Origin of the sequence: Xanthobacter versatilis, assembly GCF_043193975.1 — a bacterium.
GTDB classification, from domain to species: domain Bacteria; phylum Pseudomonadota; class Alphaproteobacteria; order Rhizobiales; family Xanthobacteraceae; genus Xanthobacter; species Xanthobacter autotrophicus_E.
The window spans coordinates 1-56,900 of record NZ_JBAFVB010000004.1; the positions used below are offsets into that span (position 1 = coordinate 1).

The window sequence follows — 56,900 nt, forward strand, 5'->3', positions numbered from 1 at the left end:
TTAGCCGACATTCGGTCCTGCCCGGTCTGTACGGTGTGCGCCGGCTGGCGTTCACACCCCGGGACGTTGCACTCCGGCGCGGATGCGGACGTGGCCTTTGTAGGGGCCCACAAAGCCAGCAACCTGTCGCCCGCAATAGAAGCTAGCAACCAGCGTGCCAGCAGATCGCACTGCAAAAAGGCTTTTGAAAACAGATGTTTATTGAATAGCTATCGGCACTTGCGCCCGTGTTCAGAACCCGACACACGAAGATTTCGGCCGACACGCCAGTTTAGGGCTGTTTGAAACAGGACACTGCCGGGAGGCTCTGCCGGCGTGGGCGGAAGCCGACACGGGCGAAGGACAGGGGACCGTGTCGCAAGTTCGACGCGGGCACGCCACCATGGTCGTTGCGGCCGGCGGGCGGGCGACCGGACCTGCTCCGCCCCTGTCGGGAGACGGACGCCTGGGATCGAATTGGATGGGATCGGTTCGGGCCCAACAGCGCATGTCGCGCGAAGCGCCGGCCGGGCTGGCCGCAATGTGACGCGTGCCGAAGAAGGGACGCGGCGGGACCCGATCTGAAAATGGGAGGCGTAAAATTATAGGTGGGAAGCGCGTGACCGGGCGGAAAAGACCGCCCGGTCCGGGGTAAGATGTCGTGTGCTGAAGCTTCAGCCGATCAGTTCCTGCGCCTTCGAGAGGGCGGCGACGAAGCGGTCCACTTCCTCGCGTGTGTTGTAGAGGCCGAAGGAGGCGCGGCAGGTGGCGGAAACGCCGAAGCGCTCCAGCAGCGGCATGGCGCAATGGGTTCCCGCGCGCACGGCGATGCCGTCATTGTCGATCAGCGTCGCGAAATCGTGGGCGTGCGCGCCCTTGATCTCGAACGAGATGATGGCGCCCTTGTCCTTGGCCGTGCCGATGATGCGCACCGAGTTCAGCTCGCCGAGCCGCTCCTGCGCATAGCGGGTGAGTTCCGCCTCATGGGCGCGGATGCGGGCCTTGCCGATGGATTCGATATAGTCCAGCGCGGCACCGAGGCCCGCCGCCTGCACGATGGCCGGCGTGCCCGCCTCGAACCGGTGGGGCGGATCGCCATAGGTGACGGTGTCCTGCCGCACTTCGCGGATCATCTCGCCGCCGCCGTTGAAGGGCGGCATGGCCTCCAGGTGCTCATACTTGCCGTAGAGCGCGCCGATGCCGGTGGGCCCATACAGCTTGTGGCCGGTGATGATGTAGAAGTCGCAGTCGAGATCCTGCACGTCCACGTCGAGATGGACCGCGCCCTGGGATCCGTCCACCAGCACCGGAATGCCGCGTGCGTGGGCGATCTTCACCACCTCCTTCACCGGAACGGTGGTGCCAAGCACGTTGGACATCTGGGTGATGGCCACCATCTTGGTCCGCTCGGTGAGCAGGGCCTCGAACTCGTCCATGAGGAAGTTGCCTTCCTCGTCCACCGGCGCCCACTTGATCACCGCACCAAGGCTTTCCCGCAGGAAGTGCCAGGGCACGATATTGGCGTGGTGCTCCATGATGGAGAGCACGATCTCATCGCCGGGCTTGATGCGGGATTTCCCGAAGGTGGCGGCGACGAGGTTGATCGCCTCCGTCGCACTGCGTGTGAAGACGATCTCTTCCGGCCGCGCCGCATTGAGGAAGCGCTGGACGCGGGCGCGCCCGCCCTCATAGGCCTCGGTGGCCGCATTGGCAAGGTAGTGCAGGCCGCGATGCACGTTGGCATATTCGGAGGTGTAGACCTGCTGGATCCGGTCCAGCACCTGCCGCGGCTTTTGGGCCGAGGCGCCATTATCCAGATAGACCAGCGGCTTGCCGTTGACCTTCAGGTCGAGGATGGGAAAGTCCTCGCGTACGCGCAGGACGTCATAGCTGCCGTTGGAAACGGCAGGGTGCGGAGCGGGGAGAGGAAGCATCATTCACTCCCGACCCAGGAGCCAAGCCTGGGTCGCATCCGTCAGCGCCGCGCGCACGCCCTCGTTGCCGATGGCGTCGAGCACCTCGCCCACAAAAGCCTGGATGAGCAACGCTTCCGCCTCCTTCGCGGCGATGCCGCGGGACATGAGGTAGAATTTCAGCTGCTGGTCCAGCGTGCCGGTGGTGCAGCCGTGGCCGCACTGCACGTCGTCAGCGAAGATCTCCAGCTCCGGCTTAGCGCAGGCTTCCGCCGTCTCGGTCAAAAGCAGGGCGCGACTGAGCATGCGGGCATCGGTCTTCTGCGCCGCCTGGCGCACGGCGATCTTGCCCTGGAAGATGTCCTGCGACGCGCCATCGAGAACGGCGCGGAAGGATTCCCGGCTCTCACCGGCCGGCGCCGCATGGTCCACCGACAACAGGGTGTCCGCATGCTGCTTGCCTGACAGCAGGCTCACGCCATTCATGCGGGCGTGGATCGCTTCGCCGGCGAGGTGTCCGAGAAGCTGGTTGCGCACCACCAGGCCGCCGGTGGTGAAGAAGGTGTTGGCGAAGGTGGCGTTGGCGTCGACCTTGGCAAGGAGCGTGGCGAGATGCACCGCATCCGAGCCTTCCGCCGTGATCTTGACCCGCTCCACATTGGCGCCGGCGCCCACCACCAGTTCCAGCGCGGTGTTGACCTGGTAGGCGACGCCCGCGGGGCCCTCATGGCTCTCGATGAGGGTGAGGGATGCCCCCTCCTCCACCACCACGAGGGAGCGGGTGAACATGGAGACGGGGGTCGTCTGCGTGGTCACGAAGACCAGCTCGACCGGACGCTCGATGACCGCGCCGGCAGCCACGTGCAGCACCACGCCGTCGCCCATGAGCGCGGTGTTCAGCGCCAGCACTGCGTCCGACGACGCCACCGTCTGCCCCAGTTGGCCCGTAAGCGCATCTCCATTGGTCAGCGCGTCCGCCATGGAGCGGATGGACAGGCCGGCTTCAAGGCCTGCGAGGTCCGACAGCTCGGGCACGAAGGCGCCATTGACGACAACCAGGCGGCGGAAGCCGAGGCCTGCCAGCATGGCGCCGGCCGTTGCGGCAGCGGCCTTGGCCTCCGCATCTGGCGGGGCCGCGAGCGGACGGGCCTCGCGCATCAAGGCGCGCAGGTCGGTATAGCGCCAGGCCTCCACGCGGCGATGGGGGAGGCCCGCATCGGCGAAGGTGTCGAAGGCGGCGGCGCGCTGGGCCGCCACGTCCGCGCCGCCGGGAAGGGCGGTGCGCGCGGCAGCGAAGGTCTCGGCCAGCGCCAGTTCGGCACTGGTCTTCATGGGTCGGATCTGGGCAGAGGTCGCGGCGGCCATGGGATCACGCCGCCTCGTTCTGGTACTGGGCGTAGCCGGTGGCTTCCAGCTCCAGCGCCAGTTCCTTGCCGCCCGTGTGCACGATGCGACCGGCGGCGAAGACGTGGACCACGTCCGGCACGATATAATCGAGCAGGCGCTGGTAGTGGGTGATCACCAGCATGGAGCGCTCGGGCGAGCGCAGCGCGTTCACGCCGTTGGACACCACCTTCAGCGCGTCGATGTCGAGGCCCGAATCCGCCTCGTCGAGCACACACAGATAGGGCTCCAGCAGCGCCATCTGCAGCGTCTCGTTGCGCTTTTTCTCGCCGCCGGAGAAGCCCACGTTCACCGGGCGCTTCAGCATCTCGGCGTTGATGCCGAGCGTCTGGCCCAGCTCGCGTACCTTGCGCACCAGCTCCGGCGAGGTCAGCTCGGTCTCGCCGCGCTTGCGGCGCTGGCTGTTCACCGCCGTGTGCAGGAACGCCATGTTGGAGACGCCGGGGATTTCCAGCGGATACTGGAAGCACAGGAACAGGCCCTGGGCCGCGCGCTCGTCGGGAGACAGCTCCAGCAGGTTCACACCGCGGAAGATCACCTCGCCGGCGGTGATGTCATAGCCCGGCTTGCCCGAGAGCACATAAGACAGGGTGGACTTGCCGGCGCCGTTCGGCCCCATGATGGCATGCACCTCGCCGGGATTGATGGTGAGGTTCATGCCGTCGATGATCTTGCGCCCCCCCGAGATCTCGGCATGGAGGTCCTTGATTTCCAGAAGGGGAGCCATGGTGAAGATCCTTTGATATGTGGGGCCGGGCGATTTGGACGATCGAAGACTTGGCGTCAGCCGACGCTGCCTTCGAGGCTGATGGAAATGAGCTTCTGCGCTTCCACGGCGAACTCCATGGGCAGTTGCTGGAGCACGTCGCGCACGAAGCCGTTGACCACGAGGGCGACCGCGTCTTCCTGGGTCAGGCCGCGCTGCATGCAGTAGAACAGCATGTCCTCGGAGATCTTCGAGGTGGTGGCCTCGTGCTCAAACTGAGCGGTGGGGTTCTTCGCCTCGATGTAGGGCACGGTGTGCGCCCCGCAATTGTCGCCGATGAGCAGCGAATCGCAGTTGGTGAAATTGCGCGCGCCTGCGGCCTTGCGATGGGCCGAGACGAGGCCGCGATAGGTGTTGTTGGAGCGGCCCGCCGAGATGCCCTTGGAGATGATCCGGCTGGTGGTGTTCTTGCCCAGATGGATCATCTTGGTGCCACTGTCCACCTGCTGGCGGCCATTGGAGATCGCGATCGAGTAGAACTCGCCGGAAGAACCTTCCCCGCGCAGCACGCAGCTCGGATACTTCCAGGTGATGGCCGAGCCGGTCTCCACCTGGGTCCAGGAAATCTTGGAATTCTTGCCCCGGCAGTCGCCGCGCTTGGTGACGAAATTATAGATGCCACCCTTGCCGTCGGCATCGCCGGGATACCAGTTCTGCACCGTCGAATACTTGATCTCGGCATCGTCGAGCACCACCAGTTCCACCACCGCGGCATGGAGCTGGTTCTCGTCGCGCATGGGGGCGGTACAGCCCTCCAGGTACGACACGTAGGAGCCCTTGTCGGCGATGATCAGGGTGCGCTCGAACTGGCCGGTGTTCTTCTCGTTGATACGGAAGTAGGTGGACAGCTCCATGGGGCAACGCACGCCGGGCGGGATGTAGACGAACGAGCCGTCGGAAAACACCGCCTGGTTCAGCGTCGCGAAATAATTGTCGGTGGGCGGCACCACGGAGCCGAGATACTGCTTCACCAGATCGGGGTGCTCGCGCAGCGCCTCGGAGATCGGCATGAAGATGACGCCGGCGGCCTTCAGCTCTTCCTTGAAGGTGGTGGCGACCGAGACGCTGTCGAACACCGCGTCCACGGCGATCTTCGGCCGCTCGCCCTCGGGGATCTCGACGCCGGCCAGGATCTCCTGCTCGCGCAGCGGGATGCCGAGCTTGGCGTAAGTCTTCAGGATCTCCGGATCCACCTCGTCCAGCGACTTGGGCGCCTTGAACTGCTTGGGCTGGGAATAATAATAGAGATCCTGGTAATCGATGGTCGGATAGTCGACCCGCGCCCACTCGGGCTCCGGCATGGTCAGCCAGCGCTCATAGGCGTCAAGGCGCCACTGCAGCATCCATTCCGGCTCTTCCTTCTTGGCGGAGATGTAGCGAATCACCTCCTCCGAAAGGCCTTTCGGCGCCTTCTCGGATTCGATCAGGGTCTCGAACCCGTATTTGTACTGGTCGACGTCGATGGAGCGAACCTGTTCGACTGTGTCCTGTACGGCCGCCATATGTCCCTCCGTCCAACTTGCCAGCGGCGGCGCGCTCACGTTACCGGGCGCAGCACACCGCACATGAAGCCCGCCAGGGGCCTTGAAAAGACTTCGCCTGAAACGCTTTCGCCCGGAAACCGGCCGGCCCCGCATCCATTCAGGATGCGCCGGGCCTCGGCACCCTGCGGATGGCGATCTGGGATCCACCGCCCGCCTTCACTTCACTCACCACTGGAATGCGATTACCGAACGCGTCCCAGTGAACACTTCCCGCTGAACCGGCTGCGCGGGGACCGGCCCGCAGACGCGCCCGAGAGCGCCTTGCGGGCCACCCGCCGCCCAGTCCGTCAGGCCGGGACGCAGGTGTTTTCCACCGGGCACACCACCGCGCACTGCGGGGTCTCGAAGCTGCCCTCGCACTCGGTGCACTTCTTGGGGTTGATGACGTAGGTGTCGTTCTTCAGGCTGATCGCGGCATTCGGGCACTCGAACTCGCAAGCGCCGCAGACGGTGCACTGAGACGTAATAATCTTGTAGGCCATGGGCTAGCTCCGCGCTGTGCAGATTGGCAGGCATGGCTCTCTTTCAAGCACCGTGCCATCGGCTAACCCATTGAATTATTATAAATAATCTTTTGAGCAAAAGAACATCGTGCTGTCGTTCCCCCTACAACGTGTCGCAAGTGCGACAGCCCGCCTGTCGGTATCGGAAGCCTCACAGCGCGATGGCGCACCCGGCCTGAAGGCCCGTGGTCGCGCCATTTTCCGACGCCCTGTGCCCGCCCGCGGGACAGGGATTGCAAGCGGTCGTGACGGGTGCGGAGGCACGACGAACGGACCTCAGAACGCCGGAACCCGAAGTCGGCCGCAGCCGACTTCGGGTTCAAGGCCGAACACCCGAAGGCTCAGCCGGATCCGGACGAGAGTGGAAGACGTCAGAAGCGCTTGATCTCGATGTCGTGCTTCTTCAGCGCGTAGCCAATCTGGCGCGGGGTCAGGCCCAGCAGCCGCGCGGCCTTCGCCTGCACCCAGCCGGCCCGCTCCATGGCGTCCACCAGCCGCTCACGCTCAGACAAGTCCTCGTCCAGCGCGGTCGGCCGGGCTGGCGCCACCGCCGGAGCGGCGGCCGGCAACAGCGGCTGCGGCGCGACCATGGGCAGCGGGAGCTTGGTCACGGTATTGGAATTGGCCGGCTCGCCGCCAATGGGAGCGACCACCGACGGCATCACCGGCAAGGGGATTTCCACGGGCCGGCGCGTCGCCGCTTCGGCCGGGCTGCGCCACAGCAGCGCCGACAGACACTCGTTGTGCTTGCAGGCGAAGTCGTCGCTGACGATGGCGCCGCCCTGGGCAAGGGTGGCGGTGCGCTGCACGCAATTTTCAAGCTCGCGCACATTGCCGGGGAAACCGCAGCCCATAAGGACTTCCATGGCGTCGGGATTGAACGCCAGATCGCGACCGTTCTCACGGTTGAAGCGATCGAGGAACTCGTTGGCGAGCAGCGGGATATCCACGCGGCGATCGCGCAGCGACGGCACGATCACCGGGATGACGCTGATGCGGTAGTAGAGATCGGCGCGGAACTCGTTCTTCGCCACCGCTTCCTCAAGATTGCGGTTGGTGGCGGCGACGACACGCACGTTCACCTTCAGCGTGTGGGAACCGCCGACCCGCTCGAACTCCTGTTCCTGCAGGACGCGCAGCAGCTTGGCCTGGAACGAGGGCGAGATCTCGCCGATCTCGTCGAGGAAGAGCGTGCCCTTGTCCGCCAGTTCGAAGCGACCCTTGCGGGCCCCCACGGCGCCGGTGAAGGCACCCTTCTCGTGACCGAACAGTTCGGATTCGAGAACGGATTCCGGCAGCGCGGCGCAGTTCAGCTTGATGAAGGGGCCCTTGGCCCGCGGCGACATCTCGTGGATCGCCTTGGCGATCAACTCCTTGCCGGTGCCGCTCTCGCCGCGCAGCAGTACGGGCGAATGGGACTTGGCGACAATCATGATCTTGTCGAGCAGCGCGCGGATCTCGCGGCTCTCGCCGATGATGCCGTCCACAAAGACGCGCTTGCGCTCGCGGCTGCCCGTATGGGGCTTCAGCTCGGACAATTCCTTCTGCAGGCGCCCGCTCTCGGCCATCAGGCGCTCGCGATCGCGGGAGACAACGCGATGCAGCTGCACGGTCTGGCCGATGAGGTTCGCCACCATGGTCAGGAAGCGCACGTCGGAATCGAGGCGGAACACGGAGCGCCCGTCCCACACCCGGTCGATGGTGAGGGTGCCGATAACGCGCGCGCCGACGCGCAGCGGAACACCGATCCAGGAGACGCGGGTCTCCTCGCTGGCGCCCAACGCGGCCACATCGGCCGGGGCGAAAGCGGGATGGGAAGCAACGTTCTCCGCGATCAGCGGCACGGCGGTGGCGATCACCTGGCCGATCGCCTTCTCCGGAAGGCGTGCGCGGTAGCGCGCATCGGTGCCCTCGTTCCAGCCGGCGCCCACGGTGATGTTGGGAATTCCGTCGTCTTCCAGCAGCGAAATAACGCCGTGGCGCATCTGCATGAAGGACGAAAGCAGGCTGACCACGCTCGACAGCGTGGTTTCAAGCCGGTTCGGCGCCGTCAAAATCTTCGAGATCTCGTAGATCCCGGTGAGCGCCACGTCGCTCAGGGATACGAGGGGAACATGAGCCCGGGGCTGCTCGCGCTCGACTTGCAACGCTTCGTTATGAACCATGGTGCTGTCTCCGTCACCTCAGGCTCCCATCCCAATTTTTTGTATGATTAGCGACACTTTGATTTAGTTTCATTCTCATGTCGTGCCCAAGGTAAGGGCAAAAGTTGCCGCCGTTTTGAGCACATTTTGATCAGTGTCCGTTTTCGCGCCAAGTGATGCCATCATCTGGCCCGTCCCGAGCTGACAATTGTTCGAAAATTGACGATTAAGCGCATGTGTCGGCAAAAAGATTTCGCACTGCGAAAGGCGTCGCGTCGCATTTGCCGCAACTTTCCTCACCCTGCGGCGCTGCAGCGCACCAAAGCAATCCCCGGGGGTTATGCTTTCGCCGGATCGCATCACCCGTCCGATGTCCGACGCGATCGCAGTCAGTTCGTCTCAAACGTTGCGAGACGGGCGGCGGCGGCCTCATCGCCCTCTTTGCGCAGCAGCTCGGTCATCTCCGCCCCGTCGAGGGGACGGAAGAAGAAGAAGCCCTGCGCCAGCTCGCAGCGCTTGTCCTTGAGAAAGCGGGCCTGCCCGGCGGTTTCCAGCCCCTCGGCCACCACCCGCATGCCGAGGTTGCGGCCAAGATCGATCACGGCGCAGACGATGGCGGTGTCGAAGGCGTCGCGCTCGATATCCTTCACGAAGCTCTGGTCGATCTTGATGGTGTCGATGGGCAGCTGCTTCAGGTGGATGAGGCCGGCGTAGCCGGTGCCGAAATCGTCGAGGGCGATGCGCACGCCCGCCCGGTAGAGCTCATCGAGGATGGGCGCCACGTGGTCGGAGCTGCGGCCGAGGAAGACGGTCTCGGTGATCTCCACGTCGAAATGGGTCGGCTCCACCCCCGCGGCGTGGAACTGGCGCAGCAGCGTCGCCGCGAGGTCGCCACCCGCGAACTGGGCGGGCGCCAGGTTGATGGCGATTCGCCCGCACGGATGGCCCGCCTCGATCCAGCCGCGCACGTCTGTCGACACCCGCCGCACCATGCGCTCACCAATGAGGACGGCCAGCTCCGGATCGGTCAGCGCGGCCTCGAACGATCCCGGCGACAGCACGCTGTGCGGCGAGCGGCGCCAGCGCACCAGAGCTTCCAGCCCCTCGATGCGCCCAGTCACGAGCGACACCTTGGGCTGGTAATAGGGAATGATCTCGTCCTCCGCCAGCGCAGCCCGCATGGCGCGGTTGAGCGCCACCCGCTCCAGCACCGCCTGCCGCATGGCCGGGGCGTAGACCACCGCGCGGTTGCGGCCCTGCTGCTTGGCGGCATAAAGGGCGAGGTCGGCGTCCTTCATCAGTTCGCCATAGGAGCAATCGTGGTCCGGGCAGGCGGCGAGCCCGATGCTGGCCCGGGTGGTGAAATGGCGTCCGGCGTGCAGCACCGGCCGGCGTAATTCAGCGAGAATCGCGTGGGCCAGCCGCTGGCCGGCGGCGACCGGCGCCGCCCCCTTCACCACCGCCACGAACTCGTCCCCGCCCAGCCGGGCCAGCAGGCCGTCCGGCTCCAGCAGGGCATCCAGCCGGTGGGCGGTCTCCATCAACGCCGCATCGCCGGCATCGTGGCCGAGGGTGTCGTTGACGTCCTTCAGGCCGTCGAGATCGATCAGCAGCAGGCAAACCCCCTGCCCCGGCCGGCGCGCCGCGAGCGCAGCGCCGAGACGGTCCTGGAAGGCGGCGCGATTGGGCAGACCGGTGAGCCCGTCGTGGGTCGCCGCGTAGAGTACCTGCTCCTCGGCGACGCGCCGCTCGGTCACGTCCACCAGCGCCGCCACCAGGTGCGGCGCCGGCTCCATGGGGATGGCGGCGGCCGCCAGCACCACGCGCCGTTCCTCGCCTCCGCTCACCGAGACCGTGGTCTCGAAACCGGTCACCCCGCCCTCGGAGCGCAGGCGGCCCATGAAAACGCTGGCGGCCTCCGGCTCAAGGCAGCCACCGCAAAGGCCGCCGGTCAGCGCGTCCAGCGAGCCGCCATAGAAGCGCCGGGCCGCCGCGTTGGACTTGACGTGCCGCCCATCGTCGAGCCGCGCCACCACGAGGGGCAGCGGCACCGCCTGGAACGTCTTCTCCAGCGTGTCCTCGCTGATGCGCAGCCGCTCGTTCGCGCTCTGGGCCTCGCCCGCCGTGGCCCAGAACTGCCGCTCCATGCGGTTGGTGCGCGACACCACGATCATCAGCGCGATGTTCAGGGAGGCCACGGCAAGCGCCAGTCCCAGCCCCACCTGCCAGCCGATGGACATGTCGGCATAGCCGTAGAACAGCAGGAGACTGCTGCCGATGCCGCCGGCCAGCAGCCAGGAGAAGGAGATGGGCACCGCCAGATAGAAGATGGTGGGCAGCATCATGACCACCAGCAGCGCCAGCTGGCTTTGCGAGGTCACCAGCACCGCCACCGCGCTCGCCGTACCCCATTGCCAGAACGCGTAGATCAGGTCGGCCCGCCGGGGAGTGTTCGCCAGGTAGATCGCGCCGAGGCAAAGCAGCGACACCAGGATCACCACGAATCGCGCCGACACCGCCACGGCGAAATGCGCGGTTCCCGCAAAGCGCCAGTCGCTGAGGAGAAACAGCGCGTTGAGGATCACCGAGGCGGCAAACAGGACGCGCGCCTGCCGGAGCGCCTCGCCGAGGCGGCTTGCGCGGAATACCGCCTCCAGCGCCGGATCGGCGAACTCACCGCCGATGGCGGTCAGTCGCAGATCGTTCGCGCTCGCGCTCGGCTCAGACCGTCCGTTCTGGCGAGAAGTGCCCCTCATGGAGATGATCCTAGAGCGCTGGAAACGCTTTCGCCACAATCCTGCCAGCCGTTTTCGCAATCGGCCCAAACTGCTCGGCTGGGTTGCGCAAATGTGCAACCACCCCATCGCGCGCCGTCTCGCCTCGCGCGGCGGCGCGGTCTATATGGCGTTCATGACGATCCAAGGTCGGCAGCGGCGCCCGGCGCCACCGCCGGACCGCAGGCCGAGCGGGAGCCGCCGATGCTTAACGATAAACGCATCCTCCTCCTGATCGGTGGCGGAATCGCCGCCTACAAGTGCCTGGAGCTGGTCCGCCGCCTGAAGGAACGCGGCGCGAAAGTGCGGGCGGTCATGACCCGGGCGGCCGGGCAGTTCGTCACCCCCCTGTCCGTGGGCGCGATCACCGGCGAGCGCGTCTTCACCGACCTGTTCGACCTCACCGCCGAACACGACATCGGACACATCCGCCTGTCGCGGGAGGCGGATCTTGTCGTGGTTGCGCCCGCCACGGCGGACCTGCTGGCCAAGATGGCCCACGGCATCGCCGACGATCTTGCCACCACCGCGCTGCTCGCCACCGACAAGCCGGTGCTGGTGGCCCCCGCCATGAACCCGCGCATGTGGGCGCACCTCGCCACGCGGCGCAACGTGGCGCAGCTGCGTGCTGACGGCATCGCCATGGTGGGGCCCAACGCGGGCGCCATGGCCGAGCGCGACGAGTTCGGGGAAGGCCGCATGGCCGAGCCCATGGAGATCCTCGCCGCCATCGAGGCCCATTTCGGGATCGCCGAGGCCCCCCTGCTCAAGGGGCGGCGCATCCTCGTGACCTCCGGTCCGACACACGAGCCCATCGACCCGGTGCGCTACATCGCCAACCGTTCCTCCGGCAAGCAGGGCCACGCCATCGCCGCGGCGGCCCGGGCGGCGGGGGCGGAGGTGATTCTGGTGTCCGGCCCCGCCGAGGTCGCCGACCCCAAGGGGGTCAAGGTGATCCATGCTGAGACGGCGCAACAGATGCTGGCCGCGGTGGAGGAAAGCCTGCCGGTGGATGCCGCCGTGTTCGCCGCCGCGGTGGCCGACTGGCGCGTGGCCGACGCGTCCGACCAGAAGATCAAGAAGACCGCCGGCGGCGCCCCGACCCTGACCCTGGTGGAGAATCCCGACATCCTCGCCACCATCGCCCGCCATGGCACCCTGCGGCCGCGCCTCGTGGTGGGGTTCGCGGCCGAGACCCAGGAGGTGGTGACCCATGCCCGCGACAAGCGCCTGCGCAAGGGCTGCGACTGGATCGTCGCCAACGACGTGTCGCCGGAAACCGGCATCATGGGAGGCGATGTGAACACCGTGCATCTTGTGACCGCTGCCGGGGTGGAGGACTGGCCCTCCGCCTCCAAGGCCGAAGTCGCCCGCCATCTGGTGGCGCGCATGGCCGCCGAACTTGCGGGAGAAGCCCGATGAGCCGCCCTTCGGTCCGCATCCAGCGCCTGCCCCATGGCGAAGGCCTGCCCCTGCCCGCCTATGCCACCGAGGGCGCGGCCGGCCTCGACCTCTCCAGCGCCCTGCCGGAGGAGACCCCCCTCATCCTCCTGCCCGGGGCGTTCGCCGCCGTTCCCACCGGCTTCGCCATCGCCTTGCCGGAGGGCTTCGAGGCCCAGGTGCGTCCCCGCTCGGGCCTTGCCCGCAAGCACGGGGTGAGCGTGCTCAATACGCCCGGCACCATCGACTGGGATTATCGCGGCGAGCTGATGGTCCTGCTCATCAATCATGGGCCCGAGCCGTTCACCGTGACGCGGGGCATGCGCATCGCCCAGATGGTGGTTGCCCCGGTCACCCAAATAATGCTGGAAGAATCCGGAGATCTGAGTGAAACTGCACGCGGCTCCGGTGGTTTTGGTTCAACCGGCTTCGGAGCTACGTTTTTGAAGAAGTAGCTACAGCCTGATGCCGCGTTTATCCGACAAAAGCCTCCTCGCCATTGCAGCCGTCGTGGATGTGGCCGTGCACGCGCGCGGCGCTCCGGTGGCTGCCAAGGCACTCGCAGCCCGGCACGGCCTTCCGCCCCGCCGGCTTGAACCCGTGCTCCAGGCGCTGGTCCATGCCGGCGTGCTGAAGGGGGTGCGTGGCCCCCGCGGTGGCTACGAGCTGGCGCGCGAGCGCCGGCGCGTCTCCGTCGCCGAGATCGTCCGGGTCGTCGAGGGGGCCGAGGAGGAGAAGGAAATCATCCTGCCCCCGCTGGTGACCGAGGTGGTCCAGCCTGCCGTTGCGGCGGCCGAAGATACGTTCGACACTGCGCTCGACGCGGTGACGCTCGAGGACCTCTGCCGCAGCGCCGATGGCAAGGGCCACGGTTCGGAGCACGAGAGGATCGATTTCGCCATTTGAGAGGTACGCCCCCCGCGTGCCGGCGACCAATTTCCCAAGGAGATCGCCCATGGCAGGACCTGCCGCCAAGATCGTGCCCGCCGCCCAGCCTCGTCCGGGGCGCGGCCGCGTCTATGATTCCATCACCGAGACCATCGGCAACACGCCGCTGGTGCGGCTGAAGCGCCTCGCCGAGCTGCGCGGGGCAAAGGCCGAGATTCTGGCCAAGCTCGAATTCTTCAATCCCATCTCCAGCGTCAAGGACCGCATCGGCGTCGCCATGATCGAGGCGATGGAGGCGGCCGGCGTGCTGGACCAGGACACGGTTCTGGTGGAGCCCACCTCCGGCAATACCGGCATCGCTCTGGCCTTCGTGGCAGCGGCGCGCGGCTACCGGCTGATCCTGGTGATGCCCGAGAGCATGTCGGTGGAGCGCCGCAAGATGCTCGCCATTCTCGGCGCCGAGCTGGTGCTGACCCCGGCGAACCTGGGCATGAAGGGCGCCGTCGCCCGCGCCGAGCAGCTCATCGCCGAGTTGCCCAAGGCGGCCATGCCCCAGCAGTTCAAGAACAAGGCCAACCCGGACATCCACCGCCGCACCACGGCCGAGGAGATCTGGAACGACACCGACGGCAAGGTGGACGCGGTGGTGGCCGGTGTCGGCACCGGCGGCACCATCACCGGCATCGGCCAGGTGCTGAAGCCGCGCAAGGCCTCACTCAAGATGATCGCGGTGGAGCCCGAGGATTCCCCGGTGCTGTCCGGCGGCTCCCCCGGCCCCCACAAGATCCAGGGCATCGGCGCCGGCTTCGTGCCGGACGTGCTCGACCGCTCCATCATCGACGAGGTGGTGACGGTGGGCAACCAGACCGCGTTCGACACCGCCCGGGCGCTGGCCCGCTACGAGGGCATCCCCGGCGGGATCTCCTCCGGCGCGGCCGTGGCGGCGGCGCTGGAGATCGCGGTGCGTGACGACATGGCTGGCAAGTCCATCGTGGTGATCGTGCCGTCCTTCGCCGAGCGCTATCTCTCGACGGCCCTGTTCGAAGGCCTCTGAGCGAGCGGCGTTTCGCCCGAGTGACCTGACAACCACACGAAAGTCTGCGCCCTGGCCCCCGCCGGGGCGCAGTCATATTCAGCCCCGGCACGTCGGCGCCCCGTCACGCAAGCGACCCGGTCGGCTCCGTGCCAGCCGGACCAGCGCTGCGTGGCGCGCCGGATCGTAGCCGATCCCGCCCCTGAATGCCGCCTTTCGCGCCAGGCGCAGCGCCCGCGCCAGGGCCGCCGGCGCGCCATAGGCAACGGCCAGCCCCGCCATGTGACGCCGGACCCGCGCTTCCGGATCTTCGCAAGTGAAGGCGTAAACCCGCCCCGATCCCACCCCGGCTGCTGCCCGCATGATCCATTCTCCCTTGTGAGGCGGAATGGTCGCCCGGCGGGGAGGTAGGGGGATAAATTCCTAGGATCGGAACGTCAGACGCACACTGAATCCCGCATACAACCAATTGATACAACAGGTTTTAGTGTCAGTCTGCCACAAACATAAGTTGCAAGATCTCTCCACACCCCCTTGAAACGCAAGAAGATCGTTGTAGGAATTTTTTCCCCACAACGAGAGGGTGTAATGTCTTACCAGCCGGTCGAGCCCCACGCCGCCTGCGCACAGGCCCCGTCCCGCCCATCGGTCGCCGCGACCCCTGCCTTGTCTGGAACGACCGGGCCCACTTCCTGCCGGCTGGCGACGGCCATCGTCGCCGCCATGGCCGGGCTCAACGTGGATGCCCTGGTGGACCTGCGCCGGTCCACCGCGCCGGTGGCGACAGCGCGGCAGATCGCCATGTACCTCGCCCATGTGGGCCTCGGCCTGTCGCAGGCGGGCGTGGCCCAGGCGTTCCGGCGCGACCGCTCCACCGTCGCTTATGCCTGCCGGCGCATCGAGGACCTGCGGGACGATCCCGCCTTCGACCACCGGGTGGCCCAGATGGAGGCCTGCCTGCGCTGGGCCACGGAGCGCTGACCATGGCGCCCCGCAAGACGCACTTCCCCAAGGTCCAGCCCCGCCGCGCCGCCCCGGCGGATGCCGCCGCGCCGCAGATGAACCTCGCGGAAAGCCCCCTCGCCTGGCTGGCCCGGCGCACCGGCAAGGATGGCCGTGCCCTGGTGGACCCGACCCAGCTTATCGCCGGCGAGCGGCTGCGGGCGGACTTCACCCGCGCCCAGCTCACCCCGCGCATCACCAGCCGCTGGAGCGAGGTGTCCGGCGCCGGCACGCCGGAGGCCTTCACCGACATGGTGCTGGCCGCCAAGCTGCGCGTCGCCCGCGCCATGACGGCGGTGGGACCGGAACTGTCCGGCGTGCTGCTGGACGTGTGCTGCTTCCTGAAGGGGCTGGAGGCGGTGGAGCGCGAGCGGCTGTGGCCGGCACGCACCGCCAAGGTGGTGCTGGGCCTCGCCCTCGACCGGCTCGCCGTCCATTACGGCCTCAGCGGATCGACCCAGGGCCGCGCCCGCGCCCCGGTGCGCAGCTGGCACGCCGCGCCGGAGACGCCCGCGCAGGGGTGAGAGCCTCAGGTCAGGGCGTGGGCGGTGTCGCGGATGATGTGGAAAGCGGCGTCCACGTCGTCCGCGGTGGCGTCCATGGACCCGGCCTGGAAGCGGATGGCGAGGCGGCCGTCCACCCGGGTCGGGGTGAGATAGAGCTGCCCCCCGTCATTGATGGCCTGCAGCAGGGCCAGCATGTGGGCATCGCCGTCGCGGCCGTCGCCGGGATCGTGGCGGAAGGAGAACAGGGAGAGCACTGGCGTCGAGGCCAGCGAGAAGCCCGGCTCGGCAGCGATGCGCGCGGCCAGCGCCTGCGACCAGGCCACATGGTTGCGGATCATCTGCCTGAGGCCTTCCAGGCCATGGGCGCGCAGCACGAACCACAGCTTCAGCGCGCGGAAGCGGCGGCCGAGCTGGATGGTCCATTCGCTGAAATTGACGATGCCGGTATCCCCGCCCTCATGGGCGTGGGTCCTCAGATATTCCGGCTGGATGGCGAGCGTCGCCAGATGGTCGTCGGCGCTCCTGAGGAAATGGGCAGAGCAGTCGAACTGAACCCCGAGCCACTTGTGCGGGTTCAGCACGATGGAGTCGGCCTGTTCCACCCCCGCCCACAGGGACCGGAATTCCGGGCACACCATGGCTGAGCCCGCCCAGGCCGCGTCCACATGGACGAACAGGCCATGCCGGTGCGCCACCTCCACCACGGCCGCCACGTCATCCATGGCGCCGGTGCTGGTGCCACCCACGCAGGCGACGACGCCCGCCGGCACGAATCCGGCCGCCTTGTCGGCCTGAATGGCCGCCTCCAGCGCCTGCGGCACCATGCTCCTGAGCGGGCCCTGGGTGGGGATGCGCACCAGATTGTCGTCGCCGATGCCGCAGAACCACGCCGCCCGGTCGATGGAGGTATGCACCTCGCTGGAGGTGTAGACCCGCAGCTGCGGTCGGCCCGCAAGCCCGGTTCGGTTGCCGGTGAAGCCCAGCGCCCGCTCGCGCATGGTGAGGAAGGCGCACAAGGTCGCCGAGGACGCCGAATCCTGGATCACGCCGGAAAACCCTTCCGGCAGGCCCACCGCCTGGCGCAGCCAGTCGAGGGCGACAATCTCCAGCTCCGTGGCGGCAGGGGAGGTCTGCCACAGCAGGCACTGGGCGCCCATGGCGGAGGACAGGAACTCGCCGATCACGCTCGCGGGGCTGGCATTGGCCGGGAAGTAGGCGAAGAAGCGCGGATGCTGCCAATGGGTCATGCCCGGCACCAGGATACGCTCGAAATCCGCGAAGATGTCGGCCATGGGCTCGGCCTCTTCCGGGGCGGAAGCCGGCAGCTGGGCCGCGATCTCCCCCGGCGTGGTGCCGGCGCGCACCGGCCGGTCGCGCAGGCCGGCGCGATAGTCCGCCGCCCAGTCCGCCGCCTTGTGCGCCCAGTGGCGGAACGCCTCCCCGTCCATGTGTTATCCTTATCTTTCGATGTTTGGCCGGGACATAGCCGACTTCAGCCGCGCTGGAAAACCGGCGTCCCGCCGCAGTCCGGTGCCCACCCTCGTGATCACGGGCACGCCCGCAGGCGTGATAGAGTGTCGCATCAAAGGCCTTTCACGCAGGCCCACATGGTTCTAAGACGGCCGGCAGCATTGCGCGCCGGGCCGAGAGCCATCGCGCACCACAACACATAAGAGGCAAGAGAGGACATGCCCCAGTACCGCTCCCGCACCTCCACCCACGGTCGCAACATGGCCGGAGCCCGCGGCCTGTGGCGCGCCACCGGCATGAAGGACGGGGATTTCGGCAAGCCCATCATCGCCGTGGTGAACTCCTTCACCCAGTTCGTGCCAGGCCACGTGCACCTGAAGGATCTCGGCCAGCTGGTGGCCCGCGAGATCGAGAAGGCCGGCGGCGTCGCCAAGGAATTCAACACCATCGCGGTGGATGACGGCATCGCCATGGGCCATGACGGCATGCTCTATTCCCTGCCGTCCCGCGAGATCATCGCCGACAGCGTGGAGTACATGGTCAACGCGCACTGCGCCGACGCCATGGTGTGCATCTCCAACTGCGACAAGATCACCCCCGGCATGCTGATGGCCGCCATGCGGCTCAACATCCCGGCCGTGTTCGTCTCCGGCGGCCCCATGGAGGCCGGCAAGGTGCTGCTCTCCACCGGCGAGAAGAAGGTGGACCTCATCGACGCCATGATCGCGGCGGCCGACGACAAGGTCACCGACGCCGACGTGCAGGTGATGGAGCGCTCCGCCTGCCCCACCTGCGGCTCGTGCTCCGGCATGTTCACCGCCAATTCCATGAACTGCCTCACCGAGGCTCTGGGCCTGGCGCTGCCGGGCAACGGCTCGACGCTGGCCACCCACGCCGACCGCGAGCGGCTGTTCGTGGAGGCCGGCCACCTCATCGTCGACCTCGCCCGCCGCTATTACGAGCAGGACGATGCCAGCGTCCTGCCGCGCTCCGTGGCGTCCTTCAAGGCGTTCGAGAACGCCATGACGCTGGACATCTCCATGGGCGGCTCCACCAACACGGTGCTGCACCTGCTCGCCGCCGCCAACGAGGGCGAGGTGCCCTTCACCATGGCCGACATCGACCGCCTGTCGCGCCGGGTGCCGGTGCTATGCAAGGTGGCGCCGGCGGTGGCCAACATCCACATGGAGGACGTGCACCGCGCCGGCGGCATCATGGCCATCCTCGGCGAGCTGGATCGCGGCGGCCTCATCCATACCGACCTGCCCACCGTGCACGCCGCCACCATGGCCGACGCGCTGGACCGCTGGGACGTGAAGCGCACCAAGAGCGAGAGCGTCGCCACCTTCTTCCGCGCCGCGCCGGGCGGGGTGCCCACACAGGTGGCGTTCAGCCAGTCCCGCCGCTGGGACGACCTCGACCTCGACCGCGAGACCGGCGTCATCCGCGACGTGGCCCATGCCTATTCCAAGGACGGCGGCCTCGCCGTGCTGTACGGCAACATCGCGCTGGACGGCTGCATCGTGAAGACGGCGGGCGTGGACGCATCGATCCTGAAATTCACCGGCAAGGCCCGCATCTTCGAGAGCCAGGACGCGGCGGTGGAAGCCATCCTCTCCACCGGGCGCATCCAGGCCGGCGACGTGGTGCTGATCCGCTACGAGGGTCCGCGCGGCGGGCCGGGCATGCAGGAGATGCTCTATCCCACGTCCTACCTGAAGTCGAAGGGCCTCGGGAAGGCGTGCGCGCTGGTCACCGACGGGCGCTTCTCGGGCGGCTCCTCGGGCCTGTCCATCGGCCATGTCTCGCCGGAAGCGGCGGAAGGCGGGGCCATCGGGCTGGTGGAGGAAGGAGACACCATCGAGATCGACATCCCGAACCGCGTCATCCGCGTGGCGGTGTCCGACGAGGTGCTCAGCCAGCGCCGCGCTGCCATGGAGGCGAAGGGCGACGCCGCGTGGAAGCCCGCGGACCGCAAGCGCGTGGTCTCCCAGGCGCTGCAGGCCTATGCAGCGCTCACCACCTCCGCCGCCCGCGGCGCGGTGCGCGACGTGAGCCGCCTGCGGCGCTGATCAAGACTGGATCCGGCAAAAGGAAAGGGGCGCCGCGGCGCCCCTTTTTGTTTGATGCAGGTGGTTCGGATCAGCGGGTGCAGGTCAGCTGACCGTTGAAATTGGCGATATCCCGCGCGCCCCAGCAATAGCGCAGGTTGACCGCGGCCGGGATCCACACATGGCCGCCGGCACGGCACTGCGCCCGCAGGACGTTGTCCGGGCCCACGAAGGCATTGCGGCAGCTGCGCTGGTAGGAGCCGGGCGGCAGCGGCTGGGGACCCGGCGCGGGGGGCGGCGGCAGGGGCCGGCCACGGACACACCACAACTGGCCGTCCTGGTTGGAAATGTCACCCCGGCAGCTCGGGAAGTCGTTGAGCCGGGTCTGCACCCAATTGCCGCGACGGGTGGCGCAGAAGGCGGTGAGGTCGCGGCCGCGACGCACCTGCACGTTGTTGCAGCTGTTGAGATAGCTGCCCCCCGGTACCGGCTGGGCCATGGCTTCGCCGGCCGAGACCAGCCAGCCCAGCGCCAGCAGCAGGCCGAGCAGGCCGGCGACGACGACATTTCGCTTCATGATTCCCCCCTGTGGAAAGGCGCGCCCTTCTATCACGGCGAATCAGGAGACGAACAGCCGTCGTGTCCCGCATGGGAGCCGCCGCCGCACGGCCATCGACAGGGGCGCCGTGCTTCGCTAAAAGCCGTGGCGATCCAGAAAGATAAAGACGCACCGATGACCATCCGCCTGCATCGCGGCGACCTGCCCGCGGACTTCGTCGCCGCGCCCGTGGTGGCGATCGACACCGAGACCATGGGGCTCAACCCCTTCCGCGACCGGCTTTGCCTGGTCCAGCTGTCCAACGGCGACGGAAGCGCCGACCTGGTGCAGATCCCGCAGGGCGCCGACGCCACCACCGCGCCGAACCTCACGCGCCTTTTGGCCGATCCCGCCATCACCAAGCTGTTCCATTTCGGACGGTTCGATATCGCGGTGCTCCAGCACACCTTCCATGTGATGCCGCAGCCGGTGTGGTGCACCAAGATCGCCTCGCGGCTGGTGCGCACCTACACCGACCGCCACGGGCTGAAGGACCTGCTGCGCGAGACCATCAACGTGGACATCTCCAAGCAGCAGCAGAGCTCCGATTGGGGCGCCAAGGACCTCTCCGACGCCCAGCTCGCCTATGCCGCTTCCGACGTGCTGCACCTTCATGCGGTGAAGGCCAAGCTGGAGGAGATGCTGGCGCGGGAGAACCGCACCGGGCTCGCCGCCGCCTGCTTCGCCTTCCTGCCGGCGCGGGCGGCCCTCGACCTCTCGGGCTGGGCGGAAGAGGACATCTTCGCCCACTCCTGAGCCGGCAACCTTTATAAAAATCAAACGCTGGCAAGGTCTTCCGGCCGGGCCTTGCACCGGCTCGCCATTTCGGACAATTTGGCCGGGTGCGTGGGGCGACGCGCCGGCCGGCCCTGTGGCTTGAGGCCAGTGAGAGCCCGCGCCGACCAGCTCGTATCGCGACCTGATCGGCGAACGGTCTCTCTGCCAACCATGACAGGCGCACGCGGGATTGGCCCGCCGCCGGAACAGGGCCATGAACCGACACGTGTCGCCAGACGATCTCGACCGGCAAGGGACCGTGCCAGCGGCCGCGCTCCAAGACGCGCGGCTCGACGCGCGCCCTGATGCGCGCCTGGAAGCGTCTCCCACCTTCCGGGACTACACCGACGAGGAAGCCGCCCTCGATCAGCGCGCGAGCCCGGACTTTTCCAGCGCCCGGCGCCACAGCAAGCGTGTGCGCTGGATCAAGCGCCTGCTGCCGCTCTCCATCGTCGTCGCGGTGGTGGCCATCGGCGCGGTTTCCATCCTGTCTCGACTGAAGCTTTCCATCGAGCTTCCGTTCGAGATCGGGCACCTCACCCTGTCCGGCTCGCGCCTCACCATGGAGCTGCCCAAGCTCTCCGGCTTCACCGACGACAATCGCGGCTACCGCGTCACCGCGCGCACCGCCACCCAGGACCTGACCCACCCGGACCTCATCGACCTCACCGACATCGAGGCCCGGCTGGAGATGACCGACAAGGGCTGGGCCAAGGTCGCCGCCAAGGTGGGCACCTTCGATACGAAGAAGCAGTTCATCACCCTGGGCGACGGCGTGGACCTCGCCATGAACGGCGGCTACGGCGGCCGCCTGCAGGATGCCGAGGTGGACGTGAAGGCCGGCACCATCGCCACCGAGAACCCGGTGGTGTTCACCTATCTGGACGGCAGGCTGGTGGCCGACCGCCTGCACGTGGGCGACCGTGGCACCCGCGCCCTGTTCGAGGGCAACGTGCAGCTGGATTTCCGCATGTCCAACCTGCCTGGCCAGAAGTCTGGCGAGGCCACCCCGCCGGCAGGCGCGCCTGCCGGGACACCCGCCAAACTCCATGGCGACGCGGTGGGATCTGTGCCCGCCACGCCCGCCGCCCAGCCCACTCCCCTTCCCCCGCGACGCCCGGTGTCCAACCCATGATCCGCCAGTCCCAGGACCGAACCGGCCTCGCCTTCCGCGCCCGGCGCCTCGCTCAGGCCGCGGCGGCGGCGATGCTCGTCGCGGCGCCCGGCACCGCCCTTGTGGGTGTTGCAACGTCAAGCAGCGCTGTGGCGCAGACTTCCAACGTGCCTAACGCTCTTCAGGGCTTTGCCAAGAACCGCGACCAGCCGGTGCGCATCAATGCGGATTCCCTTGAGGTGCGCGACAAGGACAAGGTCGCGGTGTTTTCCGGCAACGTGCTGGTGACCCAGGGCGACACCACGCTGCGCTCCAAGGACCTCATGGTCTATTACGAGGGCTCCGTGGCCCAGCAGGCCGGCGGCCAGCCCGCCGGCGAGCAGGCAAACGGCGTCGACCCGTCCCAGAAGGGCCAGATCCGCAAGCTGGAGGCCGTGGGCGGCGTGGTGGTGAAGACCAAGGAACAGACCGCCACCGGCGACAGCGGCGTGTTCGAGATGAAGACCAACACGGTCACCCTCGTGGGCAAGCCGGTGGTCCTCACCCAGGGCCCCAACGTGATCCGTGGCCAGAAGCTGGTGGTGGACCTCGTCTCCGGCGTGTCCAAGTTCGAGGGCGGGCGGGTGGAAAGCCTGATCGTCCCCGGCAGCCTGAAGCAGGACACCCTGCCCAAGCCCGCCGACCAGGGCGGACAAGCCCCCCGCCGCTGACGAAAGCGAACGCGCGCAGCGGTTGAAATGCGCTTCCGGCGGTAGCCGGGACTGCAGGTACAGCCGTCACCATTTGTACAATATCGCTTTTAAATCAATATTTTATGCCAGATGAACCGCGACTGCCCCAGCCGCGCGCTGGATCGCAGCGCCATACGGCCCACATTTTGCATGGAAACGTTGCATCCCCGGCAAGGACGTTCTAAACCTTCCAATCCGGGGGCCGGGGGTGCGGAGGTCGCGTTGAACGTCCTGTCCATGTTCGGCAAGTCTAAGGCCAGGTCCGGCGGCATCACCCGCCGGAGCGAAAGTGACACCCCGCGCGACACGCGCGAGTGGGACGAGGACGACCCGCGCAACGCCGCCGACTATGACGACGGCGGCTGGGACGATACCCGCTACGCCGCCCTTGATGGCCGCGGCGACGGTCGCGACGCTCAGCCCTTCGATTCCACCAGCGCGCTGGCGGCCTTTGGCATCGCCAAGTCCTATGGCGGCCGGCAGGTGGTGCGCGACGTGAGCCTCAACGTCCGCCGCGGCGAGGCGGTGGGCCTGCTCGGCCCCAACGGCGCCGGCAAAACCACCTGCTTCTACATGGTGACCGGGCTGGTGAAGGCTGATCGCGGCCGCATCGAGCTGGACGGCCACGACATCACCCCCATGCCCATGTATCGCCGCGCCCGCCTCGGCGTCGGCTACCTGCCGCAGGAGGCCTCCATCTTCCGGGGCCTCTCGGTGGAGGACAACATCATGGGCGTGCTCGAGGTCACCGAGCCCAACCGCGCCCGCCGCCGGGAGGAGACCGAAGCCCTCCTCGAGGAATTCAAGATCACCCACGTGCGCAAGTCGCCCTCCATCGCGCTGTCGGGCGGCGAGCGGCGGCGCCTTGAGATCGCCCGTGCGCTGGCAAGCCAGCCCTCCTTCATGCTGCTGGACGAGCCGTTCGCCGGTATCGACCCCATCGCGGTGGGCGACATCCAGGCCCTGGTACGCCACCTCACCTCCCGCGGCATCGGCGTGCTTATCACCGACCACAATGTGCGCGAGACGCTGGGCCTCATCGACCGCGCCTACATCATCCATTCCGGATCGGTGCTGATGGAGGGCGATCCCGAATCCATCGTCTCCAGCCCTGAGGTGCGGCGGCTGTATCTCGGCGAGGAGTTCCGGCTATGAGCGCCGCCTCTCCCCGCCTTCCGCTCGCCCGACCCGTGCCACGCCAGCGGAGGCTTCCGCCATGGTGTTGAGCCCCAAGCTGGAATTCCGCCAGAGCCAGTCCCTGGTGATGACGCCGCAGCTGATGCAGGCCATCAAGCTGCTGCAGCTCTCCAACATGGAGCTGGTGGCCTACGTGGAGGCGGAGCTGGAGCGCAATCCGCTCCTGGAGCGCATCACCGAAGGCGACGGCCCGGCCGACAGCGCCGGCGGCGAGACCCCCTCCGAGACCGCCCAGCGGGACGACGCCCCCGCCCCCGAGCCTGAGGCCGCTGTTTCCGGCGACTGGATGCCCGGCGACATGGAGCCCAGCCGGGCAGCCATGGAAACCCGCCTCGACACCGATCTCGGCAACGTCTTCCCGGACGACGCCCCCGCCGACCGCGGTGCCGCCGGCGGCGGCTCCACCGGCCAGAGCCCCTCCACCGGCGAATGGGGCGGCGGCGAGCGCGGCGAGGACTACAATCCCGAAGCCTTCCTCACCGCCGAAATGACCCTGGCCGACCACCTGGAAGCCCAGCTTGCGGTGGCGGTGAGCGACCCGGCGCGGCGGCTCATCGGCGTCAACGTCATCGGCCTCATCGATGAGACCGGCTATTTCACCGGCGACCTCGACCAGCTGGCGGAGCAGCTCGGCGTGCCGCGCGCCGAGGTGGAAGCCATGCTGAAGCTCATCCAGACCTTCGAGCCATCTGGCGTGGGCGCGCGCAACCTCGCCGAATGCCTCGCCATCCAGCTCAGGGAGCGGGACCGCTTCGACCCCGCCATGCAGGCGCTGGTGGCGAACCTGGAGCTTTTGGCCCGGCATGACCGCAATGCCCTCAAGCGGGTCTGTGCCGTGGACAACGAGGACCTTGCCGACATGATCGGCGAGATTCGCCGGCTCGATCCCAAGCCGGGCCTCGCCTTCGGCTCCGGCGTGGTGCATCCGCTGGTGCCGGATGTCTATGTGCGGGCGGGCAAGGACGGCGAGTGGCTGGTGGAGCTGAATTCCGAGACCCTGCCACGGGTGCTGGTGAACCAGACCTATCATGCCACCGTGGCCAAGGTAGCGCGCTCGGCCGAGGACAAGAGCTTCCTGGCCGAATGCCTCCAGAGCGCCAGCTGGCTGACGCGCTCCCTCGACCAGCGGGCCCGCACCATCCTGAAGGTGGCGAGCGAGATCGTGCGCCAGCAGGACGCCTTCCTGCTGCACGGCGTGCGCTATCTGCGGCCCCTGAACCTGCGCACAGTGGCCGACGCCATCGGCATGCACGAATCCACCGTCTCGCGGGTCACCTCGAACAAATACATTTCCACCCCGCGCGGCGTGGTGGAAATGAAGTTCTTCTTCTCGTCGGCCATTTCCGCCTCGGGCGGCGGCGAGGCCCATTCGGCCGAGGCCGTACGCCACCGCATCAAGCTGCTCATCGAGGCCGAGAGCGCGGAGGACGTGCTCTCCGACGACACCCTGGTGCAGAAGCTGAAGGACGAGGGCATCGACATCGCCCGCCGCACGGTGGCGAAGTATCGGGAAGGCATGAACATTCCCTCCTCGGTCCAGCGCCGCCGCGAGAAGATGGCCCTGCGCAGCGAGGCCAGCTGAGACCAAGAGGCCCCAGCCGGCCCATGCAGAGTCCGTCGACAGGCGCCGCTCCAACGCGCGGCAGCCCTCACGCGGGCTGGAGTTCGTAGATCTCCCCGTTAATGATGGCGGCACTGCCGGGCCACATCTCGAACCGGACGCCAGAATCGACACCACCGTTGCGCGGCGACGACCTGCGGAAGCCAAGAGCTTTGGCCGCGGCGATGGACAATTCCCCAATGCGCGTGGCTCCGCTCACGTCGGCCACCACCGCAACGACGCTCCTCTGCTGATAGGTGATGAGCGCCCGGCACCCGATCACCACGCCCACCGCGTGCCGGCGCACCAGAGGGTTGACGACCACATAGGGGATCGTCGCCGCATCCACATAACGCTTGGGGATGGGGCGACCTTTCCAGGCATAGGTGGTCTTGGAATAGATGTTGCCGTCCGCGTCGCTGAGGGGTTCCCCGTCGCCCCGTTCGACGAGCACATTGTGCCAGCCGCCGTTCGGATAGCCGGCGTTCTGGAGAGCGTCGAGGCCCTTGTCGTCCTCCCGATAGGCAAACTTGGCACCGTTCTGCCCGTTGGCCCCGTCGGCGTCGATGGCGCCGCCCGATTCCCAATGCACGCGCCCATCGTCGTCCTGGACCACATGGACACCGTCGATCCTGGCCAGCTCAATCGGCATGTTACCCCCCATAGAAACCATCTTAGGTTGCACAACCTAATATGACGCATATCTACGGTAGGTCCACAGCGCAATTTTCCGCCGCTTACTGAAAATATTATGTCTATTCACGCTGTCGTTTGGGTCGCAAAGCTCGGTCGATCGAAGTGCCACATCTCTTGAAATAAGATTTACCCGCAAAGGTTGAATATCAATGTATCCGGCCCGCGCGGTAAAATGCGGCGCGGGCCGGTATGGCTCACGCGAGGGTGAGCTTCACGTCGATATTGTTGCGGGTGGCGTTGGAATACGGGCAAACCTGATGCGCCTTGGCGATCAGCTCTTCGCCAGCCGCGCGATCGACGCCTGGCAGGGACACCTCAAGCGCGATCTCCAGTCCGAAGCCGCCTTCCGAACGCGGGCCGATGCCCACGGTGGAGGTGACGCTGGCGTCCGCCGGCACCTTCGCGCTGCCGCCCTGGGAAGCCACGAACTTCATGGCGCCGAGGAAGCACGCCGCATAGCCGGTGGCGAACAGTTGCTCGGGATTGACCCCGTCGCCGCCGGCGCCGCCCAGTTCCTTGGGGGTGGAGAGCTTCACGTCCACCGCCCCGTCGAGGGTGGCGGAATGGCCGTCGCGGCCACCGGTGGCGCGGGCGGAGGTGCTGTAAAGAACGTTCACGGGCATGGGACTGCTCCTTCTCGGATGGCGTGGCGATATTTAGTCGACACGATTAATTCGTGTACGATGTTTCTAGCCAGACCACCCCTCGCTGTCAAGCGGTTGCGATTATATCGCGTACGAATTATATTGAGGCCAGAGACCTAAGGTCGTTGCCATGCCCCGTGAAGACACCCCCCACACCACCGTCACGCCGCCCTTGACTCCAGGCCCGGCCAACGTGCCGGCACCCGCGCTGATGCCCGTGGACGACCTGTTGTGCTTTTCCTTCTATGCTGCAAGCCACGCCTTCACCCGCGTGTACAAGCCGCTGCTCGACGCCATCGGCCTGACCTATCCGCAGTATCTCGTCATGGTGGCGCTGTGGGAGAAGGACGACCAGACGGTGGGCGGCATCGGCGAGAAGCTGGGACTGGAATCCAGCACCCTGACACCGTTGCTGAAGCGGTTGGAGGCCCTCGGGCTTGTCACCCGCAGCCGCGATCCCGCAGACGAGCGGGTGGTGCGGGTGCGCATCTCCGCCCAGGGCGAAGCGTTGCGGGCGCAGGCGCGGACCATCCCCGAGTGTATCCTCAAGGCCACCGGCCTTGATCTCGACGACGCGGTAAGGCTCCAAAGGGAAGTCACCGCCCTGCGTGATGCCCTGGAGAAGGCCGCCGCCGGCAAGCTCTGAGCCGCCGCGCCACACCATTCCCGGAAGATGGGGCTTCATCCAGTTACTGGCATACGGTAGACCAGATATAAGAAGCTCATCAGGGCCTGGTCATGCTCGATTCCACTCTTGTCGGACATATCGCCTTCACCCCCACGCCGCCGGTCCTGCCGCCGCTGCCGCCCGGCCGGCATGATCTGGGCATCGCCGCCGAGCGCGATGCGCTGCTGGTGGTGCCGGAGGGTCTGGCGCCGGACGTGCCGGTTCCGCTGATGGTGCTGTTCCATGGCGGCGGGGGCAGCGCGGCCAAGATCCTTCCCATGATGGAAGCCCATGCGCAGCGCCATGGCTTCCTGCTGCTGGTGCCGCAATCGACCTTCCCCACCTGGGACATCGTGATCGCCGGCAACGGGCCGGATCGCGAGCGGATCGAGATGGCCCTTGCAGCGGTGGCCGCGCGCTTTGCCGTCGATCCCGGCCGCATCGCCTTCGCCGGCCATTCCGACGGCGGCAGCTATGCCCTGTCCCTCGGCCTCACCAACGGGCATTTCGTGACTCACGTCATCGCCTCGTCCGCCGGCTTCATGTCGGTGCACCGGCAACAGGGCGCGCCGCGCGTTTTCATCTCCCACGGGGTCCACGACGAGCAGATCCCCATCGCGCGCAGCGCGCGGGTGCACGCGGCCCTGCTCAAGGACGCCGGCTACGATGTGACCTTCATGGAATATAACGGCCCCCACGCCTGGCAACCGCCGGTGGTGGCGCTGGCGGTGGATTTCTTCCTGTCGCCATAGCGGACGCCGCAGCCGCGGGAGCGCGCGCGGACGCACGCGCTCCCGGCCCGCAACGGACGGCACCAGGGGGCCAACCCCCGTGTACCGGATCGCAGGCGCAGACGCCGGCGCCCTCCTACTTGATATATTTGTGCTTGTTCTCGACCACGCCCTGCGGAAACAGCGCGCGCACGGCCGACCGCGCGGCGATGTCGGCCTGCAGCACGATATCCCGCACTGGCTGCTCCGGACGACCACGGAACGAGGTGACGTGGAACTCCTGTTCCGGATGCATCGGCGTGGGGCCGAAGTAATAATTCGAGACACAGCAACGGCTGGCCGTGTTGGTGATGGGACTGACGGAGTGCCACGTCTCGTGATGGGTTTCCATCACCGCGAGCCGATTGAACTTCGAGTGGATGGTGATCTGCTTTTTCTTCGGGCCTTCAGGCCAAAGCTCGAGATTGCCGCCCTTATCCTCGGGCCAGTCCGGCGATACATAATACAGCAGGTTGAGATTGCGCCACAACCGGCGATCCTTGTCGTGTGAATTGTCGAGATGGGGATTGAGGAAGTGCCCCGGCGCCATTAACGAGATACCGCCCGCATAGAGATTGTCGTCCGGAACCATATCGTGCTTGCCGACGACATCGCTGATGATTTCAACGATCTCCGGCTCTTGGAAGGCATAGATCGCCTCCTCCAGCAACCGGTCATGTTCATTCATCTGTGCGGAGATAAACTTGAGCTCACGCAAGGATTTGTTGAGCCGCATATTGTTTCCGGACGGGAATTTTCCATAAATCGCAAGAGCGACATCCGGAGGCAGAACATCGTCCACCACAAAATTTCGGATTGGACTACTGGATTCGTATTGTCTTTTAATTCTGTCGAACTCGACTCTCAAGCGATCAGCGACAAACTTAGACAGCGAAACACGGTCATGCATTGGAACCCCCCTGACAGAGCCAATACCGATTTTTCCGAGTGGAACTTGTCCAGAATATCATGATAGCTCATGGCATAAAACCTGAGATTGTAGATTTTTCTGCAGTGCCCCCTAAAAACCCTCATCGCGCGGGTATTTTATCGCAGTCGCACAATGCCTTGGCGCCGCGATTACGACCTTTGGCTGCATCCGCACCCTCCGGGAATCCGGCGCTGGACAAGGCCGCCCGCGAGTGATGAGTTGGCTTCAATGACAACAAGCGAACGGGCAGGCCTTTGATCGGGCCGCCGGACGGGAGACATGCTTCGGGCCTCGGTCGTCATCTTCGCAGCGCTGGCCTACATCGGCTTCCTGTTCGCCATCGCGAGCTATGGCGACCGGCTGCGGCCGAAGGCGGCGCGGCGCGCGCCGCGACCCATGATCTATTCGCTGTCGCTAGCGGTATACTGTACTTCGTGGACCTTCTTCGGCTCTGTGGGGCTTGCCACCACCCAGGGCTTTGACTTCCTCACCATCTATCTTGGCCCCATCATCCTGATGACTGTGGGCGCCCCCGTCTTCATGCGGGTGGTGCGCCTCGCCAAGGCCAACAACATCACCTCCATCGCCGACTTCATCGCGGCGCGCTACGGCAAGAACCAGGGCATCGCGGCGCTGGTGGCGCTGGTGGCCATCGTCGGCGCCATTCCCTACATCTCGCTGCAGCTCAAGGCGGTCTCGGCCTCCCTCGTGGCCATGCTCGGCCATTTCGCCGGGGAGCACGGGCGCGGCACGGTGGTGGGCGACCTTGCGCTGTTCGTGGCCTGCGCCATGGCCGCCTTCGCCATCCTGTTCGGCACCCGCCACACCGACGCCACCGAGCACCAGGACGGCCTGATGCTCGCCATCGCCACCGAATCCCTGGTGAAGCTCGCGGCCTTCCTTGCCGTCGGCATCGTCGTCACCTTCCTCATCTTCGACGGCCCCGTGGAGCTGTGGTACGCGGCGCGCGAAGCCGGCGTCACCGCCCCGTTCGAGCACGGCTTCCCGCTCGGCAACTGGCTGACCATGATGGTGCTCTCCGGTGGCGCCTTCATGCTGCTGCCACGCCAGTTCCACGTGGCTGTGGTGGAGAACAAGGGCGAGGAGGAGATCCACCGGGCGCGCTGGCTGTTCCCGCTCTACCTGGTGCTCATCAACCTGTTCGTGGTGCCGCTCGCCCTCGCCGGCATGACCCTGTTCCCGCTGCAGATGGTGGACAGCGATGTCTATGTGCTGGCGGTGCCGCTGGCCGCCGGCTTCGACACCATCGCGCTGCTCGCCTTCGTGGGCGGGCTCTCGGCGGCCACCGCCATGGTGATCGTGGAATCGGTGGCCATCGCCATCATGGTCTCCAACGACCTGGTGATGCCCCTGCTGCTGCGCCGCCGCGCCGCCAAGGCCGACGGTGGTCCGCCCGACGACATGACCAGCGTGCTGCTGATGGTGCGGCGGGTGGCCATCTTCGTCATCGTGCTGGCCGCCTATCTCTACCACCGCATCACCGGCGACGCGCAGCTGGCCCAGATCGGCCTCCTGTCCTTCGCCGCCATCGCCCAGGTGGGACCGGCCTTTGCCGCCGGCATCCTGTGGCAGCGCGCGACCGCCAACGGCGCCATCGCCGCCATCCTCACCGGCAGCGCGCTGTGGGCCTATACGCTGCTGCTGCCGAGCCTTGCCGAGGCCGGCCTCATCTCCTCCACCGTGGTGCAGAACGGCCCGTTCGGGCTGTGGCTGCTGAAGCCCACGGCGCTGCTCGGCCTTTCCGCCACGCCGCTGGCCCATGGCGTGGCCTGGAGCCTCGGCATCAACACGCTGGTGCTGGTGGTGGTCTCCTTCCTCACCCAGCCGAGCCAGATCGAGCGGGTGCAGGCCCGCCTGTTCGCCGGTGGCGGCGACCGCGGGCAGATGCGCCCGGCCTTCCTGCGCTGGCGCTCCTCGGTCACGCTGGGCGAGGTGATGGCGACGGTGGAACGCTATCTCGGCGCCGAGCGGGCCCGCGCCGCCTTCGAGAATTACGCCCGCCAGCACGGCTTCATCCTCGATCCGCACCGGGAGGCGGACGCCGGCATGGTGCGCTATGCCGAGCACCTGCTGGCCTCGGCGGTGGGGGCGGCCTCCTCGCGCATCGTGCTGTCACTGCTGCTGCGCAAGCGCACCGTCTCCACCAAGGCGGCCTTGAAGCTGCTCGACGATGCCTCCGCCGCCATCCAGTACAATCGCGAGCTGCTGCAGAGCGCCATCGACCATGTGCGCCAGGGCATCGCCGTGTTCGACCGCGACCTGCGCCTCGTGTGCTGGAACCGCCAGTTCGGCCAGATGCTGGACCTGCCGGCGGAATGCTACGCGGTGGGCGTGCCGCTGACCGATATCCTCGCCTCCGCCCCCGCCGACGACGAGGCGAAGGGGAGCGCTGCGGGGGTGGGCGCGCGCATCGCCCGCTACGCCCATCCCAGCCCCGACTTCTCCGAGCGCCTGCACCAGCGCGGCGCGGTGATCGAGGCGCGGTCCGATGCCATGCCCGACAGCGGCATCGCCGTCACCTTCACCGACATCACCGCTTCCGTGGAAGCCGCCCTGGCCCTGGAGCGGGCCAACGAGAATCTGGAACGCCGCGTCCGCGAGCGCACCGAGGAGCTGGAGCGCCTCAACGGGGCGCTGGAGAAGGCCAAGGCCGAGGCGGAGGAAGCCAACCTCTCCAAGACGCGCTTCCTCGCCGCCGCCAGCCACGACATCCTCCAGCCGCTCAACGCCGCCCGGCTCTACGTGACCACCATGGTGGAGCGGGCGCGGGGACCGGAGGAGGAGCGCCTCGCCGGCAACGTGGATGCCTCGCTGGAATCGGTGGAAGAGATCCTCTCCGCCCTGCTCGACATCTCCCGCCTCGACTCGGGCGTGATGCGGCCGGAGATCGCGCCGTTCCGCATCGCCGACATCCTGAAGCCGCTGGAGATGGAATTCGCCCCGCTGGCGCGGGAGAAGAATCTCGACCTCACCTTCGTGCCGTGCTCGCTCGCCGTGCGCTCGGACCGGCGGCTGCTGCGCCGGCTCCTGCAGAACCTGATCTCCAACGCCGTGAAATATACCCCCCACGGGCGCGTGCTGGTGGGCTGCCGCCGCCACGCGGGCCGGCTGCGGGTGGAGGTGCACGACACCGGGGTGGGCATCCCGCGCTCCAAGTACAAGGTGGTGTTCCAGGAGTTCCAGCGGCTCGACCAGGGCGCCAAGGTGGCGCGCGGGCTCGGACTCGGCCTCTCCATCGTGGAACGCATCGCCCGGGTGCTGGAGCACAAGGTGGACGTCACCTCCCAGCCGTCCAAGGGCTCCACCTTCAGCGTCGACCTGCCGGTGGCCGTCTCCATGCCGGAGGAGCCGCAGGCCGTCCCCGCGCCGACCCGCCGCGGCGCACAGCTGGACGGGCTCACCGTCCTCGCCATCGACAACGAGCCGGCCATCCTCGAAGGCATGGAGCTGCTGCTGAAGGGCTGGGGCTGCGAGGTCATCACCGCGTCGAGCGCCGCCGGCGCCCTGGAGGCGGTGCGGCTGACGCGCAAGATGCCGGGCGTGGCCCTGGTGGACTATCACCTCGACGATGGCCACGGCATCGACGCGGTCATGTCGCTGAGGTGGAAACTGGGGAAACTGCCGGCCGTTCTCATCACCGCGGACCGCAGCAAGAAGGTGCGCGATGCGGCCCGCGCGGCGGACATGGAAATCCTCAGCAAGCCATTGAAGCCGGCGGCGCTGCGCGCCCTCCTCGCCCACTGGCGCCTCGCCCGCTCGGCGGCGGAATAGCCTGTTTGCGCAGGTCGCGCGCGGCCATTTTGCAACAGGCTCGGAGCATCCGGGTTAAGCCCTCGTTCATCCGCATGAACGCCCAATAAACGCCGCCTTCAGCCAGCGTTATGTGGCCGTGCCATAGAAGCACGCCCTCGGGGCATGGAAATGTTACTATTCTGTTAAAGTTTGTAACTGATCCATGCTGACTTGAACGCGCGATATACTTTTGGAGCGTGGCTATGACGATCACGATTAACGTCCCCGTCTTCCCGCTACGGAAAGAAATCGCCGCTCGCAAGCGGCGTCTCAGTCTTTCCCTGGGCCTGCCGCTGCGCGGGGCAAAGGGTGGCGCGAAAGCGGCCGGCACCGGGCCGGACCCGCGCTATACCGCCGACGGACTGGAGTTTGACGTGAGCGGCATCGGCAAGCCCGGCCGTCGCGGCGAGGGCTGAAGCGCAGGCCGGGGCGTCAACGCATCGGGTCCCCGGCCTTGGTCACGCTGGTGCCGGACAGGCCCCGGGACGAAGGTCAGACGATGCCGATCCCGCTTCTGGTTACAATCGAAATTGATCCTGTCTCCTCATCCCGCCTCGAAGCCGCTGGTTTCGGGCTGCGCGTCGCCGTCGACAAGGCCGAGCGCGCGCAGGTCATCAGCGCCGCGGGGGACGACATCCGGGCGGTCCTGACCAACGGGTCCACCGGCCTCGACACCGACGAGATCGCCGCGCTTTCGGCCCTCGAAATCATCTGCGCCCTTGGCGCCGGCTACGAGAAAATCGATCTGGACGCCGCCCGGGCGCGGGGCATCGTCGTCACCCATGGCCCCGGCACCAATGATGCCACTGTGGCCGACCACGCCATGGCCCTGCTCATGGCCATCGTGCGCGGCATCGTCGGCGCCGACCATGCGGTGCGGCGCGGCGACTGGCTCCGGTCGCGGCAGCCCCGCCCGATGATTTCGGGCAAGAAGCTGGGCATCCTCGGCCTTGGGACCATCGGCGAACAGATCGCGCGGCGCGGCGCCGGCGGGTTCGGCATGGATGTGGCCTATCACAATCGCACACCCCGGGCCGGCGCGCCCTGGCTCTATCTTCCCTCCCCCCGGGCCCTGGCCCAATGGTCGGACTTACTGGTGGTCGCCACCCCCGGCGGGGCGGCCACGCGGCATCTGGTGGACGCGCATGTGCTGGACGCGCTCGGGCCGGCGGGCTTCCTCGTCAACATTGCCCGCGGCAGCGTGGTCGATACCGCGGCCCTGGTCCATGCCCTCGAACACGGGCGCATCGCCGGCGCCGCCCTCGACGTGGTCGAGGGCGAGCCAAACGTGCCGCCGGACCTCACGCGGCAGCAAAACCTCGTGCTCACGCCCCACATCGCCGGCCGCTCGCCGGAGGCCGTGAAAGCCACCGTCGATCTGGTCATCGATAATCTCCAGGCGCATTTCGGCGGTCGCCCGGTGCTGACGCACGTTCCGGGCACCTGAGGCGCGCCGCCCTCCCCACGGCACATCCCCCGGCCTGCGGCTCATTTGCGTGCCTGCGGCGCCTGGGCTGTCGCATTAGGCCACGGCTCTGATATATGCGCGTCACATAATCGAGGCACCGAGGCCCTTCCCATGGCGAATGTCACTGCTTTTCCGGACAAGGCCACCATCGCCGAGCAGACCGCGCGGATGCTGCTGGAGGTGGAGGCCGTGCGCTTTTCCTCCGGCGAGCCGTTCATCTTCACCTCCGGCTGGGCCAGCCCGGTCTATATCGACTGCCGGCGCCTCATCTCCTTCCCCCGCGTGCGCCAGACGCTGGTGGACTTCGGCATCTCCACCATCTTCCGCGAGATCGGCTACGAGCAGTTCGATACCGTAGCCGGCGGCGAGACGGCGGGCATCCCCTTCGCAGCCTGGGTGGCGGACCGGCTGATGCTGCCCATGCAGTATGTGCGCAAGAAGCCCAAGGGCTTTGGCCGCAACGCACAGATCGAGGGACACCTGGCCCCCGGCCAGCGGGTGCTGCTGGTGGAGGATCTCACCACCGACGGCAAGAGCAAGGTGACCTTCGTCAACGCCCTGCGCGAGGCCGGGGCGGAGTGCTCGCACTGCTTCGTGTTCTTCTATTACGACATCTTCGCCGAGGCCTCGGGCATCTTCGACCAGGCCGGGCTCAGCCTGCACCGCCTCGCCACCTGGTGGGACGTGCTGGCGGCGGTGAAGACCATGAACCGGTTCGAATCCGCCCAGATCGCCGAGATCGAGTCCTTCCTCCACGATCCCCACTCCTGGTCGAAGGCCCACGGCGGCACCGCCGTCACCGGCGAGTGACCGCGCGGATGGACCTCTACGGCGTCCTCAAGCCCCTGTTCCGGTTCATGACGCCGGAGCAGGCGCATCACCTGTCCATCCGCGTGCTGAAGAGCGGCCTGGTGCCGGACCTGTCGGGGGGACCCGACGATCCGGTACTGGCGACGCGGGTGTGGGGGCTCGATTTCCCCAATCCGGTGGGCCTTGCCGCCGGATTCGACAAGCATTGCGAGGTGGCGGACGCCCTGTTCAGGTTCGGCTTCGGCTTTGTGGAGGCCGGCACGGTGACGCCGCGCCCGCAGCCGGGCAATCCCCTGCCCCGCCTGTTCCGGCTGGATGAGGACGAGGCGGTCATCAACCGCTTCGGCTTCAACAGCGAGGGCCTCGCCCCCTTCGTCTTCCGCCTTGGGCAGCGCCGGGCCAGCGGCAAGCGCGGCATCGTCGGCGCCAATGTGGGGAAGAACAAGGAGAGCGAGGACGCGCTGGAGGATTACGGCGCCGGCGTCTCGGCCACCTGCCGCCTCGCCGACTATCTGGTGTGCAACATCTCCTCGCCCAACACGCCGGGCCTTCGGGCGCTGCAGGCGCGGGCGGAGATGGAAACCCTGCTCGCCCACGTCATTAGCGTGCGCAATGCCTCCATGCCCGATCCCGCCGCGCGCACCCCCCTGCTGGTAAAGGTGGCGCCGGACCTCGACGACGCGGCCCTGGCCGACGTGGCGGAGGCCTCCCTCGCCACCGGCGTGGACGGCATCATCATGGGAAACACCACCCTGTCGCGCCCGGCGAGCCTGCAAAGCAAATTCAAGGACGAGACCGGCGGCCTCTCCGGCAAGCCCCTGCTGGCCCTGTCCACCGAGCGCCTCGGGGCGCTTTATCGGCTTGTGGGCGGCCGGCTGCCCATCATCGGCGTGGGCGGCATTGCTTCCGGAGCGGACGCCTATGCCAAGGTCCGCGCCGGGGCGAGCTTGGTGCAGATCTATTCCGCCCTGGTGTTCCATGGCCCCGGCCTCGTGACCCGGATCAAGACGGATCTCGCCGCCCGGCTGAAGGCGGACGGCTTCGCCTCCATTGCCGATGCGGTGGGCGTGGACGTGCGCTGAGGCGCCTAAGGTCGGGCGTGTCAGCTCGGGCGTTTGGCGAGCATGTCGCGGATCTCGGTGAGCAGCACCTCGGAGCGGGTCGGCGCCGGCGCCGGCTTGTTCTCCTCGGCCCGGCGCAGGGTGTTGATGGTCCGCACCACCAGGAACAGTACCGCCGCCACGATCAGGAAATTAATGGCGATGGTAATGAAGGAGCCATACGCCAGTACCGCTCCCTGCTTTTTGGCGTCCACCAGGTTGTCGGCCGTCACAGCCGACGACAGGGGAATGAAGTGGTTCGAGAAATCGAGGCCGCCGGTGATGGCGCCGATGACCGGCATGAAGATGTCCCCCACGAGCGAGGTCACGATGTTGCCGAAGGCGGCGCCGATGATCACGCCGATGGCGAGATCCATCACATTGCCCTTGACCGCGAATTCCCTGAACTCCTTCAACACCGGCATGTCCGTCTCCCGAGCCGTCGAGATGGCACCCTTAACCAAAATCCTTACGAAACGTCCTTAACGCTGGGCCAAGGCGCACTGCAAGCGACAGGCGAGCAACGCGGCCGGGGTCGGCTGGGTTCACGCCTGGACCGAATTTCCCTTTGCCCCCACCCGCGATCGCCTCTCGCCAAACGGATCGCTCCGTTGCGGCACCGTTGCGTACGGCGTGACGCTTTCATGACTTTGAGTGCGCCCGTCCCTATGTTAGGGAGTGCCCGCCGCCGATGACGGGGGCGGGCCTTAGGGCTCTTTCGGCAACATCCCCAGGGGTCCCCTCGCGGATCAACCCCTTCCGGGCAGAATGGCGACACGCTTGAGAATGGCGGACCGGCAAACCAGCTTCGCATATGAAGATCTCCTCGCCTGCGGACGTGGCGAGCTGTTCGGCGCCGGAAACGCGCAATTGCCGCTGCCGCCCATGCTGATGTTCGACCGCATCGTCGAGATTTCCGAGACCGGCGGCGAATTCGGCAAGGGCTTCATCCGCGCCGAGCTCGACGTGAACCCGGACCTGTGGTTCTTCGCCTGCCACTTCAAGGGCGACCCGGTTATGCCCGGCTGCCTGGGCCTCGACGCCATGTGGCAGCTGGTCGGCTTCTATCTCGGCTGGCTGGGCTCGCCCGGCCGCGGCCGGGCGCTGGGCCTCGGCGAACTCAAGTTTTCAGGCCAGGTTCTGCCGGGCGTGAAGAAGGTGGTCTACGGCATCGAGTTCAAGCGGGTGATGCGCTCCAAGCTGGTGCTGGGCATCGCCGATGGCTGGCTGTCGGCGGACGATGCCGTCATCTATCGCGCGAAGGATCTGAAGGTGGGCCTGTTCCAGGCCGATGCGGCACCCGCCGCGGGAGCGGCGAGCGCCTGACAAGGCGCCGCCACGATCCGCGGCCATACTGCTGCTTTCCAATGGGGATTTGACATGCGGCGCGTCGTCGTCACCGGGATGGGCATCGTCTCGTCCATCGGCAACTCCACGCAAGAGGTGCTCGCCAGCCTGCGCGAGGCCAAGAGCGGCATCTCCTTCGCGGAGGACCAGGCCAAGCTCGGCTTCCGCTGCCAGGTGCAGGGCGCGCCGACGCTGAACGCCGAAGAGGTGGTGGATCGCCGCGCCATGCGCTTCCACGGCGGCGGCACCGCCTGGAACCATGTCGCCATGGACCAGGCCATCCGCGATTCGGGGCTGGAGCCGTCCGAGGTTTCCAACCCGCGCACCGGCATCGTCATGGGCTCCGGCGGCCCGTCCACCCGCACCATCGTGGAAGCGGCGGACATCGCCCGCACCAAGGGCCCCAAGCGCATCGGCCCGTTCGCCGTGCCCAAGGCCATGAGCTCGACCGCGTCGGCGACGCTCGCCACCTGGTTCAAGATCAAGGGCGTCAACTATTCCATCTCGTCGGCCTGCGCCACGTCGAACCACTGCATCGGCAACGCCTACGAGCAGATCCAGTACGGCAAGCAGGACGTGGTCTTCGCCGGCGGCTGCGAGGAGCTGGACTGGACCCTCTCCAGCCTGTTCGACGCGATGGGCGCCATGTCCTCCAAGTATAACGCCACGCCCCACAAGGCCTCCCGCGCCTATGACGTAAACCGCGACGGCTTCGTCATCGCCGGCGGCGCGGGCGTGCTGGTGCTGGAAGAGCTGGAGCACGCCAAGGCCCGCGGCGCCAAGATCTATGGCGAGGTCGCCGGCTACGGCGCCACCTCCGACGGCTACGACATGGTCGCCCCCTCGGGCGAGGGCGCCGAGCGCTGCATGCGCATGGCCCTGTCCACCGTGAACCTGCCCATCGACTACATCAACCCGCACGCCACCTCGACCCCGGCCGGCGATCCGCCGGAAATCGAGGCCATCCGCAAGGTGTTCGGCGTCGGCGAGAAGTGCCCGCCCATCTCGGCGACCAAGTCGCTGACCGGCCACTCGCTGGGCGCCACCGGCGTGCAGGAAGCCATCTACTGCCTCCTCATGATGCAGAACGGCTTCATCTGCGAGAGCGCCAACATCGAGGAACTGGACCCGGTGTTCGCCGACATGCCCATCGTCCGCGCGCGGCAGGACAATGTGAAGCTCGGCGCGGTGCTGTCCAATTCGTTCGGCTTCGGCGGCACCAATGCGTCGCTGGTCTTCAAGCACGTGGATGCGTGATTGCACGACGGAGGCCTGAGCCCCGCCGGGCGGATGTCCGCCGTGCAGCCCCCGCGGGCCAGGCCAGCGGGGGCAATACCGGCTTGAGGCAGGGCCATCCGGGGCAAGGGTTCTACGACCTCCCCCAGAGGCATGCGTCAGGGTCGGTCATGAAAGGTGAAGGGCCGTGCCGTGGTGCCGGCCCGCGCGGTCTGCTATCGGCGTTTCAGGCGCGAGAGGGTGGGTGATGCAGGACCTGATGAAGGGCAAGCGTGGCTTGGTGATGGGGGTCGCGAACGACCATTCCATCGCCTGGGGCATCGCCAAAGCCTTGGCCGGCCAGGGCGCCGAGATCGCCTTCACCTACCAGGGCGATTCCGTGGCCAAGCGCGTGAAGCCGCTGGCCGAGAGCCTCGGCTCCTCCATCCTCCTGCCGTGCGACGTGGAAGACCTCGCCAGCGTGGATGCCGTGTTCGCGGCGCTGAAGGAGCGCTGGGGCACCATCGATTTCCTTGTCCATGCGGTGGCCTTCTCCGACAAGTCGGAGCTGAAGGGCCGCTATGCTGATACCAGCCGAGAGAATTTCTCCCGCACCATGGTCATCTCCTGCTTCTCCTTCACGGAGATCGCCAAGCGCGCCGCCGCGCTGATGCCCAATGGCGGGTCGCTCGTCACCCTGACCTATGGCGGCTCCACCCGCGTCATGCCCAATTACAACGTGATGGGCGTGGCCAAGGCGGCGCTGGAAGCTTCGGTGCGCTACCTCGCCGCCGATTACGGGCCGGCCGGCATCCGCGTAAACGCCATTTCGGCGGGGCCCGTACGCACGCTCGCCGGCGCCGGAATCGCTGATGCCCGCCTGATGTTCAACTACCAGAAGCGCCACGCCCCCCTGCGCCGCACCGTCTCCATCGAGGAAGTGGGCGGCTCCGCCCTCTACCTACTGTCCGAGCTGTCGGGTGGCGTGACGGGCGAGATCCATTTCGTGGATTCCGGCTACAACATCATGTCCATGCCGCATCCCGACGTGCTCAAGCAGCAGGAAGACGCCGAGGCGAAGCTTGCGGCCGACACGCCGGTGAAGGCTGCGGAATAGCAGCAGCGCCCCGGGCCTGCGCCGGTGATCGACCCGACCTGACGCAGCGGCGGGCGCGATTGCCTCTTTACCTCCCGCGCCGGAGCGCTACCTATCGGCGCGGGCTGTTCTGACCATCACAGACAGAACCGCTGCATCTGGGGGTGGGTGAAGGCATGGACGCACTGGTGGTCGCCGGGATCGTCTTCGTGTGTCTGTTCGGCGGTGCCATCGCCGGCATGGCGGCCTCCCGCAAGCTGAAGGAACAGCACCTCTCCAAGGAAACGCAGGAGGCGGTGAAGCTCGCGGTGGGTATGGTGGCGGCCATGGCCTCGTTGATCCTCGGCCTCATGACCGCGTCGGTGAAGGGGAATTTCGACACCACCAACCGCGACGTGCAGCAATACGCCACCTATCTCATCACCCTCGACCTGTCGCTCCGGCACTATGGTCCGGACGCCGATCCGGCCCGCGCCGCGCTGCGCGGCTATACAGAGCACGCCCTCGACGAGACCTGGCCGGCGGACACCACGAAGACCCTCGTCAACAGCGAGGTGTCCGAGCAGACCCTCTCGCATGTGGGCCAGATGGTGCGCGCGCTTGAGCCGAAGACGCCGGACCAGGTGGAACTCAAGGCGGAGGCCATCGACCGCTACAAGTCGTTGGCCGCCTTGCGCTGGGTGCTGATTGAGGAAAGCGCGGTGCAGGTGCCGCCCATCTTCACCGTCGTGCTGATCGTCTGGCTCACCTTCATCTTCATGAGCTTCGGGTTGTTTTCGCCGGTCAACTCGGTGTCGGTGTCGATTTTTCTCCTGTGTGCCCTCTCCCTGGGCGGAGCGATCTTCCTGATCCTGGAGATGAGCACGCCCTTTGACGGAATTATAATAATACCATCCGACGCCATGCTGAAGGCGTTGCAGCACATGGTGAAGTAACCGTCCCGCCGGCCGGCAGCGGGGATGGGCGGACGGGCGGCATCATGGGGCGTTGCGCTGCACCGGCCCAGCGGCTAGAGCATAGCGCGTCCGGATCGTTCCGGGCCGGGCATATCGCCCAACCCATTGAATTTGAGCCAACTTCCAATCGGCGGAGCGATCCGCTCCGGTGGGAAGCTGCTCCACAGGCACCTTGTCCGCAGCGGCGGCGCAGGCCCCCGCGGGCCGCGAGCAGTGCGGACGGACAAGCGCGGGCCGAACCGGCCGCGCTCGCCTTTGACAGGACAGGAGGCGGACATGAGCCGCAAGACGCTGTGGGTGGCGGCGGCGAGCGTGCTCGTCGGCATCATCGTGCTCGGCCTCAAGACGCTGGCGTGGTGGGTGACGGGCTCCGTGGCGCTGTTGTCCGACGCGCTGGAGAGCATCATCAACGTGGCCGCCTCCGGCGCGGCGCTGATCGCCCTGCAGGTGTCCTCGCGGCCCGCCGACGACAACCACCAGTTCGGCCACCACAAGGCGGAATACATCTCGGCGGTGATCGAGGGGGTGCTGGTGGTGATCGCCGCGCTCACCATCATGCGCGAGGCCTATAACGGCTTCCAGAACCCCACCCTGCCCGACCAGCCGGTGAAGGGCATGCTGCTGAACGGCGCGGCGACCGTCGTCAACGTGGTGTGGTACGTCATCCTGATGCGCGTCGGCCGGGCCTATCGCTCGCCGGCCCTGATCGCCGACGCCAAGCACCTGATGTCGGACGTGGCCACCTCCGCAGCCGTGCTGGCGGGCTTCGTGCTGGTTCCAGTCACCGGATGGCCGCAGCTGGACCCGCTGCTGGCCGGGCTCGTCGCCCTCAACGTGCTATGGACCGGCTGGGGCATGATGAAGGAATCCGTGGGCGGCCTGATGGACGCCGCCCCGCCGCCGGACGTGGTGGCGCGCATCAAGGAGCTGGTCTCCATCCACGCCGCCGGTGCCATCGAGGCCCACGACCTGCGCACCCGCCATGCCGGGCGCATAACCTTCGTGGAGTTTCACCTGGTGGTGCCGGGCGCCATGACGGTAGCGGCCGCCCACGAGATCTGCGACCGCATCGAGAGCGCCTTCGAGCAGGACATGGACGACGCCATCATCACCATCCACGTGGAACCGGAAGGCGAGGCCAAGCACCGCGGCGTGGTGGTGCTTTAATCGCGCTCCCAAGGCCTCACGCTCCAAGGCCTCACGCTCCAAGGCCTCACGCTCCCTTGGGGCGGAAGGCGACGCACACCTGCGGGTCGGTCTCGATGCGCCCCGCGCCGATGAGGTCGAGGCAATAGGGAATGGCCGGGAACACCGCCCCGAGGCACACCGCGATGGAGGCCGGCTTGCCCGGCAGGTTCACGATCAGGGTCTTGCCGCGCACCCCCGCCTCCTGCCGCGACAGGATGGCGGTGGGCACCTCGTTCAGGCTGATGCGGCGCATCTGCTCGCCGAAGCCGGGCAGCGGCTTCTCGATCACCGCCGCCATGGCCTCAGGGGTCAGGTCGCGCGGGGCCGGGCCGGTGCCGCCGGTGGTGCAGATGAGGTCGAGGCCGGCATGGTCGCACATGTCGATCAGGGTATCGCGCACACTCTCGAAACCGTCCGGAATGACCCGATAGTCGACGCTCCAGGGGCTGGTGATGGCCTGCCGCAGCCATGCCTCGATGGCCGGCCCCGAGAGGTCGGCATAGCCGCCGGAGCTGGCGCGGTCCGAAATGGTGACGATGCCGATGCGGGCTGGCGACATGGGAGCGATCCGGTTGGTCCAGAGCACGCGCTGGCTGCGCGTCCCCGATCTCGAGGGCGGGAGACGGATGCGCCGATCAGGCGGGTTCAACCCGATCGGGCCCGGCTCCAAGGCGGTGCGCCTGTGCTGGCGCGACCGGGGCCGAAATGCAAGCCCGTGTCCATTTCCCCGTGTCCATCTCAGCGTCACCCGGGCGCGCCGCCATATCGCAGCGATAGAGGTTGAATTTCGCGTGAAACCGTATTCATGTGAATATAGGTGAAACGTGTCGTTTTTTTCGGGTTCCTGCCGTGACGGTGCATCGGAGCATGTCGGATTTCCTGACCACCCGCGAGCTGGCGGCGCTGCTGCGCGTGAAGGAGCGCAAGGTCTACGATCTGGTGGCGACGGGCAGTCTCCCGGTCCGGCGGGTGACGGGCAAACTGCTGTTTCCGCGCAAGGAAATCGAGAGCTGGCTGGGAGGCGCCACTGAACCGCGCGAGCCTGGGGAGACCCAGGCGCCGGGCGAGCGTGCACCCTTCCCGCTCGTTCTCGCCGGCGGGCACGACCCCCTGCTCGACTGGGCGCTGCGCGAATCGCGCTCCGGCATCGCCGCCTTCCTCGACGGCGCGCTCGATGGGCTCGCCCGCGCCGAGCGGGGCGAATGCATCGCCGTGGGCCTGCACGTGCCCGATCCACAGGGCTGGAACGTGGGTACGGTGGAAGGCCGCTTCTGCCGCGAGCCATGGGTGCTGATCGAATGGGCCCGGCGGGTGCGCGGCCTCCTCTACCGGCCCGATATCGCCCGTCCTCCCAAAAGCCTGAAGGATGTCCGGGGCCTGCGCTTCCAGGCGCGGCAGCCGGAAGCCGGCAGCGAGCTGGTGCTGGACCGGCTGTTGTCCGCCGAGAAGATGGCGCGCGCCGACCTCCGGGTAGTGGACGCCGTCGAGCGGACCGAGACCGACCTGGCGCTGGCCATCGCCGCCGGGCGGGCGGACGTGGGGCTCGGCATCGCCGCGGCGGCGCGCCTTCACAATCTGCGCTTCCTGCCGCTGCTGGAGGAGCGCTTCGATCTCCTGGTCTGGCGCAAGGCCTATTTCGATCCGCCGTTCCAGAAGCTGGTGGCATTCTGCCTCGCGCCCGCCTTCGAGGCCCGTGCCGCCGATCTCGGCGGCTATGACGTGTCCGGCTTCGGGACGGTCCATTACAATTGCTGCTGAACCGGCCCCCGGGCCGAAAAGAAACGCCCGCCCGTAAACCGGGCGGGCGCAAGGTCCTCTGGGGACTGGTGTCTGCGGTCAGGCCGCTTCCACCGGTGGCACGTCGAGAGCGCGGAAAATGGCGCAGCGGCGGAAGGCGTCGATGTTGGGCGGCTCGTTCTTCTGCGAGCAATATTTCGCCACCAGCTTGGCGAGGCCCTTGATGTCGCGTCCGGAGGTCTCCGGGAACATCACCACCAGCTTGCCGATCAGCTCGTCCGACAGCGGCAGGCCGAACTGGTCCGCCATCACCCGCCAGATCTTGCGGCGGTCGTCCGGTCCCGGCGAATGGTATTTGATGAGCGCGATGCAGCGGGAAATGATGGCCTCGTCAATATCGTCCACCCGGTTGGTGGTGAGGAACAGCAGGCCGTTGAAGTATTCGAGCACGCGCAGGAACACGCCCACCACCGCGTTCATGGTGAGGTTGTCCTGCCGGCGCTTGATGTAGACATCCGCCTCGTCGATCAGCATCACCGCGCCCCAGCGCTGGGCGCGGGTGAGGGCATCCTTCAGGGCCTGCTCCATGTGGGCCACATCGAGGCCGAGCTGGCCGGAATGCACCCGGTAGAGCGGGCGCTGGATGATCTCCGAATAGACCTCGGCAGTGAGGGTCTTGCCGACGCCGGGCGGTCCGGCGCACAGCACGGTGGTGCCGCCGGACTTGCCCGCCACCACGTCGTCCATGAGCGTGTTCATCTCGGCGGTGAGGATGTCGATGAGGTCGGTCTGCTCGGGCGGCAGCACCAGCTTGTGCTTCAGCTCGGGGTGGTATTCGTAAGGACGGATGTCGTCCACATGCACCCACACGTGGTGGTGCAGTTCCAGATGGAACATGAGGATGAGGGGGTGCACCGGCATGTCGGTGAACGAGCCCTTGCGCACGTTCGCCTGCGCCGCCTTCAGCGCCTCGTCCACCGCCATGTGGAAGAGGTTCTGCTTGTCCGCCTTCTTCACGATCTTGTCGAGGAAGAAGCCCGAGGTTTCGTTGCCGAGCGTGCGCTCGCCGAGCAGTTCCTCGTCATTCACCAGGCGCGCCTCGGAGCCCGAGGAGGACAGCACGATGATTGACTTGCGCGCCCAGTCGGTGTCGCGGCGGTTGGCGGTGGGATCCTCGGCGAAGATGCCGGTGCCCTTGCCGGAGAACTGGTGGCCGTAGCGCGCCCGCCACTCGAAATAGCGCACCATCTGGTCGTCGAAGGAGGCGAGCAGGCCCGCGTCCTCCATCAGCCAGCCCTTGGCCGCCAGCGTGCCGGGAATGGTGAGGCCACGCAGATCCTTGGAGCGGATCAGCAGATTCTCCACATGGATCTTGCCGCGATTGTTGGCCTTCAGCTCGATGATGACGCGGCCGGCCTCCTCCTCGCCGGGGGGCGTGTAGTCGAGCCGGGTGATGAGGTAGGGCTCGGGCTTGCCGCCCGCATTCATGCGGAACAGCCAGCCGCGGATGGATGAGTTCACGAAGTAGAGGGCCAGCTCGCCGGCGAGGTCTTCCAGCTCTTCCGGGGCGAAGCGCCGGCCTTCATCCTTGAACACGCCGACGAGGTTGGCGAGCTGCTCTTCCTGCCCGCGCACGGCGGTGCCGCCATTCTTCAGCACCAGGTCGTGGAGGTGGGCCAGTTCGTCGGGCTTCAGCGTGTCGAGCCCCAGCTCCATGCGGGTGGACAGGCGCGGCTGGGCCAGAAGATGGGCCTGATCGGGAAAGGCCTCGACCAGGGATTCGACGACCAGACGTTCGACGATGAGCTTCATGACCACCTCACGGTGACGACCAATGTCCGGGTTCCGACAAAAATCGTCGGGCTGTGACAACCCCTGGCATCGGACGATGGGTTGAAACGGCCATAGCAAGATCGAGGCCGGCAAGATCAGCCCGACCCCTCGCTGGCATCGGCCGACCCACCTGCGGACGCCAGATCACCGAAGCCGACCTGCCGCACCGTTGGGCACCGCGCAGCTCACCCCGGCGTCAGCGCCGGGCGCCGGAACCCTCTTTTCGTTCACTATAACCCCTTGGAATAAAGTCACTAATCCGCAACGTCGCAATAACTCTGGCTGGCCGACTGAAATCTGAAATCCGCCTGAAATTTCAGCTTGCATGGGAAAGCAAGATAGCTTTGTATATTAGCTAATTCGCCTGTCGCGACTGCGGCTGGCGGGTGCTCCATCCCGGCGTTCCAGCGAGGTTGCCCCGTCGCCATGGTCGCGCAGCAGATCGTCAACGGCCTCATGCTCGGGGCCATCTACATGCTCGTGGCGGTGGCCTTCACCCTCGCCATCGGGGTCTTGAACTTCCTCAACTTCTCCCTGCCCGGCCTGTTCATGGCCGGCGGCATGCTTGCCTTCGGACTGATGAAGGCCGGCTGGCCCTTCCTGCTCGCCGCCGCCGGGGCGCTGGCCGCCGCGGCCTTCATCTCCCTGCTGGTGGAGCGCTTCGCCTACCGGCCCATGCAGGGCGGCGATCCGGAGGTGCCGCTGGTGTCCTCCCTCGGCTTCCTGGTGCTTTTGGAAAACCTCATGCTGGTTCAGTTCGGATCGGACCAGCAGGCGTTCCCGGCGCTGCTGCCGGACCTCAATTTGCGCCTCGGCGGCCTCGTCATCGGCTATGCCCAGCTCGCCTCGCTCGTGCTGTCGCTGGGCATCGTGGCCGCTCTGTCCTTCGTGCTGGCGAAGACCGCCGCCGGACGGCGCATCCGCACCGTGGCGGAGAGCCGCGAGACGGCGCTGCTCATGGGCATCGACATCGCCCGCCTGGTGCCGCAGCTCTTCGTCGCCTCGGCGGCGCTGGCGGCGCTGGCCGGCATCCTGTTCGCGGTGAACTACCAGCAGGTGTCGCCCTTCATGGGCGAGGGCGTCGGCTTCAAGGGCGTCGCCGCCATGATCGTGGGCGGCATGGGTTCCATCTGGGGCGCGGTGCTGGGCGGCCTGCTCATCGGCCTTGCCGAGGTGGTCTCCATCTCCTTCATCGGCGCGGACGTGGTGAACATCACCGTCTACGGCCTGCTGCTCCTCATCCTCATCGTCCGGCCGCAGGGTCTCATGGGCCGCGCCCCCAGCCGGGAGAAGCTGTAATGAGCGGCTATCTGACCGGCGTCCTCGTCGTCCTCGCCTTCAATGTCATGGCGGCCTATGCGGTCTACCTGCCGCTGGCCGCCGGGCAGCTCAATCTCGGCATCGCCGGCTTCATGGCCATCGGCGCCTATGGCTCAGCCTTCCTGACCAACGAATATATGTGGCCCATGTGGGCCGCCATCCCGGCGGGCGCGCTGGCGGCGGGGCTCACCGGCCTCCTCATCGGCCTGCCGGTGCTGCGCACCCACGGCATCTATTTCGCCATGGCCACCTTCGCACTTGGGCAGGTGATCTCCGCGCTGTTCCTCAATCTCGAAGTGGTAGGCGGCGCGGCGGGCTATCCCGTCACCGACTATGCCGGCCCCAACGTGGTGTTCGCGGCGGCGGCGGGTGTGGTGGTGCTGATGCTCTACATCTCCCGCACCCGCTTCGCCCTCGAGCTGACGGCGGTGAAGAGCGACGCCACGGTGGCGGACCTGCTCGGCGTCCCGGTGCGCGGCATGAAGGTGGCGGCCTTCGCCCTGGGCGCCATGGTGGCCGGCTTCGGCGGCGCCCTCTATGCGCACCATTACAATTTCGTGGAGGCCCAGCATTTCAACGTGCTGCTGTCGGTCTTCACCGTCCTTTACGTGCTGTTCGGCGGCACCCAGACCGTGTGGGGTCCGCTGGTGGGCGCCGTCTTCTTCACTTTGGTGCCGGAGCTGCTGCGCGCCTCCGACCAGTGGCGCTACGCCGTGTTCGCAGTCTTCATCATCGTCTTCATGGCGCTCCGCCCTCAGGGGCTGGTGACGGCCGCCCTGTTCCGCCTGTTCCGTCGCCGCGCGCCGGAGGCCTCCTCATGAGCACGGCGCTGGAAATCTCCGCCCTGTCCAAGTCGTTCGCGGGCGTCCAAGCCATCCGCGACCTGTCCTTCACCGTGCCGAAGGGCGTCTCCACGGCGCTCATCGGCCCCAATGGGGCGGGCAAGACCACGGTGTTCAACATGGTCAGCGGCGTCTATGGCGTGGATGCCGGCCGCATCACGGTGAACGGCGTGGACGTGACCCGCATGCCCTCCCGCCGCCGCATCAGCACCGGCGTCGCCCGCTCGTTCCAGAACGTCCGGCTGATGCCGCATCTGTCGGTGCTGGAAAACCTGCTGGTGGGCCAGCATGTGCGTGCCTCCTCACTGGCCGCGCTGCTCACCCCCTACCGTCTCATCCCCAACCACCGCTGGAAGCGCGAGGCCCGCGCCGCGCTGGAGGAAAGCGGCCTCGACCGCTGGGCGGACGAGACCGTCTCCGCCCTGCCCTATGGGGTGAGGAAGCGCATCGACCTGGTGCGCGCGACACTCGCCGGCGCCAGCCTGCTGATGCTGGACGAGCCCGCCGCCGGCCTCAATCCCTCCGAGACCAATGCCCTGAGGGATCACCTCAAGGCGCTGATGGCCAAGGGCATCACCCTGCTGGTGGTGGAGCACGACATGCACTTCGTGGAGTCCATCTGCCAGAACGTGGTGGTGCTGAATTTCGGCGAGAAGATCGCCGAGGGTCCCCTCTCCCGCGTGCGGCAGGATCCCAGGGTGCGCGAGGCCTATATCGGCTCGGACGGGGAGGCCTGACATGGCGCTGCTCGAAGTCTCCGCCCTTTCCGTCTCCTATGGCCGCGTGGCCGCGCTCACCGATGTCTCGCTCAGCGTCCGCGAGGGCGAGATCGTCACCGTGCTCGGAGCCAACGGCGCCGGCAAGTCCACCCTGCTGAAGGCCATCCTCGGCGCGGTCCCGGCGAAGGGCGGCGGCATCACCTTCGCAGATTCCGACCTCACCCGCGCGGCGCCCCACAGGCGCATGGCGCAGGGGCTGGTGCTGGTGCCGGAAGGCCGGCGCATCCTCATCTCCCTGACGGTGGAAGAGAACCTGCTGCTGGGCGCCCACATGCGGCGCGACACCGTCGCCATCCGCCGCGAGATGGACGCCATCTATGGCCGCTTCTCCAACCTCGCCGAGCGCCGGCACATGCTGGCCTCCTGCCTCTCCGGCGGCGAGCAGCAGATGCTGGCCATCGGCCGCGCCATGATGGCGAAGCCCCGCCTGATGATGCTGGACGAACCCTCCCTCGGCCTCTCGCCGCTGTTCGTGGAGAAGCTGTTCGACCTCATCTGCGAACTGAACCGCGACGGCCTTTCGGTGCTGCTGGTGGAGCAGAACACCGGCAAGGCGCTGAAGGTCGCCCATGCCGCCACCGTGCTGGAACTCGGCCGCGTGACCATGGACGGCGACCCCAAGGCGCTCGCCGCCGATCCAAGGCTCCAGGACGCCTATCTCGGCGGGGCGAATGCCCACTGATCTTTTCAAGTGAAGTGAAGACCGGTTCGCGTGACGAAAACAAGCGCGACACACAGAAAAACCAGAGCAATCCAGAGGAGAATTGGACATGAAGAAAAGTCTGCTTCTTGGCGCCGGCCTCCTGGCCGCGCTGGTCACCGCCGGCACCGCGCGGGCGGAGGAAGAGCTCGTCCTCGGCTACATGATGGCCAAGAGCGGCCCCTACGTGAGCCTTGCCAACACCAATGAGGTGGCGGTGGACATGGCGGTCGAGGAAATCAACGCCAAGGGCGGCGTCAACGGCCGCAAGATCAAGGTGGTGAAGTTCGACACCGCCGGCGATCCCAAGCAGGCCACCACCGCCGTGCGCGCGTTCGCGCAGGATGCGGGGGCGCTGGCCATCATCGGGCCGTTCTCCTCCTCGGAAGTGCGCACCACCTTCCCGGTGGGCGAGCGCGAGGGCATCTCGCAGATGTCCATGGCCTCCTCGGCGCCGGGCCTCACCAAGGGCTTCACCTACGGCTTCCGCAACACCACCGACGAAGGCAAGGTGATCGACCAGGTGCTGGCGTCCATCAAGGACAAGAAGCTGCCCATGGCCTCGGGCGCGGCGGCCTATGCCACCGACGACGTGGTGTCCAAATCCATCGGCACCGGCGTGGTGCCCAAGATGTTCGAGAAGTATTCGATCCCCTCCAAGGGCGCCGTGGACTTCCAGCTCGCCGCCTTCGACCTGTCGCCCCAGGTGGCGCAGCTGAAGCAGATGGCGCCCGACGTGGTCGGCCTCGGCTCGCCGCCGGAAGGCGCCATCACCATCGCCAAGGAACTGAAGCGCCAGGGCGTCTCCACCCGCCTCATCGGCGGCACCACCATCGCCGATCCCGAGCTGCCCAAGCGCATGGATGGCGCCGGCGAAACGCTCACCATCGGCACCACCTTCTTCCCCGAGGTGAATGACAAGACCCGCGCCTTCGCGGCGGAATTCGCCAAGCGCACCAAGGCCGCCGGCCTCAACCGCACCGACCCCAACCAGATGGACGCCTCGGTCTACGACATCGTCTACCTCTACGCCGAGGCCATGAAGCGGGCCGGCACCACCGGCGACAAGGCCAAGCTCGCCGCCGAGCGCAGCGCGGTCCGCGACCAGGTGGCCAAGCTGAAGGACGTGCCGGCGCTCGAAGGCGCCATCTCCTTCGCCGACGGCGACGCCGTGAAGCCCGTCTACATCCTTGAGGTGAAGGGCGGGAAGTGGACCCTTCTGGATACGCGGATGCCGAACTGACCTCGGCACACTCCGCGTACGGCCGGCGCCTTCCTCCTGCCCCTGACCGGAAGGCGCCGGCTCTTCTTCCATTCCCTCGAAAGACACATCCATGCCGGGCACGACACTTGACTTCACCCTCCATGCCGACGGCGCCGCCAAGCGCCTTGCGGTGGAGATCCGCCACGCTGTGATCGCCGGCTGGACCGGCCGCGACAAGGCGGCGCTGGAAAAGCACATCGTGGAGCTGGAAGAGCTGGGCGTGCCGCGCCCCGCCTCCACCCCCATCTATTACCGGGTGGCGGCCGCCCGCTTCACCACCGCCGACGCCATCGAATGCACCGGGCCGGACTCCTCCGGCGAGGTGGAGTTCATGGTGCTTGAGAGTGGCGGGCGCCGCTTCCTCGGCGTCGGCTCGGACCACACTGACCGCACGGTGGAGACCTACGGCATCACCGTCTCCAAGCAGATGTGCGACAAGCCCGTCGCCCCCGAGCTGTGGGTGCTGGACGACGTGCAGCCCCATTGGGACAGCCTGATCATCCGCTCGTTCGCCACCATCGGCGGGGAACGGGTGCTGTACCAGGAGGGCCCGGTCTCGGCCATGCTGCCCCCGGGCGAGATCATCGCTGGCTACGGGCCGGGCCTTTCCGAGGGCACCGCCATGTTCTGCGGCACCCTCGCGGCCAAGGGCGGCATCCGTCCCGCGGCGCGCTTCGAGTTCGAGCTGGAGGACCCGGTGCTGAAGCGCACCATCCGCCACGGCTATGATGTGAGCATCCTGCCGATCGCCGGCTAAACTCGAAGAGAACACACGTCCGGAGGGCGCCCATGCAGATCGACGCAGAGCTGGGAGAGGCGACGGCGGAGACCGGAACCGCTCCGGGCCGCTCGCTGCGCGACACCGCCTATGAGGTGCTCAAACAGCGCATCATCATGTGCGTGTTCCGCCCCGGAGAGGCCCTGAGCGAGGCGCAGGTGGCGTCCAGCCTCGGCCTCGGCCGCACCCCGGTGCGCCAGGCGTTCGACCGGCTCATGCGCGACGGCCTCGTGGAGGTGCTGCCGCGCAAGGGCATCATCGTGCGCCCCATCAGCGCCGACGAAGTGCGCCACATGGTGGAGGTGCGGCTGCTGAACGAAGGCTTCTGCGCCCGCCTTGCCGCCGAGCGGGCCGACAGTGCCACCCTCGCCGCTTTGGCCGACAATGTGCGGCGCGGCGGCGCGGCGGCGGCGGAGCGTGATGTTGCAACGGCCATGGCGCTCGATCGCGCCTTCCATGCCACCATCTCGGCGGCCGCCGGCAACCCGGTGCTGGGCGACATCCTGAAGAATCTGCACGAGCGGGCGCAGCGGGTATGGTTCGTGTCGCTCCGCGATGCCGGCCATCATGCCCGCGTGGTGGACGAGCACGCCGCCATCGCCGACGCCATCGCCGCCCGCGACGGCGACGGCGCCGAGGAGGCGACGCGGGCGCACATCCTCTCCTTCGCAGCAAACATCACGCGGCAGCTCTGAGCCCCCCGCCTATCCCCGGGCTGGCGGGCGGCCCGGGGGCACGCTCTGGGCTTCGCGGGTGCGCACGAAGGTCCAGATGACGCGCGGCGTGCGCACCACCTCGCCCGACAGCACCAGTTGCGCGGTGCGGCGCGGGCCACCGGCGGCGGCGAGGTCCACGCTTTCCTCCACCCCCAGCGGCACGTGCGGCGCGGCGAAGGCCCAGGCCTCACCGTTGGGCAGGCTGAGCAAGGCGGTGTGGGGATCGTCCAGCCGTTCCACCGTCACGGACGGATGCAGGTGGAAGCGGATGGCGAATGTCTCCGCCGGCAGCTTGGCGCCCTCCTCGGCCGCCTTGAACACATCCTCGCCGTCCAGCCGGTTGCCTTCCATGGCGAGGCGGAACGAGCGCTGGTGGATGAGGCCGAACGGCTCCGCATAGCCATCGTGGCTGGCGCGCAGCAGCAGCGCATTGTTGCGGGTACCGCGCTGCACCTCCACGTGCTTGGGTCCGGAGACGATGGGCGCGCCGAAGATGCGCGTCATGGAGCCGCCCTGCAGGAAGCGGCAGGACGAGGTGTCGGCGATGACGGCTGTGGAATGGGCCGCGGTGGAGCGCGCCACCTGCCGCCACATCTCCCGATGCACCTCCGGCACGCCGCAATTGATGACGATGCGGTGCCGGCCGGAGGAGAATTCAAAGGCGAGGCAGCTGGCATGGGCCTCCCAGCTCGCCATGGCTGGGGGCGGGGGGCCGGTGTCAGCGATCACCATGAGGGCGCGGGCATCGAGCCGCTGGTAGCCGGAATAGGGCGCGTTCGCCACCGGCGCGCCGCGGGCGTCGTCGAAGGCGAGGATGGTGGCGAGTTGGTCCGCCGCCGTGTGCCCCATGCCGTGGAAATGGGCGAACGCCCCGTCGCCATGCCGGAAGAAGCGCAGCATGGGCATCATCCGGTCCACCGCATTCATGAGCGCGGGGGGTGCCGGCTGGTTGCGCGCGGTGAAGGCCTGGCGCAGCGGCAGAAGATCCAGCAGCAATTCGATGAGCATGCCGGGATTGCGGGTGAGCGGGCCGCCATCGGGCAGGATCTGGCGGTCCAGCTCCTCTGACAGGCGCTTGTCCGCCGCCTTCAGCAGCCGACCCTGGTCCGACATGCACAGGCCGGCGAAGACGAGGGCGGTCACCGCCAGCATGCGCGGCTGGCCGTCCGGCGCGTCGTTGGCCATGCGCCGCAGCTGGCGCACCTGCCGGGCCAGCGAGCGCATGAAGCGGCGGTAGAAATCGTGGTCGGCGTCCTGCAGCAGGAAGGTGGCCTGGGTGAGCCAGGAGATGATGCGCCGCGCCGCCACGTCCGGCCGCGCCGCCACCGCCCGCGCCTTGCCGGGATCGCGCATGAAGTCGCCCACCAGCGAGCGGGCATTGGCACGGGCGATGGTGGTGCCGGCGGCCTTCAGGTGCCGCAGCCAGCCGAAGCCGTGCAGCGCCTCGGCCCATTCCACGGAAGGTGGCACCAGCTCGAACGGGGTGCGCCCGTCCAGCAGCATCACCTTGCCGGCGAAGGCGAAGCGGCCGGAATAGATCTCGCTGGCCAGCGTCGCGTCGCCGGTGCGCAGGTCCTGGGGGGCGATGAGCAGTCGCTCGGGCACCGGCACCGGCACGTAGCCGAGCGCCATGGTACGGCCGCCGAGGCGCGCAAGCACCTGCTGCGACCACAGCTCCGCGAGGAGGGCCATCAGGCGCGTGCGCTCTCTCAGGCCGCTCCGGCTCACGGCTCTCCCCGCTGACGGGGCGAGACCCTTGGCCAGGACGCCTCTGGCGAAAACGCCCTTGGCCACGACCTGAAGAGGCCCCGCCGCTCCATTCCAAATCCGCATGCGCTCGTCTTCACCGACTGATTCGCAACGGATGGGAGGGCCGACCGGGCCGACCGGGCCTGAGACCTCAGGCCCGGCGCTTCAGCCGGGCGGCGAAGAAGCCGTCGAGACCCGACCGCTCCGCTTCCCCCCGCATCCAGTGACTGGGAAGAGTGCGCACATCCCCTTGAGGAGTTATGAACGGATCGATGCCTTCCACCTCTCCGGGCACGATTGGTGCGCGGATTATATCACTGCGGGCGGCCAGCAGCCGTTCAACCTGCTGTTCCCCCTCCTCCGGCTCCAGCGAGCAGGTGGAATAGACCAGGGTGCCGCCGGGCTTGAGCAGGTCCGCCGCATGGGCGATCAGCCGGGCCTGAAGGCCGGCAAGGGTGACGAGATCCCCCGGCCGCTTGTTGACGGCGATGTCCGGATGGCGCCGGAGCGTCCCGGTGGCCGAGCACGGCGCGTCCAACAGCACGGCATCGAACGGGCCGCCGGAAAAGTCGGCCGCATCCCCCGCCACCACCTGGGCGGAAAGCTTCAGGCGCTCCAGGTTTTCCTTCAGCCGGGTGAGGCGGGACGACGAACGGTCCACGGCGGTGACGATGGCACCCGCCGCCGCAAGCTGCGCCGTCTTGCCGCCCGGGGCGGCGCACAGGTCCGCCACCTTCAGGCCCTTCACGTCGCCCAGCAGCCGGGCCGGCAATGCGGCGGCGGCGTCCTGCACCCACCAGTCGCCCTCGGCGAAGCCCGGCAGGGCGCGCACCGGCCCAGCCTGCAGGACGCGCACCGAGCCGGTGGGCAGCACCTCGCCCGACAGGCGCTCCGCCCAGAGCGCCGGGTCGGCCTTCACGGTGATGTCGAGGGGCGGCTCCACCTTGTGCATGGCGGCGATGGCGCGGGTGGTCTCAAGGCCGTACGCCTTGATCCAGCGCTGGCCCATCCATTCCGGCGTATCGGCGAAATCGGGGCTGATGCCCACCATCAGCGCGTCCGCCTCGCGGGTGAGGCGGCGCAGCACGGCATTCACGAGGCCTGCGAACCCGGCAGTGTTGCGGTCGGCGCGGGCCACGTCCACGCACAGGCCCACGGCGGCATGGTTGGGCACGTCCATGAACAGGATCTGCGTCGCTCCGGCCAACAGCACGGATTCCAGCCGCGGCGCGGATTTCGGCAGACCGCGCTCCATCAGCTTGGCGATCAGGGCGCGCAGGGTCCCGATGCGGCGCAGGCTGGTGGCGAGGATGCGGTAGGCCAGCGCCCGGTCGCGCGGGTCGAGGGCGACATCCGCGTCTAGGGCATCCTCGAGCGCGGCACCGTGGCGCAGCACCTGCTCAAGGCCGTCCACGGCGAGGATGCGGGCGGCAAGGCCGGGCGTCGCGGCGGCAGGTTTGCCAGCAGTAGGTTTGCCAGGAGCCGGGGCGGATCCTGAACCGGGGCGGCGGGCGGGCTTGTGGGCGCGAGAAGGCGGTTTCATCGCGCAAGGTAGAGCACGAACCATGTGCCCGCGCCAACGGCTTTGCCACGCGCCGCCTTCCGCACGCGCGCTGCGCCTCGTTTACCTTGCCTCGCCAGCGCCGATCCCGTAAGACGCATTCGTAACGCCCCGGACCTGAGCCGGGGCTTTCCTTTGTGCGCGCGTGCGTTGCGATGCACCCGCGCCGGACCGGGAGGCGCCTTAAGGTGGCCAACGTGGTGGTAGTCGGCTCCCAATGGGGCGACGAAGGCAAGGGCAAGATCGTCGATTGGCTGTCGGAGCAGGCGGACGTGGTGGTCCGCTTCCAGGGCGGCCACAATGCGGGCCATACGCTGGTCGTCGGCGGCGTCACCTACAAGCTCTCCCTTTTGCCTTCGGGCGTGGTGCGCGGCGGCAAGCTCTCCGTGATCGGCAACGGCGTGGTGCTGGACCCGCAGGCGCTGGTGGACGAACTCGCCCGCCTCGCCGCCCAGGGGGTCGAGATCGGTCCCGACCGGCTGCGCATCGCCGAAACCGTTCCGCTCATCCTGCCGCTGCACCGCGAGCTGGACGCCCTGCGCGAGAGCGCCACCGCTGAGGGTGCGCGTATCGGCACCACCAAGCGCGGCATCGGCCCGGCCTATGAGGACAAGGTAGGCCGTCGCGCCATCCGCCTCGTGGACCTCTCCGACCCGTCCACCCTGCCGGCCAAGGTGGATCGGCTGCTGACCCACCACAACCTCATCCGCCGCGGCCTCGGCATGGAAGAGGTGAACCGCGACGCCCTGGTGGCCGAGCTGCTCGCCATCGCCCCCAAGGTCCTGCCCTTCATGGACCGGGTGTGGGAACTGCTCGACAAGGCGCGGCGCGACGGCAAGAAGATCCTGTTCGAGGGCGCGCAGGGCGCGCTTCTCGACATCGACCATGGCACATACCCCTACGTCACCTCGTCCAACACGGTGGCGGGATCGGCGGCGAGCGGCACCGGCATCGGCCCGGGCGCTCTGGATTACGTGCTCGGCATCACCAAGGCCTACACCACCCGCGTGGGCGAAGGCCCCTTCCCCACCGAGCTGACCGACGAAGTGGGCCAGACCCTGGGCAGCAAGGGCCGCGAGTTCGGCGTGGTCACCGGCCGGGCCCGCCGCTGCGGCTGGTTCGACGCGGTACTGGTGCGCCAGACGGTGCGCACCTGTGGCATCCACGGCATCGCGCTCACCAAGCTCGACGTGCTGGACGGGTTTACCGAACTGAAGGTATGCGTCGGCTACAGGGTTGACGGTAAGGAAATCGATTACCTGCCGGCGGAGAGCGGGGCGCAGGCGCGCGCCGAGCCCATCTACGAGACCATGGAAGGCTGGCAGGATTCCACCGCTGGCGCACGCTCGTGGGCGGACCTGCCGGCGGAGGCGGTAAAGTATGTGCGACGGGTGGAGGAGCTCATCGGCTGTCCGGTGGCCGTGCTCTCCACCAGCCCGGAGCGCGATGATACCATTCTGGTCCACAATCCGTTTCAGGCCTGATC

At 67.5% G+C, this 56,900-nt stretch carries 50 protein-coding genes; 33 read left to right on the forward strand and 17 right to left on the reverse strand.

Going from position 1 to position 56,900, the window contains the following annotated elements; translation table 11 throughout:
- Window positions 1–653: 653 nt before the first annotated feature.
- From V5F66_RS09745 to V5F66_RS09775, 7 genes are all read right to left on the reverse strand, one after another.
- Window positions 654–1,916, reverse strand: a complete 1,263-nt coding sequence (locus tag V5F66_RS09745; protein WP_394003123.1) for a cysteine desulfurase — start codon at window positions 1,914–1,916, stop codon at window positions 654–656.
- On the reverse strand, window positions 1,917–3,224 hold the full coding sequence (gene sufD / locus V5F66_RS09750) for a Fe-S cluster assembly protein SufD (protein WP_394008827.1): 1,308 nt from the start codon (window positions 3,222–3,224) through the stop codon (window positions 1,917–1,919).
- Between the two features lie 37 nt (window positions 3,225–3,261).
- Complete coding sequence (gene sufC / locus V5F66_RS09755) at window positions 3,262–4,083, reverse strand: Fe-S cluster assembly ATPase SufC (protein WP_445329356.1); 822 nt, start codon at window positions 4,081–4,083, stop codon at window positions 3,262–3,264.
- Window positions 4,080–5,564, reverse strand: coding sequence for a Fe-S cluster assembly protein SufB (gene sufB / locus V5F66_RS09760; RefSeq protein ID WP_394093760.1), 1,485 nt, complete (start codon window positions 5,562–5,564; stop codon window positions 4,080–4,082). The genes sufC and sufB overlap by 4 nt, the downstream gene beginning before the upstream one ends.
- 329 nt (window positions 5,565–5,893) lie before the next feature.
- Complete coding sequence (locus tag V5F66_RS09765) at window positions 5,894–6,088, reverse strand: 4Fe-4S binding protein (protein ID WP_011995761.1); 195 nt, start codon at window positions 6,086–6,088, stop codon at window positions 5,894–5,896.
- Between the two features lie 392 nt (window positions 6,089–6,480).
- Window positions 6,481–8,274, reverse strand: coding sequence for a nif-specific transcriptional activator NifA (nifA, locus tag V5F66_RS09770; protein WP_394003130.1), 1,794 nt, complete (start codon window positions 8,272–8,274; stop codon window positions 6,481–6,483).
- Window positions 8,275–8,642: 368 nt separating this feature from the next.
- Window positions 8,643–11,009 (reverse strand): putative bifunctional diguanylate cyclase/phosphodiesterase, encoded by a 2,367-nt coding sequence (locus tag V5F66_RS09775; RefSeq protein WP_394008824.1) that lies wholly within the window; start codon window positions 11,007–11,009, stop codon window positions 8,643–8,645.
- Between the two features lie 222 nt (window positions 11,010–11,231).
- On the opposite strand from V5F66_RS09775, the gene coaBC reads away from it, so the two are divergent.
- The 6 genes from coaBC to V5F66_RS09805 all read left to right on the forward strand — a co-directional run bounded on the left by coaBC (window position 11,232) and on the right by V5F66_RS09805 (window position 15,914).
- The gene (gene coaBC / locus V5F66_RS09780) at window positions 11,232–12,449 is read left to right on the forward strand and encodes a bifunctional phosphopantothenoylcysteine decarboxylase/phosphopantothenate--cysteine ligase CoaBC (protein ID WP_394093761.1); all 1,218 of its coding nucleotides are present in this window, start codon (window positions 11,232–11,234) and stop codon (window positions 12,447–12,449) included.
- Window positions 12,446–12,922 carry a dUTP diphosphatase gene (gene dut / locus V5F66_RS09785; RefSeq protein ID WP_011995756.1) on the forward strand — a complete coding sequence of 159 codons (477 nt, stop codon included), beginning with the start codon at window positions 12,446–12,448 and terminating at the stop codon, window positions 12,920–12,922. Before coaBC ends, dut begins: the two co-directional genes overlap by 4 nt.
- 10 nt (window positions 12,923–12,932) lie before the next feature.
- A complete protein-coding gene (locus tag V5F66_RS09790; RefSeq protein WP_011995755.1) occupies window positions 12,933–13,373 on the forward strand; it encodes an RrF2 family transcriptional regulator in 441 nt (146 codons plus the stop codon).
- 49 nt (window positions 13,374–13,422) lie between these two features.
- Window positions 13,423–14,409: a cysteine synthase A gene (gene cysK, locus V5F66_RS09795; RefSeq protein ID WP_011995754.1), complete on the forward strand. Its 987-nt coding sequence runs from the start codon at window positions 13,423–13,425 to the stop codon at window positions 14,407–14,409.
- Window positions 14,410–14,976: 567 nt separating this feature from the next.
- Window positions 14,977–15,369 (forward strand): helix-turn-helix domain-containing protein, encoded by a 393-nt coding sequence (locus tag V5F66_RS09800; RefSeq protein WP_011995752.1) that lies wholly within the window; start codon window positions 14,977–14,979, stop codon window positions 15,367–15,369.
- Between the two features lie 2 nt (window positions 15,370–15,371).
- Complete coding sequence (locus tag V5F66_RS09805; RefSeq protein ID WP_394093762.1) at window positions 15,372–15,914, forward strand: DUF6456 domain-containing protein; 543 nt, start codon at window positions 15,372–15,374, stop codon at window positions 15,912–15,914.
- A 5-nt stretch (window positions 15,915–15,919) separates the two neighbouring features.
- Here the strand turns inward: V5F66_RS09805 and V5F66_RS09810 are convergent, their stop codons facing one another.
- The gene (locus tag V5F66_RS09810; RefSeq protein WP_394093763.1) at window positions 15,920–17,344 is read right to left on the reverse strand and encodes a pyridoxal phosphate-dependent decarboxylase family protein; all 1,425 of its coding nucleotides are present in this window, start codon (window positions 17,342–17,344) and stop codon (window positions 15,920–15,922) included.
- Window positions 17,345–17,584: 240 nt separating this feature from the next.
- Between V5F66_RS09810 and ilvD the strand changes: the two genes are divergently transcribed.
- A complete protein-coding gene (gene ilvD / locus V5F66_RS09815; RefSeq protein ID WP_394053842.1) occupies window positions 17,585–19,438 on the forward strand; it encodes a dihydroxy-acid dehydratase in 1,854 nt (617 codons plus the stop codon).
- A 70-nt stretch (window positions 19,439–19,508) separates the two neighbouring features.
- Here the strand turns inward: ilvD and V5F66_RS09820 are convergent, their stop codons facing one another.
- Window positions 19,509–19,994 carry a CVNH domain-containing protein gene (locus V5F66_RS09820; protein ID WP_394053841.1) on the reverse strand — a complete coding sequence of 162 codons (486 nt, stop codon included), beginning with the start codon at window positions 19,992–19,994 and terminating at the stop codon, window positions 19,509–19,511.
- Window positions 19,995–20,150: 156 nt separating this feature from the next.
- Between V5F66_RS09820 and V5F66_RS09825 the strand changes: the two genes are divergently transcribed.
- The 5 genes from V5F66_RS09825 (at window position 20,151) to rpoN (ending at window position 25,416) form a co-directional block, all read left to right on the forward strand.
- The gene (locus V5F66_RS09825) at window positions 20,151–20,771 is read left to right on the forward strand and encodes a ribonuclease D (protein WP_011995747.1); all 621 of its coding nucleotides are present in this window, start codon (window positions 20,151–20,153) and stop codon (window positions 20,769–20,771) included.
- Window positions 20,772–21,006: 235 nt separating this feature from the next.
- Window positions 21,007–21,927, forward strand: a complete 921-nt coding sequence (locus V5F66_RS09830) for a hypothetical protein (protein WP_011995746.1) — start codon at window positions 21,007–21,009, stop codon at window positions 21,925–21,927.
- Window positions 21,924–22,616, forward strand: coding sequence for an LptA/OstA family protein (locus V5F66_RS09835; protein WP_011995745.1), 693 nt, complete (start codon window positions 21,924–21,926; stop codon window positions 22,614–22,616). Before V5F66_RS09830 ends, V5F66_RS09835 begins: the two co-directional genes overlap by 4 nt.
- 243 nt (window positions 22,617–22,859) lie before the next feature.
- Window positions 22,860–23,792, forward strand: a complete 933-nt coding sequence (lptB, locus tag V5F66_RS09840; RefSeq protein ID WP_394053840.1) for an LPS export ABC transporter ATP-binding protein — start codon at window positions 22,860–22,862, stop codon at window positions 23,790–23,792.
- Window positions 23,793–23,853: 61 nt separating this feature from the next.
- Window positions 23,854–25,416, forward strand: a complete 1,563-nt coding sequence (gene rpoN / locus V5F66_RS09845; protein ID WP_394003148.1) for an RNA polymerase factor sigma-54 — start codon at window positions 23,854–23,856, stop codon at window positions 25,414–25,416.
- A gap of 67 nt (window positions 25,417–25,483) precedes the next feature.
- Here rpoN and V5F66_RS09850 read toward each other — a convergent pair whose 3' ends face one another.
- Both V5F66_RS09850 and V5F66_RS09855 read right to left on the reverse strand, forming a co-directional pair.
- Window positions 25,484–26,086, reverse strand: coding sequence for a hypothetical protein (locus tag V5F66_RS09850; protein ID WP_394003150.1), 603 nt, complete (start codon window positions 26,084–26,086; stop codon window positions 25,484–25,486).
- A gap of 238 nt (window positions 26,087–26,324) precedes the next feature.
- Window positions 26,325–26,753 carry an organic hydroperoxide resistance protein gene (locus V5F66_RS09855; protein ID WP_011995741.1) on the reverse strand — a complete coding sequence of 143 codons (429 nt, stop codon included), beginning with the start codon at window positions 26,751–26,753 and terminating at the stop codon, window positions 26,325–26,327.
- A 232-nt stretch (window positions 26,754–26,985) separates the two neighbouring features.
- Here V5F66_RS09855 and V5F66_RS09860 point away from each other — a divergent pair, with 232 nt between their 5' ends.
- Window positions 26,986–27,420, forward strand: coding sequence for a MarR family winged helix-turn-helix transcriptional regulator (locus V5F66_RS09860; RefSeq protein WP_041576187.1), 435 nt, complete (start codon window positions 26,986–26,988; stop codon window positions 27,418–27,420).
- A gap of 92 nt (window positions 27,421–27,512) precedes the next feature.
- Window positions 27,513–28,193 (forward strand): alpha/beta hydrolase, encoded by a 681-nt coding sequence (locus V5F66_RS09865; RefSeq protein ID WP_394093764.1) that lies wholly within the window; start codon window positions 27,513–27,515, stop codon window positions 28,191–28,193.
- Window positions 28,194–28,308: 115 nt separating this feature from the next.
- On the opposite strand, the gene V5F66_RS09870 is transcribed toward V5F66_RS09865, so the two are convergent.
- On the reverse strand, window positions 28,309–29,013 hold the full coding sequence (locus V5F66_RS09870) for a 2OG-Fe(II) oxygenase (protein ID WP_198139170.1): 705 nt from the start codon (window positions 29,011–29,013) through the stop codon (window positions 28,309–28,311).
- Between the two features lie 408 nt (window positions 29,014–29,421).
- Here V5F66_RS09870 and V5F66_RS09875 point away from each other — a divergent pair, with 408 nt between their 5' ends.
- The 5 genes from V5F66_RS09875 (at window position 29,422) to V5F66_RS09895 (ending at window position 36,315) form a co-directional block, all read left to right on the forward strand.
- Window positions 29,422–32,934, forward strand: coding sequence for a PAS domain-containing hybrid sensor histidine kinase/response regulator (locus tag V5F66_RS09875; protein WP_394093765.1), 3,513 nt, complete (start codon window positions 29,422–29,424; stop codon window positions 32,932–32,934).
- 224 nt (window positions 32,935–33,158) lie between these two features.
- On the forward strand, window positions 33,159–33,371 hold the full coding sequence (locus tag V5F66_RS09880) for a hypothetical protein (RefSeq protein WP_394008802.1): 213 nt from the start codon (window positions 33,159–33,161) through the stop codon (window positions 33,369–33,371).
- A gap of 38 nt (window positions 33,372–33,409) precedes the next feature.
- Window positions 33,410–34,402: a 2-hydroxyacid dehydrogenase gene (locus V5F66_RS09885; protein ID WP_394093766.1), complete on the forward strand. Its 993-nt coding sequence runs from the start codon at window positions 33,410–33,412 to the stop codon at window positions 34,400–34,402.
- Window positions 34,403–34,534: 132 nt separating this feature from the next.
- The gene (locus tag V5F66_RS09890; RefSeq protein ID WP_011995736.1) at window positions 34,535–35,233 is read left to right on the forward strand and encodes an orotate phosphoribosyltransferase; all 699 of its coding nucleotides are present in this window, start codon (window positions 34,535–34,537) and stop codon (window positions 35,231–35,233) included.
- An 8-nt stretch (window positions 35,234–35,241) separates the two neighbouring features.
- Window positions 35,242–36,315 carry a quinone-dependent dihydroorotate dehydrogenase gene (locus V5F66_RS09895; RefSeq protein ID WP_394003158.1) on the forward strand — a complete coding sequence of 358 codons (1,074 nt, stop codon included), beginning with the start codon at window positions 35,242–35,244 and terminating at the stop codon, window positions 36,313–36,315.
- A gap of 20 nt (window positions 36,316–36,335) precedes the next feature.
- Here the strand turns inward: V5F66_RS09895 and mscL are convergent, their stop codons facing one another.
- Window positions 36,336–36,752, reverse strand: coding sequence for a large conductance mechanosensitive channel protein MscL (mscL, locus tag V5F66_RS09900; protein ID WP_041576185.1), 417 nt, complete (start codon window positions 36,750–36,752; stop codon window positions 36,336–36,338).
- Window positions 36,753–37,119: 367 nt separating this feature from the next.
- Here mscL and fabA point away from each other — a divergent pair, with 367 nt between their 5' ends.
- From fabA to V5F66_RS09925, 5 genes are all read left to right on the forward strand, one after another.
- Window positions 37,120–37,659, forward strand: coding sequence for a 3-hydroxyacyl-[acyl-carrier-protein] dehydratase FabA (gene fabA, locus V5F66_RS09905; protein WP_041574982.1), 540 nt, complete (start codon window positions 37,120–37,122; stop codon window positions 37,657–37,659).
- Between the two features lie 54 nt (window positions 37,660–37,713).
- Entirely contained in the window at window positions 37,714–38,937 is a 1,224-nt protein-coding gene (gene fabB, locus V5F66_RS09910) for a beta-ketoacyl-ACP synthase I (protein ID WP_394093767.1), read from the forward strand.
- A 226-nt stretch (window positions 38,938–39,163) separates the two neighbouring features.
- Entirely contained in the window at window positions 39,164–40,012 is an 849-nt protein-coding gene (gene fabI, locus V5F66_RS09915; protein ID WP_394053835.1) for an enoyl-ACP reductase FabI, read from the forward strand.
- Between the two features lie 155 nt (window positions 40,013–40,167).
- A complete protein-coding gene (locus V5F66_RS09920; protein ID WP_011995730.1) occupies window positions 40,168–40,926 on the forward strand; it encodes a bestrophin-like domain in 759 nt (252 codons plus the stop codon).
- A 297-nt stretch (window positions 40,927–41,223) separates the two neighbouring features.
- The gene (locus V5F66_RS09925; protein ID WP_394053834.1) at window positions 41,224–42,114 is read left to right on the forward strand and encodes a cation diffusion facilitator family transporter; all 891 of its coding nucleotides are present in this window, start codon (window positions 41,224–41,226) and stop codon (window positions 42,112–42,114) included.
- 46 nt (window positions 42,115–42,160) lie between these two features.
- Here the strand turns inward: V5F66_RS09925 and mog are convergent, their stop codons facing one another.
- Window positions 42,161–42,694: a molybdopterin adenylyltransferase gene (gene mog / locus V5F66_RS09930; protein WP_041574980.1), complete on the reverse strand. Its 534-nt coding sequence runs from the start codon at window positions 42,692–42,694 to the stop codon at window positions 42,161–42,163.
- Between the two features lie 308 nt (window positions 42,695–43,002).
- Here mog and V5F66_RS09935 point away from each other — a divergent pair, with 308 nt between their 5' ends.
- Window positions 43,003–43,893, forward strand: coding sequence for a substrate-binding domain-containing protein (locus tag V5F66_RS09935; protein WP_394093768.1), 891 nt, complete (start codon window positions 43,003–43,005; stop codon window positions 43,891–43,893).
- 78 nt (window positions 43,894–43,971) lie between these two features.
- On the opposite strand, the gene V5F66_RS09940 is transcribed toward V5F66_RS09935, so the two are convergent.
- Entirely contained in the window at window positions 43,972–45,684 is a 1,713-nt protein-coding gene (locus V5F66_RS09940; protein WP_049775822.1) for an AAA family ATPase, read from the reverse strand.
- 447 nt (window positions 45,685–46,131) lie between these two features.
- On the opposite strand from V5F66_RS09940, the gene V5F66_RS09945 reads away from it, so the two are divergent.
- From V5F66_RS09945 to V5F66_RS09975, 7 genes are all read left to right on the forward strand, one after another.
- On the forward strand, window positions 46,132–47,004 hold the full coding sequence (locus V5F66_RS09945; RefSeq protein WP_011995725.1) for a branched-chain amino acid ABC transporter permease: 873 nt from the start codon (window positions 46,132–46,134) through the stop codon (window positions 47,002–47,004).
- Complete coding sequence (locus V5F66_RS09950) at window positions 47,004–47,846, forward strand: branched-chain amino acid ABC transporter permease (protein ID WP_011995724.1); 843 nt, start codon at window positions 47,004–47,006, stop codon at window positions 47,844–47,846. Before V5F66_RS09945 ends, V5F66_RS09950 begins: the two co-directional genes overlap by 1 nt.
- Window positions 47,843–48,604 carry an ABC transporter ATP-binding protein gene (locus V5F66_RS09955; RefSeq protein WP_394093769.1) on the forward strand — a complete coding sequence of 254 codons (762 nt, stop codon included), beginning with the start codon at window positions 47,843–47,845 and terminating at the stop codon, window positions 48,602–48,604. Before V5F66_RS09950 ends, V5F66_RS09955 begins: the two co-directional genes overlap by 4 nt.
- 7 nt (window positions 48,605–48,611) lie before the next feature.
- Window positions 48,612–49,328, forward strand: coding sequence for an ABC transporter ATP-binding protein (locus tag V5F66_RS09960; RefSeq protein ID WP_394003243.1), 717 nt, complete (start codon window positions 48,612–48,614; stop codon window positions 49,326–49,328).
- An 88-nt stretch (window positions 49,329–49,416) separates the two neighbouring features.
- Entirely contained in the window at window positions 49,417–50,589 is a 1,173-nt protein-coding gene (locus tag V5F66_RS09965; protein WP_394093770.1) for an ABC transporter substrate-binding protein, read from the forward strand.
- A gap of 91 nt (window positions 50,590–50,680) precedes the next feature.
- Window positions 50,681–51,367: a DUF2848 domain-containing protein gene (locus V5F66_RS09970; RefSeq protein ID WP_394093771.1), complete on the forward strand. Its 687-nt coding sequence runs from the start codon at window positions 50,681–50,683 to the stop codon at window positions 51,365–51,367.
- 32 nt (window positions 51,368–51,399) lie between these two features.
- On the forward strand, window positions 51,400–52,083 hold the full coding sequence (locus V5F66_RS09975; protein WP_394093772.1) for a GntR family transcriptional regulator: 684 nt from the start codon (window positions 51,400–51,402) through the stop codon (window positions 52,081–52,083).
- 9 nt (window positions 52,084–52,092) lie between these two features.
- On the opposite strand, the gene V5F66_RS09980 is transcribed toward V5F66_RS09975, so the two are convergent.
- A complete protein-coding gene (locus V5F66_RS09980) occupies window positions 52,093–53,796 on the reverse strand; it encodes a heparinase II/III family protein (RefSeq protein ID WP_394003177.1) in 1,704 nt (567 codons plus the stop codon).
- 208 nt (window positions 53,797–54,004) lie between these two features.
- Window positions 54,005–55,420: an RsmB/NOP family class I SAM-dependent RNA methyltransferase gene (locus V5F66_RS09985; RefSeq protein WP_394093773.1), complete on the reverse strand. Its 1,416-nt coding sequence runs from the start codon at window positions 55,418–55,420 to the stop codon at window positions 54,005–54,007.
- A 182-nt stretch (window positions 55,421–55,602) separates the two neighbouring features.
- Between V5F66_RS09985 and V5F66_RS09990 the strand changes: the two genes are divergently transcribed.
- Window positions 55,603–56,898: an adenylosuccinate synthase gene (locus V5F66_RS09990; protein WP_041574978.1), complete on the forward strand. Its 1,296-nt coding sequence runs from the start codon at window positions 55,603–55,605 to the stop codon at window positions 56,896–56,898.
- The last annotated feature ends 2 nt before the right edge of the window (window positions 56,899–56,900 follow it).

Coding starts and splice junctions, on each gene's coding strand:
- V5F66_RS09810 (WP_394093763.1), bottom strand. CDS start 17,344: ATGGACGGGGAGGCGTTCCGCCACTGGGCGCACAAGGCGGCGGACTGG.
- V5F66_RS09790 (WP_011995755.1), top strand. CDS start 12,933: ATGCCGCGTTTATCCGACAAAAGCCTCCTCGCCATTGCAGCCGTCGTG.
- V5F66_RS09775 (WP_394008824.1), bottom strand. CDS start 11,009: ATGAGGGGCACTTCTCGCCAGAACGGACGGTCTGAGCCGAGCGCGAGC.
- V5F66_RS09890 (WP_011995736.1), top strand. CDS start 34,535: ATGGCGAATGTCACTGCTTTTCCGGACAAGGCCACCATCGCCGAGCAG.
- V5F66_RS09940 (WP_049775822.1), bottom strand. CDS start 45,684: ATGAAGCTCATCGTCGAACGTCTGGTCGTCGAATCCCTGGTCGAGGCC.
- V5F66_RS09850 (WP_394003150.1), bottom strand. CDS start 26,086: ATGCCGATTGAGCTGGCCAGGATCGACGGTGTCCATGTGGTCCAGGAC.
- V5F66_RS09745 (WP_394003123.1), bottom strand. CDS start 1,916: ATGATGCTTCCTCTCCCCGCTCCGCACCCTGCCGTTTCCAACGGCAGC.
- V5F66_RS09945 (WP_011995725.1), top strand. CDS start 46,132: ATGGTCGCGCAGCAGATCGTCAACGGCCTCATGCTCGGGGCCATCTAC.
- dut (WP_011995756.1), top strand. CDS start 12,446: ATGAGCCGCCCTTCGGTCCGCATCCAGCGCCTGCCCCATGGCGAAGGC.
- V5F66_RS09965 (WP_394093770.1), top strand. CDS start 49,417: ATGAAGAAAAGTCTGCTTCTTGGCGCCGGCCTCCTGGCCGCGCTGGTC.
- V5F66_RS09835 (WP_011995745.1), top strand. CDS start 21,924: ATGATCCGCCAGTCCCAGGACCGAACCGGCCTCGCCTTCCGCGCCCGG.
- V5F66_RS09920 (WP_011995730.1), top strand. CDS start 40,168: ATGGACGCACTGGTGGTCGCCGGGATCGTCTTCGTGTGTCTGTTCGGC.
- mog (WP_041574980.1), bottom strand. CDS start 42,694: ATGTCGCCAGCCCGCATCGGCATCGTCACCATTTCGGACCGCGCCAGC.
- V5F66_RS09970 (WP_394093771.1), top strand. CDS start 50,681: ATGCCGGGCACGACACTTGACTTCACCCTCCATGCCGACGGCGCCGCC.
- V5F66_RS09955 (WP_394093769.1), top strand. CDS start 47,843: ATGAGCACGGCGCTGGAAATCTCCGCCCTGTCCAAGTCGTTCGCGGGC.
- cysK (WP_011995754.1), top strand. CDS start 13,423: ATGGCAGGACCTGCCGCCAAGATCGTGCCCGCCGCCCAGCCTCGTCCG.
- V5F66_RS09975 (WP_394093772.1), top strand. CDS start 51,400: ATGCAGATCGACGCAGAGCTGGGAGAGGCGACGGCGGAGACCGGAACC.
- V5F66_RS09985 (WP_394093773.1), bottom strand. CDS start 55,420: ATGGTTCGTGCTCTACCTTGCGCGATGAAACCGCCTTCTCGCGCCCAC.
- V5F66_RS09830 (WP_011995746.1), top strand. CDS start 21,007: ATGAACCGACACGTGTCGCCAGACGATCTCGACCGGCAAGGGACCGTG.
- V5F66_RS09875 (WP_394093765.1), top strand. CDS start 29,422: ATGCTTCGGGCCTCGGTCGTCATCTTCGCAGCGCTGGCCTACATCGGC.
- V5F66_RS09800 (WP_011995752.1), top strand. CDS start 14,977: ATGTCTTACCAGCCGGTCGAGCCCCACGCCGCCTGCGCACAGGCCCCG.
- rpoN (WP_394003148.1), top strand. CDS start 23,854: ATGGTGTTGAGCCCCAAGCTGGAATTCCGCCAGAGCCAGTCCCTGGTG.
- sufD (WP_394008827.1), bottom strand. CDS start 3,224: ATGAAGACCAGTGCCGAACTGGCGCTGGCCGAGACCTTCGCTGCCGCG.
- nifA (WP_394003130.1), bottom strand. CDS start 8,274: ATGGTTCATAACGAAGCGTTGCAAGTCGAGCGCGAGCAGCCCCGGGCT.
- V5F66_RS09935 (WP_394093768.1), top strand. CDS start 43,003: ATGTCGGATTTCCTGACCACCCGCGAGCTGGCGGCGCTGCTGCGCGTG.
- V5F66_RS09855 (WP_011995741.1), bottom strand. CDS start 26,753: ATGCCCGTGAACGTTCTTTACAGCACCTCCGCCCGCGCCACCGGTGGC.
- V5F66_RS09980 (WP_394003177.1), bottom strand. CDS start 53,796: ATGGCCCTCCTCGCGGAGCTGTGGTCGCAGCAGGTGCTTGCGCGCCTC.
- V5F66_RS09805 (WP_394093762.1), top strand. CDS start 15,372: ATGGCGCCCCGCAAGACGCACTTCCCCAAGGTCCAGCCCCGCCGCGCC.
- V5F66_RS09925 (WP_394053834.1), top strand. CDS start 41,224: ATGAGCCGCAAGACGCTGTGGGTGGCGGCGGCGAGCGTGCTCGTCGGC.
- fabI (WP_394053835.1), top strand. CDS start 39,164: ATGCAGGACCTGATGAAGGGCAAGCGTGGCTTGGTGATGGGGGTCGCG.
- V5F66_RS09880 (WP_394008802.1), top strand. CDS start 33,159: ATGACGATCACGATTAACGTCCCCGTCTTCCCGCTACGGAAAGAAATC.
- coaBC (WP_394093761.1), top strand. CDS start 11,232: ATGCTTAACGATAAACGCATCCTCCTCCTGATCGGTGGCGGAATCGCC.
- V5F66_RS09765 (WP_011995761.1), bottom strand. CDS start 6,088: ATGGCCTACAAGATTATTACGTCTCAGTGCACCGTCTGCGGCGCTTGC.
- V5F66_RS09895 (WP_394003158.1), top strand. CDS start 35,242: ATGGACCTCTACGGCGTCCTCAAGCCCCTGTTCCGGTTCATGACGCCG.
- V5F66_RS09860 (WP_041576187.1), top strand. CDS start 26,986: ATGCCCGTGGACGACCTGTTGTGCTTTTCCTTCTATGCTGCAAGCCAC.
- fabA (WP_041574982.1), top strand. CDS start 37,120: ATGGCGGACCGGCAAACCAGCTTCGCATATGAAGATCTCCTCGCCTGC.
- V5F66_RS09950 (WP_011995724.1), top strand. CDS start 47,004: ATGAGCGGCTATCTGACCGGCGTCCTCGTCGTCCTCGCCTTCAATGTC.
- fabB (WP_394093767.1), top strand. CDS start 37,714: ATGCGGCGCGTCGTCGTCACCGGGATGGGCATCGTCTCGTCCATCGGC.
- V5F66_RS09825 (WP_011995747.1), top strand. CDS start 20,151: ATGACCATCCGCCTGCATCGCGGCGACCTGCCCGCGGACTTCGTCGCC.
- sufB (WP_394093760.1), bottom strand. CDS start 5,564: ATGGCGGCCGTACAGGACACAGTCGAACAGGTTCGCTCCATCGACGTC.
- V5F66_RS09865 (WP_394093764.1), top strand. CDS start 27,513: ATGCTCGATTCCACTCTTGTCGGACATATCGCCTTCACCCCCACGCCG.
- ilvD (WP_394053842.1), top strand. CDS start 17,585: ATGCCCCAGTACCGCTCCCGCACCTCCACCCACGGTCGCAACATGGCC.
- V5F66_RS09820 (WP_394053841.1), bottom strand. CDS start 19,994: ATGAAGCGAAATGTCGTCGTCGCCGGCCTGCTCGGCCTGCTGCTGGCG.